Source organism: Ruegeria sp. AP7 (genome assembly GCF_056539905.1).
Genome location: NZ_JBQFVT010000014.1, coordinates 1 through 57,671, shown reverse-complemented (window position 1 = coordinate 57,671; position 57,671 = coordinate 1). Strand labels below are relative to the sequence as shown.

The window sequence follows — 57,671 nt, the reverse complement described above, 5'->3', positions numbered from 1 at the left end:
TGGTGAGATGTTTGTCGGCTCGGACGCTATCGCATTGGCCCCGCTGACCGATCGCATCACCTATCTTGAAGAAGGCGATCGGGCGGTACTGACCCGCACTTCGCTGGAGATTCGAACCGAAACCGGTGAGCTTGCCAACCGCGAAGTCCGGCAAATTCAAATCGATCAGACCCGTGCCGACAAAGGCGGCCACAAGCACTATATGGCCAAGGAAATTGCCGAGCAGCCTGTTGTGGTGGCCGAAGCCATCCGCTCGTATCTTCCGACCGGAGGCGATCGGGTGGTGTTGCCCGGTGACGATCTGGATTTCACCAAGCTGGACCGTCTGACCATGGTGGCCTGCGGCACTGCATTCTATGCCTGCCTGACGGCGAAATACTGGTTCGAACAGCTGGCCAAGATGCCAGTTGAAGTCGATATCGCCAGCGAGTTCCGCTATCGCGAGCCTCCGATCTCGGACCGGACGCTTGCGCTGTTTGTCAGCCAGTCGGGCGAAACCGCCGACACGCTTGCTGCCCTGCGCTATTGCGAAGGCAAGGCAGACAAGATCGTCTCGGTCGTCAATGTCGCCGAAAGCTCGATTGCGCGCGAAAGCGATATGGCTTTACCAATCCATGCGGGTGTTGAGATCGGTGTTGCCTCGACCAAGGCGTTCACCTGTCAGCTTAGCGTGTTGCTGATGCTTGCCCTCAAAGCAGCTGCAGATCGAGGCACGCTGAACGATGAAGAGATCGCCGATCACACGGCCGCCCTTCGCGGCTTGCCGACAGTTCTGAATGCAGCGCTGGATCAGAACGACGCTATTCGCCAATCTGCCCAACGTCTGTCCGAGGCGCGCGACGTGCTGTTCCTGGGCCGTGGCCTCATGTACCCTCTGGCCATGGAAGGTGCGCTGAAGCTCAAGGAAATTAGCTACATCCACGCCGAAGGTTACGCTTCGGGCGAGTTGAAACACGGCCCCATCGCCCTGATCGACAAGCATATGCCGGTTGTTGTCATGGCACCGCGCGACGCAGTTTTCGACAAGACAGTTTCGAACATGCAGGAGGTGATGGCGCGTAAGGGCAAGGTTATCCTTGTCTCGGATGATGATGGTATCGCAGAGGCTGAAGATGGGGTTTGGAGTACGATCCGTATGCCACATGTGCACACCAGCCTTGCCCCGATCCTCTATTCAGTGCCCGCGCAACTGCTGGCCTACCACACGGCGGTGGCTAAAGGTACGGATGTGGATCAGCCGCGCAATTTGGCAAAATCCGTCACGGTCGAGTGACGGCACATGCAGGCCTATCTCGATCAGATCAAAGCCCATGCCGATCCTGAACGGGCAGAACAGGTGGCGGCCTATCACAAGGTTGACCGTCCGTATCTGGGTGTTCCGAATCCGGTGCTCAACGATCTGACCAAGGAGTGGCGGCGTAAACTCGAAATCACTGACCGCATCGCCGTCGCCGACAGTTTGTGGCAGACCAACATCCATGAAGCACGGGTCGCTGCGGCAAAGCTGTTGACCCAAGCCCGAATCCGCCCCGATGACGCGGTATGGGATCTGTTGCAAAGCTGGCTGCCAGAATTCGACGCCTGGGCAGTGGCCGACCATGCCAGCATGGCAATGCAAAAGCGCCTGAAAGCCGATCCGACGCGGCTGGATCAAGTCGAACAGTGGACCAAATCAAATCATATGTGGACTAAGCGTGCCGCGCTGGTCGCCACCTTGCCCTGGACCAAACAGAACCACCCCAAACCGAAAGAGTTGGAGTGCCGCGACCGTATTCTTGGTTGGGCTGCAAGCTATGTCCCTGACCGGGAATGGTTTATCCAGAAAGCCATCGCATGGTGGCTGCGCGAATTGTCAAAGCACGATTCACAGCGCGTCGTCGCATTTCTTGAAACGCACGGGGCAAACATGAAACCTTTTGCCCGTAAAGAAGCGGGCAAATTCCTGCGCGCTCAGTCGGAATAGACTTCCAGTTCTACCAGCTCATCAAACGGCACAAGCAATGCGCGCATTGCCTCTAGTGACAAACGGCTTCCACCGCCTTCAGGCCCCGGCGCGGGGATAAGCGCAACATAGGCCTGCGCGCCTGTACGCGGTACAACGATACGACCATTGATTTCGGTCTTAACCAGGGGTGTTTGCAGCCAACGTCCCGGCGTATTCGGATCGCCAAGTCCTGCGACCGTCGTTTTTGCACCCGCCCAACCGACAGTAGCGTCGACAGGTTCGGGCACCTCCTCAGCTGTCTCTGGCGCGGCAGGCGCGGTCACAGGCGCGGTGGATGACCCACTAAACACTCGGTCCGTGGCGGACCGAACCGCATCGCAGCCAGCGACAAAAACAAAAACCAAAACCAAAACCAAAGCATATTTCATGCTGAAAACCCTATTCTTCTCAGCTTGACTGTTCCAGCCCAAAACGCAGTTCGCCCTTGCCGCGGCCGGGCCTCCGCTTTACCTATGAGCCATGACAGCTCCGCTAATCGACCCATTTGCCCGCGCCATCACCTATCTCCGCGTCTCCGTCACGGACCGCTGTGATTTTCGCTGCGTCTATTGCATGTCCGAGGATATGAAGTTCCTCCCCAAAAAGGACCTTCTGACGCTGGAAGAACTGGACCGCATGTGCACCACGTTCGTGAACCTGGGCGTCGAAAAGCTGCGCATCACCGGAGGAGAGCCTCTGGTGCGCCGGAACATCATGTCTTTCTTCAACAGCATGACCCGGCATCTGGATAGCGGCGCCCTGAAAGAGCTGACACTGACAACCAATGGTTCACAGCTGCATCGTTTCGCCGAAGAACTTTATGCGGCGGGTGTGCGACGTGTGAATGTATCGCTAGATACTCTGGACGAGGACAAATTCGCTAAGGTCACCCGCTGGGGCCGCCTCAAACAGGTACTGAACGGCATCGACGCGGCGCAAAAGGCCGGGCTGCGTGTCAAGATCAACGCTGTTGCGCTTAAAGGTTTCAACGAACCGGAACTGCCCAAGATCACTGACTGGTGTGCCGAGCGCAACATGGACCTTACCTGGATCGAGGTCATGCCCATGGGCGATATCGGCAACGAGGACCGCCTAGATCAATATTGGTCGCTCAAAGACGTCCGCAAGGAATACGAAAACCACTATGCCGTCACCGATCTGGCTGAACGCACCGGCGGTCCGGCGCGCTATGTGAGACTAGAGGAAACGGGTCAGAAAATAGGGTTCATCACACCCCTTTCGCATAATTTCTGCGAAAGCTGCAATCGCGTGCGCCTGACCTGCACGGGCGAGCTGTATATGTGCCTGGGTCAAGAAGACATGGCGGATCTGCGCGGTCCTCTGCGCGACCATCCCGATACGGAGCAACCGCTTGAAAAGGCGATCCGAGCTGCTATCAACCTCAAGCCCAAGGGTCATGACTTTGATTACTCGAGGCAGTCTATCGACGGCCAAATGAGCCGTCATATGAGCCATACAGGCGGCTGAAATGCCCGAAAGCCCACAGCCTACTCTGCTGTACAAATTGTACTGCGGCCTGATGACGACCGCCGAACCGCTGGTCTGGCGTAAAATCCGTGGAAAACTGCAGGCTGCAGGCGTCTCCAATACTCGCCAGCAGGAACGGCTGGGCCATGCCAGTCTGCCTCGCCCGCAAGGGCAACTGATTTGGTTCCACGCCGCCAGTGTAGGTGAAAGCCTTTCAGTCCTAAGCCTGATCAATCGATTGGGAAATCGCTTGCCGGAAGCCGAATTTCTGATCACCTCAGGTACCCCGACTTCCGCCGAACTGATCGGGAAACGCCTTCCTGCGCGCGCCCGCCATCAATATCCACCCCTGGACAGCGCGGCTCCTGTGCGCCGGTTTCTGGACCATTGGCAGCCCAGTGCAGGCATCTTCGTTGAAAGCGAAATCTGGCCACGATTGATTGTTGAAGCCACCAACAATGGCGCGCCACTGGCGCTGCTCAATGCCCGTCTGTCAGACAAATCAGCCACTGGATGGAAGAAACGCCCCAAAACCGCACGCTTCATTCTGGATCAGTTCAAGCTGTTTCTAACTCAAAACAGCAAAACAGCCGACAACCTGATTGCCATGGGCGCTGATGCTGATCGCGTCCAACCGGGCACAAACCTCAAAGCCATGTCTGATCCGCTGCCCGTCCAGCAGGAAACACTAGACGCGATCAAATCACAGATCGCTGGACGCCCAATGTGGATTGCCAGTTCGACGCATTCAGGTGAGGAAGAAATCGTTCTGGCGGCTCATCGGTTGTTGTTGCAGCGTTGGCCTGATCTTCTGCTGCTACTGATCCCGCGCCACCCTGAGCGCAGGGATGAGGTCATTAAACTCGCAGGCGATGCCGGCCTGTCGACTGCTCAACGCAGCACGGATCAGCCGATCAGGTCAGACACTCAGGTTTATGTCGCAGATACATTAGGCGAAACCGGAACCTGGTACGCACTTTGCCCGATCGTCTTCCTGGGTGGCTCGCTGAAGGAGATCGGAGGCCACAACCCTTTCGAACCTGCGCAAGCTGGGGCCGCGGTAATCACAGGTCCGGGCTTCTTCAATTTTGCCGAAACATTTGCACCCTTGATCGAAACCGGCGGCGCGGTCTTGGTCAATTCTGCCAGTGACCTTTCAGATTCGGTCGCCCTATGGCTGTCGGAAAAGGATGTTCTTGCCGCAGCGCAAACCGCAGCCCAAGCTTGCGTCAACACGCAAAAATCCGCGTTGGACGAGGTGATCGACACGCTGTGCAACCGCCTTTCACTCCGCTGACCTTGGGCACCGATCCCGCTTTTTCTGGTTAAAAATATCCCGGAGAGCGCGAGGGGCTGGCCCCTCGCCTCTCACCTTCAAGCAGCAGGCATCCGCTGCTCAACAATCTCAGCCCACCAACTACACCCGGCAGGAATAGCCTCATCGTTGAAGTTATACTCCGGGTGATGAACCATCGCCGTGTCGCCATTGCCCACCAGGATATAAGCGCCCGGGCGTTCTTCGAGCATAAACGCGAAATCCTCACCACCCATAACCAGAGGGGCCTCATCACAGCTTCCCGAGACCGATTTAGCCACCTCAGCGGCAAAATCCGTCTGTTCGTCACTGTTCACCATGACCGGATACCCGCGAATATAGGTCACATCTGCCGTTCCACCGAACGTTGCCGCGACACCATTGCAAATCTCATTGATCCGCTTTTCCGCCAAATCACGCATCTCTTTGCTCATGGTACGCACGGTACCTTTGATCTGCACCGTTTGCGGAATCACGTTGAATGCCTTCGAAGACGTCTCGAACGACGTCACTGACACCACAACCTGATCGATCGGGTCCGCATTGCGCGAAGCAATTGTCTGAAACGCCAGAACCGCCTGTGCGGTCATGACGGTCGTGTCGATGGTCTCCTGTGGCTTCGCGGCATGGCCACCGCGGCCCTCAAAGGTAATGTCAAACTGATCAGTCGCAGCAAAGAACGAACCCGGACGGATGGCGAAACTGCCCACCGGACGGCCCGGCCAGTTGTGCATGCCGTAGACCTCTTGGATATTCCAACGCTCCATCATGCCGTCTTCGCACATCTCACGACCGCCGCCGCCACCTTCTTCGGCAGGTTGGAAAATCACAACGACTGTGCCGTCGAAATTGCGCGTCTCCGACAGATATTTCGCTGCACCAAGCAGCATTGCTGTATGACCATCATGACCACAGGCATGCATCGCCCCATCGGTTTTTGAGGCATAATCCAGCCCCGTCGCCTCATGAATCGGCAGCGCATCCATGTCCGCCCGCAGACCGATGACCTTTCCGTTGGAATCAGATTTGCCCTTGATCACACCAACGACGCCGGTGCGCCCGATCCCAGTGACGACCTCGTCACAGCCGAATTCTTTCAGCTTTTCCGCGACCAGAGCGCTGGTGCGGTGAGTTTCAAACAGAATCTCAGGGTTTTCATGAATATCACGTCGCCATTCGGTGATTTCGGCCTGTAATTCAGCAAAGCGGTTCTTAACTGGCATCTTTTCTCTCTCCTAATTCAAGCCGCCGGCATCCGGCGCTCGACCATTTCGGCAAACCATGAGCATCCCATCGGGATGATCTCATCGTTGAAATTGTATTCGGGGTGGTGCAGCCCGGCGCTGTCGCCATTGCCCAACACGATGAAGGCCCCGGGGCGTTCTTCCAGCATGAACGAGAAATCCTCGCCCCCCATTACCATCGGCGCTTCACCACAGTTGCCGCCTACGGAAATAGCGGCCTCAGTGGCATAGCCCGTCTGTTCCTCGGCGTTGATCGTTACCGGAACACCGCGCGTGTAGGTCACTTTGACAGTGCCACCGAAGGTGTCGGCAATACCCTGAGCGACCTCGGTCAGCCGCGTCTCGATCAGGTCGCGCATTTCGTTCGAATGCGTCCGCACCGTACCGCGCACCTGCGCCGATTGAGGGATCACGTTGAACGCCTTGGATGAGGTCTCAACGGAAGTCACAGACAGAACCGCCTGCAAGATCGGATCTGCGTTACGTGAGACGATGGTCTGCAGTGCCACGATCAGCTGCGAGAGCATTACCGTCGTATCAATGGTTTCATGCGGTTTAGCCGCGTGGCCGCCCCGGCCTTCCAGTTGAATGTCGAACTCATCCGCAGCCGCCAGCAGTGGTCCGGACCGGATGGCGAACTGACCCGTCGGCACACCGGGTACATTGTGCATGGCATAGACTTCCTGAATGCCGAAACGGTCCATCAGACCGTCCTTGCACATTGCTTCGGCCCCGTTTCCGCCCTCTTCGGCGGGTTGGAAAATCACGATGGCCGTCCCGTCGAAATTGCGGGTCTCGGACAAGAATTTCGCCGCCCCCAGAACCATCGCGGTATGGCCATCATGCCCGCAGGCATGCATAGCACCATCAGTCTTCGACGCATAGTTGAGGCCCGTCTGCTCCTGCATTGGCAGCGCGTCCATATCGGCGCGCAGCCCGATCACGCGGCCCTGTGTGTCGGTTTTACCTTTGATCACGCCTACAACACCGGTCCGGCCAATGCCCGTCACGACCTCATCGCAACCGAACTCTTTCAGCTTTTCGGCCACCAAAGCGCTTGTGCGGTGGGTGTCATAGAGGATCTCGGGATGTTGATGGATATCCCGCCGCCAACCGGTGATTTCTTCGTGCATTTCGGCAAGTCGGTTCTTGATTGGCATCTGATCCTCCCAAATCAGGCGACGGGCATTCGTCGTTCCACCAGTTCTGCAAACCAACTGCAGCCGGCGGGTATGGCGTCGTCGTCAAAATTGTATTCTGGGTGATGGCACATGGCCGTGTCCCCATTCCCGATAAAGATGTAGGCTCCGGGCCGTTCTTCAAGCATGTAAGCGAAATCTTCTGATGGCATGATCGGATCGGTACTGTCGTTGACCTTACCTGAGACCGCCTCTGCGGCTTCAGCAGCAAAAACCGTTTCAGCCTCGGAGTTCACGGTCACCGGATACCCTGGTGTCCATGTCATTTTCGCGGTTGCCCCAAAGGCCGAGGCCGTATCTTCAGCGATCCGTCGCACGCGCTCTTCCGCGATCTTGCGATATTCGGGATCAAGCGTGCGAACCGTGCCTTGCAGACGTACCGTATGGGCGATCACATTCGAAGCAGCGCTGTCAGTTTCAAATGTTCCGACGGTCAGCACGACACGTTTGATCGGATCGACCGTACGCGACACAACCGATTGCAGTGCAACGACAATATGCGATGCAACCAGCGTCGTGTCCACCGCATCATGCGGGGCAGCAGCATGGCCGCCTTTGCCCGTCACAACGATTTCGAACTCATCTGATGAGGCCAGCAATGCGCCTGGGCGGATGGCGAATTCCCCAACCGGCATCCCGGGCATATTGTGCATCCCATAGACTTCTTGGATGCCCCAACGGTCCATCAGCCCGTCCTGGCACATCGCCAGACCACCTGCCCCGCCTTCCTCGGCAGGTTGAAAGATCAGAACCACGGTGCCATCGAAATTCCGCGTCTCAGCGAGATATTGCGCCGCCCCCAGCAGCATCGAGGTATGACCGTCATGCCCGCAGGCATGCATCTTGCCCGAAACGGTCGAGGCATAGTCAAGCCCGGTCGCCTCTTCGATCGGCAGAGCATCCATATCGGCACGCAGTCCGATAACCCGACCCTTCGTATTTTCGCGCCCTTTGATCACCGCGACAACACCAGATTTGCCGATGCCAGGCGTGATGTCATCGACTCCGATCTCGCGTAGACGATCAACGACAAAACCCGCCGTTTCTTCGACATCGTACAGCAACTCAGGGTGCATATGCAGATGGCGGCGCCACTCGGTGATTTCACCATGCATTTCGGCAAGCCGGTTCTTGACGGGCATCTTAGATCTCCCTTCAGGTGTTATTTGCAGAGACGCTGGACCAGACGCTCCATGAATTTGTGACCCGCATCGAACTGCGAAACTTCTATGAATTCATTAGGTTGATGCGCTTGGGCTATATCGCCGGGGCCGCAAATTACCGCCGAGTACCCGGCCTCTTGGAATTGTCCCGCCTCTGTGCCGTAGCTGACGACATGAGTCGCGTTGTCGCCAGTCAGAGAGCGTACAAGTATCTCAGCCTCACCTTCGGTTTCAGGCACCAACGCAGGCACAGCGAAATGATCGGACACGTCTATGCGTGCTTCGGGATGAACGGCCTGAATCTGCACCTCAGCCTGCCGAACCTGATCAAGATAGGCGTCGCGCCATTGTGCAGCTTGTTCGCCGGGCACAACCCGGAAATCCATCATGAACCGGCAATCCTTGGCGGTGATGTTATGCGCTGTGCCACCCTCGATCATGCCGACATGACATGTCGTCCACGGCGGGTCGAATACGGCGGCAATGTCTGATGGTTCCGCCGCCATATTTTCAGCGTTGCGCTGATTGGCCCAATCGATCAGCGGTGCGGCCGCCATGATCGCATTAACACCGGTATGCATGATCGAGCTGTGAACTTCGAACCCCACCACATGTGTGTCGTAGCCGAACCCGCCTTTGTGTCCGGTAACGGCCTGCATCGTTGACGGCTCGCCCACGATCACTGCCGAGCCCTTGGGTAAGACCTTCTGCATAGCCTGAATCATCGGCGGCGCACCTGTGCATCCCACCTCTTCATCAAAGCTCAGCGCCAGTTGCAGGGGGCGTTTCACATCAGCGTATTGCGCCTCAACCAGAGCCCAAATCGCCAGTGCGTCAAAGCCCTTCATATCGCAGGTGCCACGCCCGTAATACTTTCCGTCTTTCTCGGTTACGACAAAAGGATCTGTATCCCAGGGTTGGCCATCGACCGGCACAACATCCGTGTGCCCCGACAGCACGATAGCACCCTCTTCCCAAGGGCCGACATGCGCGAAAATTGCCGCCTTGTGCGGCTGGTCCGGATCCGGCCAGCGATGGGAGTCGATTCCATGGCTTTGCAGATACCCCTCGACCCAATCCACCAGCGGAAGGTTTGTGTCGCGGCTGACCGTTGGGAACGAAATCAGCCGGGTCATGATTTCAAGCGGCGTCAGGCGTTCGGCCATGGGAATTAATATCCGCTGTCAGTCGTCAACACGAAGTGACCGGGCTCGACCTCATTGTACTCCGATGGCTCCGGCTCGTAACCGATTGGATGAATCGGGGACGGAATAGGCTTGAAGTTCAGATCTTTTTCAGATTTGCGCTTGTTCGGGTCGGCAATCGGAACCGCTTTCATCAAGGCTTGCGTATATGCGTGCTGCGGGTTTTCGAATACGCGGGCACGCGGACCCAGTTCAACAATACGCCCCAGATACATCACACCGACATGGTGGCTGACCCGCTCGACCACTGCCATATCGTGGCTGATGAACAGATAGCTGAGGCTAAGTTCGGATTGCAGCTCCATCATCAGATTCAGCACCTGTGCCTGAACCGAGACGTCCAGTGCCGATACAGCCTCATCCGCGATGATCAATTTGGGGTTCAGCGCCAGTGCGCGAGCGATCGCGATCCGTTGCCGCTGACCACCGGACATCTCATGCGGGAAGCGGCGCATGAAGCTGCGCGGTAGCTGCACTTTATCGAAAAGTTGCGCCACGCGGTCCTGCAATTCGGATCCTGACGCAACGCCATAGTTGCGCATCGGCTCGGCCACCTGATCGACCAACTGCATCTGCGGATTGAGCGAGGCGAACGGATCCTGAAAGATCATCTGCATGTCCAGCCGCGCTTTGCGCAGCCCGGCCTGATCCAGCTTCATGATGTCGACCCCGTCCAGATCAACCTCACCCGCCATCGGTTCGACCAGCCGCAGGATCGAGCGCCCTGCCGACGACTTGCCGCACCCAGATTCGCCCACGAGGCTGAGGGTCTGCCCCCGGTTCAGCGTGAACGAGACATCTTCGACCGCATGCACGTTCGAGATGGTCCGGCGCAGCAATCCGCCTTTCACCGCAAAGCGCGTGGTCAGGTTCTTGACCGTCAGCAGAACCTCGTTGGTGCCCGGGATCGGCGCGATGGTCTGGCCTTCCTCACCCAGCAGTTTCATTGGCTCAGGTGCGGCTTTGCCTTGCATCTCACCCAGTTTCGGAACCGCCGCCAACAGTGCCTTGGTGTAGTCGTGCTGCGGGTTCTCGAAGATTTCTTTGACCGTGCCTTCCTCGACCTTGTTGCCGCGGAACATGACCACAACACGATCCGCCATCTGTGCAACCACAGCCATATCGTGCGTGATGAACATCACCGCTGTGCCGGTTTCGCGCTTGAGGCGGTCCATCAGCGCCAAAATCTCGGCCTGAATGGTCACGTCCAGTGCTGTTGTGGGCTCGTCCGCGATCAGAAGGCGCGGCTCACATGCCATGGCCATGGCGATTACCACGCGTTGGCGCATACCGCCGGACAGTTCATGCGGATATTGTTTCAGGCGCCGCTCGGGTTCGGGGATTCTCACCTGCCGCAGCAGCTCCAGCGCGCGGTCCTCAGCCTGCGCTTTGTTCATGTCCTTGTGGATTCGCAATCCTTCAGTCAATTGCCGTCCAACGGTGAACACCGGGTTCAAGGCCGTCATCGGCTCCTGAAAGATCATTCCGATCTCGTTTCCGCGAATCTGTTTCATCAGATCCTGATCGGCACCGGCCAAATTCATCTCTTCGCCATCTCGGCGGTCGAACAGCAATTGCCCACCTGCAATTTCGCCTCCGCCGAACTCGACCAGGCGCATCAACGACAAGGATGAGACAGACTTGCCCGACCCCGATTCTCCTACGATACAGACGGTTTCGCCCGGATTGACCTCGAACGAGACATCCTCGACCCCGACCACCGGGCCATCTTTTGTTTGGAATTCGACCCGTAGTTTTTTGATCTGGGCAATTGGCTGATCCAGCACGCGCGCTCTCCCCTTGGCGGCTTTTCGGATTGAGTGCCAAACGCTAAGGCCGAGGGATGTGAAAAGTCAAACCGATTGGTCAAAATTCGCACGGCAAGGCTTGCAATTTTCCAAAACTCTGTTTCGATACGCCGCGTAACCGTTTTGGGGAGAGGACGGAAAACACGTGGGCGAAACTACCGTTTTCGTTTGATTCCATGTTCTTACCCCCTTTCACGGCAACGCCAAATCCGCGGGCATCGCGGAGATAATCGAGACACGTATGTGTCCAACATGGAGTGTATGATGAAAATCAAAACCCTTTTGCTTGGTGCGATTGCAAGCACGGCAATGGCCCCGATGGCCATGGCCGAGCGTGGATCGGACGGCAATGTCAGCATCATTTACTGGCAAGCACCGTCGATCCTTAACCCGTTTTTGTCGGGTGGCACCAAGGATGTGGAATCAGCTTCGTTGGTGATTGAGCCCCTGGCCCGGTACAATCAAGACGGTGAGATGGTTCCGTTCCTGGCATCCGAGATCCCAACGGTTGCAAATGGTGGCGTCAGCGAAGACCTGACCTCAATCACTTGGAAAATCGCGCCGGGAATCACTTGGTCTGACGGCACACCGTTCACCTCAGCTGACGTTGTGTTTACCGCAAATTATTGCATGGACCCAGAAGGCGGTTGTGCGCAGGTGACCAAATTTGAAGGCGTCACCAACGTTGAGGCTGTCGACGATCTGACTGTCAAAGTCACATTCGATGCGCCGACTCCGTTCCCCTATGGCCCGTTCGTGGGTGGCGAAAGCCCGATCATCCAGGCGGCCCAGTTCGCGGATTGCATGGGGGCCAAAGCACCCGAATGCACCGAGCAGAACTTTAACCCGATCGGCACCGGCCCATTTGTTGTCACCGAATTCAAGCCCAATGACGTGATCACCTTCAAGGCTAACGACAACTATCGCGACCCGGCAAAACCAGCCTTTGCAACCGTGACCTTCAAAGGCGGCGGCGACGCGACAGCAGCTGGCCGTGCGGTGATGGAAACCGGCGAGTTTGACTATGCCTGGAACCTGCAGCTGGCACCTGAAGTCATTGCGCAAATGCAGGAAGGCGGCAAAGGTACTCCGGTAGCAGGCTTTGGTCCGCTGGTTGAACGCATCATGCTGAACCAGACCAACCCGTCGCCAGATCTGCCGGAAGGCGAGCGTTCAACTGCAACGCACCCGCATCCGTTCCTGCAGGACCCGGCCGTATATAAGGCGATGTCGCTGGCCATCGACCGGCCACTGCTGGTTGAAATCGGATACGGTCAGGCCGGTAAGGTCACCTGTAACTGGGTTCCCGCGCCTGCGGCGGTGAATTCCGACACCTTCAGCTGCGACACGCAGGACATAGAAGGCGCGAAAAAGCTGCTGGATGATGCGGGCATCGTCGATTCCGATGGCGATGGCGTTCGTGAAAAAGACGGCGTGCCACTGAAAGTGGTCTATCAGACCTCGACCAACGCCGTCCGTCAGGACTTCCAGGCGCTGATCAAAGAGTGGTGGAGCCAGATCGGCATCGAAACCGAGCTGCGCAATATCAACGCATCTGTCTTCTTCGGCGGTGATCCGGGCTCGCCCGATACCTTCCAGAAGTTCTACGCGGACGTTGAGATGTATGCGAACACCTTCAATGGCACCGATCCGCAGTCCTATCTGGGCAACGGCCTGTGCGATAAGGCACCCAAGCCGGAAAGCCAGTGGCAGGGTGAAAACATCAGCCGTTTCTGCAACGCGGACTATGACAAGCTGCACGCACAGCTGGCCGAAACCGCTGGTGCGGATGAGCGCGCGCAGATCGCGCGTCAGTTGAATGACATCATGGTCGAAAACGGCGGTATGATCCCGCTGGTTCACCGCGGTCGTCTGTCGGCGCACGCAAACACTCTGGGTGGTGTTGTCCTGAATGTTTGGGACAGCGAGCTGTGGAACATTGCGGACTGGTACCGCAAGACAGGTTCCTAAGCGTTAGCCTTGCAAAACCGCGCCCCGAACTTCGGGGCGCGGTCATTTGCAGACCACTCCAACAAGAAGACGCATATAAAGGCGCCTCTTAATGCTTAACTTTACCATTCGACGACTGGTGCTGGCGGTTCCGACGCTTCTGTTCATCAGCCTCGTCATCTTCCTGCTCCTCGAACTCGCACCTGGCGACCCGATGGCGCAGGTCCCGCTCACCGTTCCCCCTGAAGTCAAAGAGAAGATGCGTGAGGCGCTTGGCCTTGGTCAGCCGATGCATATCCGGTTCTGGAAATGGATCGTGCAATTCTTCTGGATTGAACCGCAGGTGCTAATCGATGCGATGTTTGGCACGACCTTTTCCGAAGGTGATCTGCGTGTGATTTCGTGGCAGACTCGTTCACCCGTCATGGACATCGTCGTTCAGCGTATCCCGCAGACCCTGTGGGTTGTTGGCACCGCCTATGTGGTCGCCATTCTGATCGCCCTGCCCATCGGCATCTATTCCGCGTACCGCCAGTATTCCTGGTTCGACCAGATGGGCACATTCGTGTCGATGGTCGGCTTCTCGGTCCCGCCCTTCTTCTCGGGCGTGCTGGTAATCGTGATCTTCTCGGTTCAGCTCGGCTGGTTTCCGTCGATTTACGATACCACCCTGGTGGTGAACAGTTGGGACAGTTTCATGTTGCAGCTGAAACAGATGATCATGCCGGTCATGGTTCTGGCGTTGCAGATCACTGCGCAGTTGAGCCGCTTCATGCGCGCTTCGATGCTGGACAATCTCAATCAGGATTACGTCCGTACCGCGCGTGCCAAGGGCCTCAGCGAGTACACCGTGGTCATGGTCCATGTCCTGCGCAACTCCATGATCCCCGTGGTCACCGTGATTGCACTGGGTATACCGGCCATCTTCGGCGGCGCCATCATCACCGAGCAGGTGTTCAAGGTGAACGGTATCGGCCAATTGCTGATCGGGGCCATCCAGGCCAATGATCTGCCGATGGTGCAGACGCTAACCTTCATCTTTGCGGTGCTGATCGTGCTGTTCAACCTGATCGCCGATGTGCTCTACGGCATTCTGGACCCGAGGATTCGCTATGACTGATCATGATCGTACCGATACGCTGGTCCCGGACGAAGGACTTGCGCCCGCCTCGACCGCTCTGCCAACCACTGACGTTATGGAAGAGCTGACTACGCCACCCCGCAGCCAATGGCGCGATGTCTGGGACCAGTTCAAAACCCACAAAGGCGCGATGATCGGAGCGATACTGTTCATCTTCATCGTCGCTGGGGTTTATCTGGGCCCATTTCTTTGGAGCATTGATCCGACGCAAATCGACATTCGCGCGCGGAACCAAGGCCCCAGTTGGGCACATCCCTTCGGGACCGACCAATTGGGCCGCGATATTCTGGCGCGGATGATGTCGGGCGGGCAGACCTCGGTTTCAGTGGGCATCACCGCGATGCTGCTGGCGCTGTTCCTTGGATCGTTGATTGGGGTTGTTGCCGGATTCTTCAAACGCCTTGATGGGCCTCTGATGCGCCTGACCGATTTGTTCCTGGCCCTGCCTCTGTTGCCCTTGTTGCTGGTGATGATGCTGCTGTTCCGCGAGCCTTTGTCCGCTGCATTCGGGCTGGAACGCGGAATTTTCATCCTGATCGTCTGTGCCATCGGTATCACCTCATGGATGCCCACCGCCCGGATCGTGCGCGGCGATGTGTTGGCAATCAAGGAACGTGAGTTCGTTCTGGCTGCACGGTCCATCGGCACCAGCAACACGCAGATCATCACGCGGCATATCCTGCCGAACGTGTTGTCTCCAATCATGGTGTCTGCAACCTTGGGTATCGCGACGGCGATCATCACAGAAAGCGCTCTGTCCTTCCTCGGCCTCGGCTTCCCGCCGGACTTCCCGACATGGGGTCGCCTGCTTTTCGACGGCGTCGACTATTTGCAGCAATACCCCGAGCGCGTGTTCTGGCCCGGACTTGCAATCTCGCTGACCGTGTTGAGCGTGAACTATCTGGGCGACGGACTACGCGACGCGCTCGATCCGCGTATTCGCGGACGCTAAGCAACTTCAGTCGGCGCGCTTCAGCGCGCCGGCTAGCACAATGATCAGGACGGCCAGCGGCAACAGAACCGCAAACGCCAATCTCAAGGTCATCAATTCCGCCAAGAACCCGATCAGGGGCGGCCCGATCAACAACCCTCCGTACCCCAAAGTCGCAACACTGGCGATCGCCTGCCCCGGTGGGACACGCGGATCATTTGCGGCACGACTAAACGCCAAAGGCATGATCACAGCATAGCCGAGCCCCATCACGGCAAACCCTGCCAGAGCGAGCCCTGCCTCACTGGCTGTTACCACGGTATACACACCCAGTGCAGCGCAGATGCCGCCAAAACGTGCCGTCGCCACGGGTCCAAATCGGGAAATTACAAAACCGCCTGCCAATCTAAACAGCACCATTGTTACCGAGAAAACAGCATAGCCTAGCGCTGCAATGCTCTCAGCGGCGCCTGTCACGTCACGCAGGAAGATCGCACTCCAATCTGCCACCGCGCCCTCACCCAAAGCTCCACAGAGTGCCGTAAATCCAACCAGCACCAAAGCACCGGAAGGCAATGCAAAAACCGATCCTTTCTTGGCATCCGACCGGCGAGACTTCCATTGCACCCAGGACAAAGCCAATGCCAGTCCCACAACGATGCTGCCTGCCAGCAGGAAATGCTGAATCACGCTCAGCCCCATTTGAACCGCAGTATAGCCGCTGAGAGCCCCTAGCCCTGCGCCGAGGCTCCACATTGCATGGAACGATGACATGACTGGTTTGTCATAAGCCTGCTCAACTTCGGCGGCCCAAGCGTTCATGGCTACGTCCATCGAACCGTGAAATGCACCAAATACGAACAGGAACGCGGCCAGCGCCCAGAACCCATTCGCAAACGCCAGCAGGATCAGCGAGGCAGTATAAAGAACCGCGATGATCCGCGTGATCGCCACAGCCCCAAACCGATCCGTCAGTTTCCCGGTGATAGGAAAAGAACAAACCGCACCTGCTGCCATAAACAGTAGGCCATACCCTAGTGCCTCGTGGCTTAGTTCCAGCCGGTCGCGTACCGCTGGGATGCGCGAAGCCCAAATGCCAAACAACGCACCATTCAGGATGAACATGGCGGCGACTGCGCGCCATGCGGCCAATATACCGATCACGGATTACCCTCGAGAATTTTGCCAAATTATGACGGTTCTACAGGTCCTTCGGCATTTGGCAAATACCGTCTATTCCAACCGCTTGCGAATCTGACGTATGGCAAGCCAAACTCCCAGTACGACCGGGACTGTCACCGCTGCTGTCAGCATCCCCTTGCTGATCCCGATCTTCGTCAGTGGATACAGAAAATAGCTAACAAGCGAAACCGCATAATAGCTGATCGCCACCACTGAAAGCCCTTCGACGGTGTGCTGCAACCGCAACGCCAGATCGGCGCGTCGGTCCATGCTTTCCAGCAAGGCCTGGTTCTGCGCGCTACGCTCAACATCCACCCGGGTCCGCAACAGCTCACCCGCCCGAATGGCGCGGTCGGATAAGGCTTGCAGGCGACGTTCGGTGGCTTTCACAGTTCGGATCGCAGGGTCATACCTGCGCATCATGAAGTCAGCAAAGTTCTGACGACCCTGAAACCGTTCCTCGCGCAGAACCGTTATCCTCTGGTTGACGATCGCCTCATAGGCTCCGGTCGCCCCAAAACGGAACGAACTGCGCGCGGAAATAGTTTCCAACTCGGTCGAGGTTGACAGCAATTGCAACAACAGATCGTCGGGGGCTGCGGATTCATCGGTCATCTGGACCATCAGATCAGACAGTTTCTTATCAAGTTCACCGATGCGCGGCATCAGGTCTTTGACGCGGGCGAAGCCAAGCATGGACATCGCTTTATAGGTTTCGATTTCGCAAAGACGCTGGAGAATTCGACCTGTTCTGCGTTGACCAGCAAATTTCGAAACAAACAGCGCAAACCGCATGTGACCGGCCGGGTCGATACGAAAATCGCTGGCGCAAATCGCCGAGTCATCCAGAACGCTAGCCACAGCCAGGCTTTCAGGCTCGAACCAGTCCGACAGTGCTTGCGTGACCAGGGCATCCTCTGACCGCTCGACCACACGCATCATGATCGAGGTGATCCGCCGCCCCGGGCTAGCCATCAGCCAATCGGGCGGGAACACTTCGAAATCCGCGGGATTAAAAGCCCGATCACTGACATTCTGCGCAATGGCCGTGTATGTCACAAACTCGGTATGCTGTTCCCATTTCAGCCAATGGCGCCCGATTTGACCAGCATAATGCGTCGCGCCTGGCTGCGGGTGCTGCGCACCGTGGCGATTCAGCAAGTCGATCAGATGCGCCATATCCAGATTGCGATCCCGGGCCGCTGCGGCATCCGTTTTCTTGATCGCCAGAAATACCACGGTGCAGGGTGCTGAAGCCACCGGAAAGGGTCGCGCATGCAGTTCATTGGCCAGCGCATAGCGCAGCGGATGGTCATCTATCGGAGTCATGGATCATTCCCCAAGGCTTCCGGCACTATACGCAGCTCACGGAATACATCAATTATCTTTTTATTTCATATAGTTACGAGGATACAATGGTATACAACCCGCTATGTCATTGATTTGGCTGCCAGAGCTCGATGGGGTTCCCCTCGGGATCGTGAATACGTGCAAATTTGCCAACCTCGCTATCCCAATCAGGATGCGTTTCAACTGTAATTCCGGCAGTCTCTAGCTGTGCAATCATGGCATCCAAATCATCGACACGAAAATTGATCATCCATTGCTGATCAGCCCTGCCGAAATAGTCGGTATCCTGCGCAAACGGCGCAAACACGGTATAGCCTTCACGCTGTTTCCAGGGGATGGGGTTGTAGTGATTAACTCCCAGATGCTCCTCATACCACGCACTCAGAGCCTCCGGATCTTTAGCGCGAAAAAACACGCCCCCTATGCCATTCACTTTCTGCATCTGAATCCTCCCAACAATCGCCCAACGTCACCGTGATACCATATCCGCTTGCTTCATCTGGCCCCAAATACTCCAGGGGGTCCAAGGGGGCAAAGCCCCCTCAATCAAAAAAGAAAAGGGCGCCCCAAGGCGCCCTTTGCAATTTGGTCATGTCCCGTGATCAATCGATCATTGGCAACAGCTTGTCCAAGGACGCCTTTGCATCGCCATAGAACATGCGGGTGTTTTCCTTGAAGAACAGCGGGTTTTCGATTCCAGAATATCCGGTACCCTGACCGCGTTTCGACACGAACACCTGTTTCGCCTTCCAGCATTCCAGAACCGGCATCCCGGCGATCGGGCTGTTGGGGTCCTCCTGCGCCGCAGGGTTCACGATGTCGTTCGAGCCGATGACGATGGCGACATCCGTGTCAGGGAAGTCATCATTGATTTCGTCCATCTCCAGAACGATATCATACGGCACCTTTGCCTCGGCCAGCAGAACGTTCATATGGCCGGGCAGACGACCCGCAACTGGGTGGATCGCAAAGCGCACGTTCTTGCCTTTGGCACGCAGCTTACGGACCAGTTCACTGACCGATTGCTGCGCCTGTGCCACGGCCATGCCGTAACCGGGAATGATAACGATGCTATCGGCGTCGTTCAGAGCCGCAGCCACGCCGTCAGCTTCAATCGCTACCTGCTCGCCTTCAACAGCCATCTGTTCACCCTGCGGGCCGCCAAAGCCGCCCAAGATCACGCTCACAAAGTGACGGTTCATCGCCTTGCACATGATGTAAGACAGGATCGCACCAGACGAGCCCACTAGCGCACCAACCACAATCAGCAGGTCGTTGCCCAGCGAGAAACCAATGGCCGCCGCTGCCCAGCCCGAATACGAGTTCAGCATCGACACAACCACCGGCATGTCGGCACCACCGATGCCCATGATCAGGTGATAGCCGATAAACAGCGCCGCCAGCGTCATCAGGAACAACGGGAAGAAGCCACCGGTCGAGGTGTACCACACCAGGCAGATCAGCGAGAGACCCGCAGCCGCCGCGTTCAGCGCGTGACCGCCGGGTAGCTTGGTCGCAGCCGAAGTCACCTTCCCGGCCAGCTTGCCATAGGCCACGACTGAGCCAGTAAAGGTGATCGCACCGATAAAGATGCCCAAGAACAGTTCTACGTGCAGGATCGCCAGCTCGGCCGATGTTTTCTTAGCAATCAGCTTGGCAAAGGCGCCCAGATTGGACAGGTCCGCTTCTTTCGCGCTGTCAGCAATAGCCATGACTTGCGCCACGTTGCCAATCTCAAAATGCGCATTGAAACCCACGAACACAGCCGCCAGACCGACCAGCGAGTGCATCGCGGCCACAAGCTGCGGCATCTCGGTCATCTGGACGCGCTGCGCCACGTATTGACCGATCAGACCGCCGCCGACGATCAGCAGCAGCGACAGCAACCACAGGCCGGAACCCGGGCCAACCAGCGTGGCAAAGACCGCCAGCGCCATACCGACGATGCCGTACCAAACCGCGCGCTTAGCGCTTTCTTGGTTCGACAGACCGCCGAGGGAAAGGATGAACAGAACAGCCGCAACAACGTAGGCGGCAGTAGTGAAGCCAAATTCCATTTGCCCGGCCTCCTTAAGATTTCTGGAACATGGCGAGCATGCGCCGGGTTACGAGGAAGCCGCCGAAGATGTTGATCCCGGCCATGAAGACGCTAAGCGCTGCCAGCAGAATGACAAGGAAAGATCCCGATCCGATCTGCATTAAAGCCCCAACGATAATGATCGACGAGATCGCGTTGGTGATCGCCATCAGCGGAGTGTGCAAACTGTGCGAGACATTCCAGATCACTTGGAAGCCCACGAAGATCGCCAACACAAAGACGATAAAATGCTGCATGAAGCTGGCCGGAGCAACCAACCCGACCAGCAGCATCAGCGCACCACCGACTCCAAGCAGAGTGAACTGCTGCTTGGTTTGCGCCTTGAAGGCCGCGATTTCCTGCGCTTTTTTCTCTTCAGGGGTCAGCTCTTTGACTTCAGGCTTTTTCTGCGCCGCAATCGCCTGCACCTTGGGCGGTGGCGGCGGGAAGGTGATCTCACCCTCATGGGTCACGGTCGCGCCGCGGATCACGTCATCTTCCATGTCGTGATTGACTTTGCCGTCCTTCTCGGGCGTCAGGTCGGTCATCATGTGTCGGATGTTGGTCGCATACAGCGAAGAAGACTGCGCTGCCATCCGGCTGGGGAAGTCAGTATAGCCGATGATGGTCACGCCGTTGTCGGTCACGATCTTCTCATCCGGCACGGTGAGCTTACAGTTGCCGCCCTTTTCTGCAGCCAAATCAACGATGACCGAACCCGGCTTCATCGCCTCGACCATGTCCTTGGTCCAAAGCTCGGGTGCTTCGCGGTTTGGGATCAGCGCAGTGGTTATGACGATATCCATTTCCGGAGCAAGCTCGCGGAACTTGGCCAGTTGTGCCTCGCGGAATTCTTCAGACTGGACCGAGGCGTAACCACCGGTCGCCGCTCCGTCTTGCTGTTCTTCCTCGAAGTCCAGATAGACGAACTCGGCCCCCATGGATTCGACCTGCTCGGCCACTTCCGGGCGCACATCAAACGCATAGGTGATCGCACCTAACGAAGTCGACGTCCCGATCGCCGCCAGCCCCGCCACGCCAGCGCCTACGATCAGCACCTTGGCAGGCGGAACTTTACCGGCCGCCGTCACCTGACCGGTAAAGAATCGGCCAAAGTTGTTGCCCGCCTCGATCACCGCGCGGTAACCGGCGATATTGGCCATCGAAGACAGCGCGTCCATCTTCTGCGCGCGCGAAATACGCGGCACCATCTCCATCGCGATGACAGTCGCGCCCTTGGACTTTGCGGCCTCCATTCCCTCTTCGTTGCCGGCAGGGTTGAAGAAAGAAATCAGGGTCTTGTCCTTGTTCAGCCGCTTCAGCTCGGTGGCATCAGGCTGACGAACCTTGGCAATGATATCTGCCGCCTTCCAAAGCGAGGCTGCGGTCTTCATGACCTCAACGCCAGCAGCTTCATAAGCGGCATCCGAAAACCCCGCAGCAGCGCCCGCGCCTTTTTCGATCAGGCATTCAAAACCCAGTTTCTGCAACTGCACGGCCGAGTCCGGAGTCATCGCGACCCGGTTCTCGCCCTTATACGTTTCCTTTGGCGTCCCAATTTTCACCAGTCGGTTCCCCCTAATTTTAGATTCAGGCCAGGTGGGTGTTCAGCATAGAATGACAAGCAGACATGTATCCTGCGCAAGATTATTTCGCAAGCGCAGCAATTGTAGTGCTGTGTCATGATGACCACACCCTTAAATCCATCGCCGTGTTTTGCGTTCGTAGCGCGCGAAATCGGCGCGGAATGTGCGGCGCAACCGGTCTTCCTCGGGAATGATAAAACGGCGCTCTAAAAGCCAGACAAAGATCGGAAGCAACACCAACGACAACACCGCGTCGAAGCGAAAGATCAATCCCGCCAATATCAGCACATCGCCCAAATAAATCGGGTTGCGGCTGCGTCTATAGATACCTGATTGAACCATCGTTGACGGCGTTTCATGCGGAAGAACAGTGGTGCGGTGACGGCGGAATTCGACCACAGCCATGATCGCAAGAATAATGCCGCCTCCGACAAGAATGCCGCTGAGCAAATCCGTCACCGCCCCGTTCAAAGACAGCCCCATCGGCAGCACGCGCGCTTGCACCCAAGCCAACGCGGCAAAACCCACAAGCCAAACAGGTGGAAGATCGATCCAGCGCATGGCCTTCCCCAAAGCGGTGACACACACCCACGCATGTCGTTTCTGGGCGCTGTGTTATCGCTTTCTGACTTTGAAGGCAAAAGCAAAGGTTGTCGCATCCTGAAAAGTAGGCGCACGTTCAAGCCAGCAAGGCACGAGGTGCCAAGAATGGACAGGTTGGTTCAGATCAGATAGGCCAAAGTCAAACATCCGAACCAAAGCTGTAGAAAAGAAAATCCATGACCGATTTCGCCACAACCAAATCCATGTTCAATCTACCCGAAGGCGTGTTGTATCTGGACGGCAACTCCCTGGGTCCTTTGCCGAAATCAGCGGCGAACCGCGTCGAGAGCATGTTGAAGGATGAGTGGGGGCAAATGCTCATCACCGGGTGGAACAAGGCCGGATGGATGGGTATGCCGACCGGACTGGGCGACAGGATCGGACGGCTGATCGGTGCTGAGCCTGGCAGCGTTGTGGTGGGCGATACTCTGTCGATCAAGGTGTATCAGGCGGTTGCCTCAGCGCTAGAACTGAACCCTACTCGCAGAGTAGTCCTGTCTGACAACGGCAACTTCCCGTCTGACTTATACATGGCCGACGGTCTGCTGCGGTCACTGGGGCCCGGCTATGAATTGCGCGTGGTCGACCCTCAGGATGTTGCCAAGCATATCACCGAAGAGGTCGCGGTTCTGATGCTGACCGAAGTTGACTATCGCTCGGGTCGTATGCATGACATGAAAGCACTGACCGAACTCGCCCATGCCAATGGCGTCGTGACGGTCTGGGATCTGGCACACTCTGCGGGGGCCGTCCCGGTTGATCTGTCCGGCTGCAATGCGGATTTCGCTGTTGGCTGCACGTACAAATATCTCAACGGTGGCCCGGGTGCGCCCGCCTTTATCTATGTGGCCCCACGCTTGTCTGGACAAGTGCGCCCGGCGCTTTCGGGCTGGTTGGGGCATGAAGCCCCCTTTGCTTTCGATCTCGACTATCGCCCCGGTGCCGGGATCGAGCGGATGCGGGTCGGCACCCCACCGGTCATCCAGATGGCCGCCTTGTCGGCGGCGATGGATATCTGGGATATGGCCGAAATGGCCGATGTGCGTGCCAAATCCATCGAATTGACCGAGTTGTTCATCGCTCGCGTCGAAGCCACCTGCCCCGACTTATCCCTGGCGAGCCCCCGTGATCCTGCCCAGCGCGGCAGTCAGGTCTCGTTTCATTTTGATGAAGGTTACGCTGCCATGCAGGCCTTGATCGCGCGTGGCGTGATCGGTGATTTTCGAGCGCCCGATATCATGCGTTTCGGCTTCACGCCGTTGTATATCGATGAAAGTGATGTGGAACAGGCCGCCCAAATTCTTGCCGACATCATCACCAACAAATTGTGGGACAAGCCGGAATACAAAATCCGTCAGCGCGTTACCTGATCTCAAGTGCCGCGCCCAACAGCGTGGCCAATTGCGAAATGCCCTGCTCGAATTCTTCAGCGCTGGAGGCCGTCATTTTGATGCCCTTCAGCGATGTTGTTATCGTTTTTGCGGCCTCATCCGGACCAACCGGCAAATGCGCACGACCAGCAGAGTTTTCACGACGCAACCAATCCGCGTAAAGACGAGTTAGTTTAGCCTCACCCTCCTGAACGATGTCGGCCGACATGGACTTTGTTGCATCGAGCATTTCAAGCCCATGTGGCGATGCCAAAATCTCGGCCATCCCTTGGGATTGTGCTTGGACGGCGCCTGCAAGAATTTCCGGCAAAGAGCCTTCACCGGCCAATGCCTCAGCCACCAGTATGACTTTTTCGTCGTAGTAATACTGAGTCAGCTCGCGGACGATGGCCTCTTTATTTTTGTAATGCAGATATACTGCGGGCCGCGACATCCCTGCCCCTTTGGCGATGTCATCCATGGACGTCTTGCGAAACCCATAAGCTGCGAAGGCTCGAAAAGCCGAACTCAGAATGGCCGCAGTCTTGGATTCTTCATTTGCACTCGTCATGAGAGAACCTCTGACATTTCTTCTATATTTTGTCAATTGACAAGCTGACACTTTCCATTAAATATGTCAGAGACCAGCCAAAGCTAAGAGAGGTGTGCCATGGCGACGGCCCTAAAGATCAACGGAAAGACCCATCAGGTTGATCTGCCTGATGATGTGCCCTTGCTGTGGGTGCTGCGAGATGAGGTTGGACTGACCGGCACTAAGTTCGGTTGCGGCGTGGCCGCCTGCGGTGCCTGCACAGTTCATATTGATGGTGAGGCCGTGCGGTCCTGCCAGGTGGCGCTTTCGGATGTTTGGGGAGATGTCACCACGATCGAAGGGCTTGGAACGCCTGACGCCATGGCAACGATCCAAAAGGCCTGGGTTGATCACCAAGTGGCGCAATGCGGCTATTGCCAGTCGGGTCAGATCATGCAGGCCGCAGCTTTGCTGGCCGAGAACCCAGCGCCAACTGACGCTGATATCGACGACGCTATGCAGGGCAACCTGTGCCGCTGCGGCACCTATCCCCGCATCCGCGCCGCCATCCACGACGCCGCATCCAAGCTGAAGGAGGCCTGATCCATGGCAAGCATCGGAAAAATCCTGCGCCGCACCTTCCTGATCGGATCAGCCGCCATTGTCGGTGGCGTGGCCTTTGGCGCCTATTATGTCACTCGTCCTGCCGCGAATCCGCTGAAGCCGCGTGAAGGTGAAACCGCGCTCAGCCCCTTTGTTCTGATCGACCAGCAGGGCGTGACCCTGTTCGCGCCGCGTGCTGAGATGGGTCAGGGCGTGATGACCACCTGGGCGGCGCTGATCGCCGAAGAATTGGATGTCGAACTGGACGATATCCGCGTGCTGCACGGTCCCGCTGCTGCGGCCTATTACAACCACGCCCTTATGGGCGAAAGCCTGCCAAACAAAGGTTATGACGTCTCGGATTTCCAGCACAATCTGGGTGAGGCACTGGGTGTTTTGGGCCGAACACTCAGCCTGCAGGTCACCGGTGGCTCGACATCGATGAAAGACGGATTCGAACGGATGCGGATGGCTGGAGCCACCGCGCGCGAGACGTTGAAACAGGCCGCAGCGGACCAGCTGGGCGTTGATCGCGACCAGCTCAAGACCGAAAATGGCGCTGTGATCGCGCCAGACGACACCCGCATACCCTATACCAAATTAGCAGAAGCCGCAGGCCTGATTGAACTACCTGTGGTCTCCCTGCGCGACCCGTCCGAGTGGCGTTTGATCGGCAAGGCCCTCCCGCGCGTTGATATTCCGGGAAAGTCCACTGGCACCGCAACCTTTGGTATCGACGTACGGCCTGAGGGGTTGAAATTCGCCTCGGTCCGCATGAACCCCAAACTGGGCGGCACCATGAACGGCTTTGACGCCAGCGCGGCCGAAACCATGCCCGGGGTCGAAAAAATCGTTGATCTGGGCACAGGTGTTGCAGTGATAGCCAACAATACATGGCTTGCCATTCAGGCGGTCGAGGCGATCGACGTAGATTGGGGCGATGCCCCCTATCCTCCCGAAACCGATGCATTGTTTGAACAGATCGCCAAAGCGTTTGATGACGCTCCGAACTCGACCATGCGCGATGATGGAGATGTAGATGTTCTGCCCGAAGGGGCCACCGAAATCACGGCGGACTACACTGTTCCTTATCTGGCCCACGCCACGATGGAGCCGATGAACGCCACCGCGCTTTATACCGGCAGCAAGTTGGACCTGTGGTGCGGCAATCAGGCCCCGACGCTGATCCAGATGCGGGTGGCCAACACCGCCGGGCTTGAGACCGAGGCAGTTGAGATTCACACCACTTATCTGGGTGGAGGCTTCGGCCGCCGGGGCGAGCTGGATTTCGGCGAGATCGCAACAAAAATCGCCATGGCGATGCCCGGCACCCCGGTTCAGACCACCTGGAGCCGTGAAGAGGATATGCGCCACGATTACTACCGTCCAGGTGCCATGGCCCGAATGCGTGGTGCGGTGAAGGACGGCAAAGCCGTTCTGATCGACGGCAAGGTCGCCTCCCAATCCCCAACCCAGCAAGCCGTGAAGCGATATACCGGCTTTTCCGGCGGGGGACCCGACAAAGTCCTTGTCGAAGGTTTCTTCAACCAACCTTACGCCGTTCCGAATTATCGCATGAGCGGCCACATCGCTGATCTGGCCGTACCGGTTGGTTTCTGGCGCTCGGTCGGCAACAGCCACAATGGTTTCTTTCACGAGACCTTTTTGGACGAGATGGCCCATGCCGCCGGGCGTGATCCGCTGGACTTTCGGATTGAACTGACCAAGACCGAATTCGCCCCAGCTGCGGGATGTCTTGGAGCCGTCAAGGAGATGTCAGGTTGGACCGGCAAGACCCCAAATGGTGTCGGACGTGGCGTGGCGATGACTTACAGCTTTGGGACCCCGGTCGCGCAGGTGATCGAGGTGGTGGACGAGGATGGAACCATCCGCATCCGCAAGGCCTGGATCGCCTGCGATGTCGGCCTCGCGCTCGATCCGGCAACAGTTGAGGCGCAGATGATTGGCGGCATGATCTATGGCCTTTCGGCCGCGACCACAGGCGAGATCACCTTCTCGGATGGTGAAGTCGAACAACTGAACTTCCCGGACTATGACGGGCTTCGGATGCACAGCACTCCGGTAACAGAAGTCCGGGTACTCGAAACCCAGAAACATCTGGGTGGTGTCGGTGAGCCGGGTACTCCTCCCTCGATGCCCGCTTTGGGGAACGCGTTGTTTGATCTGACGGGAGAGCGCGCGCGCAGCCTGCCGCTGAACAAACAGTTCAACTTAATGGTCTAAGAACGATTTGGTCCGGCGCCGCGTCGGGCCAATTCACCTTCAGGCCGTGCGCTGGAAACGGGCCGCCTCATTCCCTTCGGCCCAAGCGTGAACAGCGCGTCCGAACGCCTGGAACAGCGGCCGCGAGACCGGGTCATTCGCCGCATCCCACTCTGGATGCCACTGGACCGACAGGGTAAATCCGGGCGCGTCCTTGACATAAATCGCCTCGGGCGTTCCATCAGGGGCGTGGCCGTCAATCACCACATTCTCGCCCAATGTTTTGATCCCCTGCCCGTGAAGTGTGTTGGTCATCACTTCAGCCGCACCCAACAAGCGGTGGAAAACTCCACCTTCGGTCATCTTCACGACGTGCCGCAGGGCAAACTTTTCCTCCAACGTGCCATCGGGTGGCATGCGGTGGTTCTGGCGCCCAGGAAGATCGCGAATTTCAGGATAAAGCGTGCCACCCAAGGCGACGTTCACTTCCTGAAATCCTCGGCAGATCCCAAAAAACGGCTGCCCCCGCTCGGCACAAGCCCGGACCAGAGGCAGCGTGATCGCATCCCGTGCGCGGTCGAACTCACCATGCGCTTCGGTTGCGGGCTCGCCATATTCCTCAGGATGAACATTGGGGCGCCCGCCTGTCAGCAAAAACCCGTCGCAAACCTCTAGCAATTCGTCGACCGATACATAGCGCGGATCAGCAGGTATCAGCAAAGGCAGACAATCCGATACGTTGGACACCGCATCAGAATTCATCGTCCCGCCCGCATGCGTCGGGTACTGATCATTCATCAAGTAAGAGTTGCCGATAATTCCAACAACGGGGCGCGCCATTCCAAGTCCTTTGTTTCGCAGGTATTCTGCAAAACCTATCGGCAGCCCGAGCCGCGCGCAACGACACAGACCCTGCATGGCAGCGCAAGCGCGTGTTCAGCCGCGCACATCCCCTGTAAAATCGATCCGAGGGTTTTAGATCTCGCCCACGAGCCCGGCACCCTCAATGCCAACTAGCGCGGCTTGGGCGTCATTGTCGGACGTGTCGCCAGTGACGCCCACGGCACCAATCACTGCACCCTTACGGTCACGCACCAGAACTCCGCCTGGGACTGGTACAACCTGACCGCCGTAAACCCCGTTCACCGCCGCCATGAAATAGGCCTGCCCTTCGGCGCGCTGCATCTGCGCAGTACCCGCCATGCCCAGCATCACCGATCCGTATGCTTTGCCATGCGCAATTGCAAACCGCCCCGGCGCGGCACCGTCTTCGCGTTCAAAAGCGATCACGTGACCGCCCGCATCCAGAACCACAACCGAGAGGGGCTTCAGCTCCATCTCACGCCCTTTTTCCAGCGCTTTTCGAATGATGGTCCGCGCTTTGCGCAATGAAATAACCATGCCCGATCCCTTTCATCTGGCCCAAAATATCCTCGGGGGAGCACGAGGGGGCAGACAGCCCCCTCGTTCCCGCCCCTACCCTTAGCGCAAGCTTGCCTTCAGTTCTAACCGGCGCGCGTGCAGCACCGGTTCAGTATATCCTGAGGGCTGCACTCGCCCACGGAATACCAGATCACACGCCGCCTGAAAGGCGATCCCGTCAAAACCCGGCGCCATCGGCTTATAGGACGGATCATCCGCATTCTGCCGATCCACTACAGCAGCCATTTTCTGCAGCGCTGCCATCAGCTGCTCCTGACTGATCAGATCATGATGCAACCAGTTCGCCAACGCCTGAGACGAAATCCGGCAGGTCGCGCGGTCTTCCATCAGACCAATGTCGTTGATATCCGGCACTTTCGAGCAGCCGACGCCTTGATCGACCCAGCGCACAACATAACCCAATATACCCTGAGCATTGTTCTCGATCTCACGGGTAATCTCCTCAGCGCTGAGATTGCGACCACCCAACAGTGGCACCGTCAACAGATCATCCAGCGTCCCCCGAGTAGCGCCAGCGGCTAACTCGTCCTGACGCGCCAGCACATCGACCTTGTGGTAATGCGTTGCGTGCAAGGTTGCGGCAGTGGGCGAAGGCACCCAGGCGCAGGTTGCGCCCGCTTGAGGGTGACCGATCTTGGCCGCCAGCATATCCTCCATTCGATCCGGCATTGCCCACATGCCTTTTCCGATCTGTGCCTTACCCTTTAGGCCACAGGCTAATCCGATATCGACGTTGCGATCCTCGTAGGACGCAATCCAAGGCGTCTCCTTGATCTCGCCCTTGGGCAGCATCGGACCCGCCTCCATCGAGGTGTGAATTTCATCCCCTGTGCGATCAAGAAAGCCAGTATTGATAAATGCCACGCGTGACTTCGCGGCGCGGATGCATTCCTTGAGGTTGGCCGAGGTGCGACGTTCCTCATCCATGATGCCCAGTTTTACGGTGTTCCGTGGCAGGCCCAGAATGTCCTCGACCATGTCAAAAATCTCGACCGCGAACGCGACCTCTTCGGGGCCGTGCATCTTGGGTTTGACCACATAGACCGAGCCGGTGACAGAGTTGCCGCCCTCACGCTTCAGATCATGCATGGCGATCAGTGTAGTGCAGAGCGCATCCATCAAACCTTCACCAATCTCACGACCTTCGGCATCCAGCACGGCGGGGTTGGTCATCAGGTGGCCAACGTTACGCACCAGCATCAGCGAGCGCCCTTTCAACGTGGCCGACGCGCCATCGGGTGCTGAATAGACTAGATCCCCCGCAAGTTTGCGGGTGAGCGTAGCACCGCCTTTTGTGACCTCCTCGGTCAAGTCGCCAGCCATCAGGCCCAGCCAGTTTCCGTAGGCCAGCACCTTGTCGGTCGCGTCGACACAGGCGACTGAGTCCTCACAATCCATGATCGTTGAAAGCGCGGATTCAAGACGCACATCAGAAATACCCGCCAGATCAGTTGCGCCAATTGCGCTTAGCGCATCAACCTTGATCTGGATGTGCAGACCGTTGTTGCGGAGCAGGACAAATTCCGGGTTCTCGGCTGCGCCACCGTAGCCTGCGAACTGAGACGCATCGGCCAGGGTCGGCATCAGCGCTCCGTTCTGAACACTCAGCCCTGACACATCCGACCAGGAACCGTCGGCCAACGGTACGGCCTGATCCAAAAAGGCCTTGGCCCAGCTGACGACCCGAGCGCCCCGCTCGGTGTCATAGTCCTTGCCAGTCGGCAGATCACCCATCGCATCGGTGCCATAAAGCGCATCATACAGACTGCCCCAACGGGCATTCGCCGCGTTCAGCGCAAAGCGTGCATTGGTGATCGGCACAACCAACTGCGGGCCTGGTGTCAGAGCGATTTCGGGGTCAACATTGGTGGTTTCGATTTCGAAATCCTCGCCTTCATCAACCAGATACCCAATCTCACGCAGAAAAGACTGGTACTCGCCAGCATTGATGGGCAGGCCGCGCCGCGCCGCATGCCAACCGTCGATACGCCCCTGAATGTCGGCACGCTTTTCCAACAGCGCGCGGTTCCTCGGTCCCAGCTCATTCACCAAACGCTCCAGACCCGACCAGAACTGATCAGCCGTGACCTTTGTGCCCGGCAGTGCCTTCTGTTCGATGAAGTCCACCAGAACCGGGTCGATCTGCAGTCCGCTGCGGATCTCTCTGCTGCTCATGTTCCGAATCCCCTACGATTGTGTGCCATTGTATGCGCCCATCAATTAGGTGGTTTGTTTCCGATAGGCAACTTGTGCCCATAGGTTCAGTTTTTTTGACCAAACACGAAACTGTTTCAAATCTATCTGGACAATTGCCCACTGGTTGCAGCGCCAGCGCGAAGCCCCTAACGTCACGCCAGATTCCCAGATGATGAGGCCCCCGATGCGCGACGCCGCCCCCACCACGATCTATCTGAAAGACTACACCCCGTTTGGTTACCTGGCGGATAGCGTGCATCTGACTTTTGATCTGGCCCCCAATGCCACGCGCGTGACCTCTCGGATAAGATTCCGTCCGAATCCCGAAGCCACGGACCGCACATTCTTTCTGCACGGGGAAGAACTGAACTTGATCCGAGCTGCGATTGATGGCGACGTGATCACGCCCGAGATCACCGCAGAAGGCCTCACCGCTATGGTGCCTGACGCGCCTTTCATCTGGGAGGCCGTGGTCGAGATTGATCCCGCTCACAACACCGCGCTTGAAGGTCTCTACATGTCGAATGGCATGTACTGCACCCAATGCGAGGCCGAAGGCTTTCGCAAGATCACCTATTACCCTGACCGCCCGGATGTGATGTCCACCTTTACGGTGCGCATCAACGGAGACCTGCCGGTGCTGCTGTCCAACGGCAACCCCTCGGACAAAGGAGAAGGCTGGGCGGAATGGGTCGATCCGTGGCCCAAACCCGCCTATCTGTTCGCGCTCGTCGCCGGGGAGCTGATTGCCCACCCTGGCCAGTTCACCACCAAATCCGGTCGCGACGTTGAATTGAACCTCTGGGTTCGTCCCGGAGATGAAGGCAAATGCGCCTTTGGCATGGAAGCGTTGAAGAAATCCATGAAATGGGACGAGGATGTCTATGGCCGCGAATACGATTTGGACGTGTTCAACATCGTGGCGGTCGACGATTTCAACATGGGCGCGATGGAGAATAAAGGGCTGAACATCTTCAACTCCTCCGCCGTTCTGGCAAGCCCAGAAACCTCGACCGATGTGAATTTCGAACGGATCGAGGCGATTATCGCGCATGAGTATTTCCACAACTGGACCGGCAACCGCATCACCTGCCGTGACTGGTTCCAGCTGTGTCTGAAAGAGGGGCTGACGGTGTTCCGCGACGCGCAGTTCACCTCGGACATGCGCTCGGCCCCGGTAAAACGTATTCACGACGCCATCGACCTGCGCGCGCGACAGTTCCCCGAGGACAACGGGCCTTTGTCGCACCCGGTGCGGCCCGAGAGTTTTCAGGAAATCAACAACTTCTACACCTCAACCGTATATGAGAAAGGCGCTGAGGTAATCGGTATGCTGAAATGTCTGGTGGGTGACGAGGCCTACTCAGAGGCGCTGGACCTCTATTTCGACCGCCATGACGGACAGGCCTGCACGATCGAGGACTGGCTACAAGTGTTCGAAGACACCACTGGTCGCGATCTAAGCCAGTTCAAGCGCTGGTACAGTCAATCGGGAACGCCAAGGGTCTCGGTCGCTGAAGATTGGGCCGATGGCACCTACACCCTGACCCTCAGCCAACGCACCGAACCGACGCCGGGACAGGAGGACAAGCAGCCTCAGGTCATTCCTGTCGCCGTGGGTCTGCTCGGCCCGAACGGCGATGAGGTACGCGTAACCGAAGTGTTGGAACTGACCGAAGCCGAACAGACCTTTAAGTTCACCGGTCTCGCCGCGAAACCTGTGCCTTCGATCTTGCGGGGCTTCTCGGCTCCGGTGATCCTGGAACACGATTCAACGAATGCAGAACGCGCATTCCTACTTGCCCATGACACCGACCCGTTCAACCGCTGGCAAGCGGGAAGGTCGCTGGCCGAAGACACCCTTCTGCGCATGATCACCGAGGAAGCAACACCAGAGGCCGACTACCTCGACGGTTTGTTGTCAGTCCTTCGCGATGAAACGCTGGACCCTGCTTACCGGGCGCTCATGTTGGGTCTGCCAACGCAATCAGAACTGGCTGCGGCGCTGCATGAAAAGGGGATCACCCCCAATCCGATGGCGATCTGGAGGGCAGTTGAAACCTTGCGTCAAGCCACGGCGCAACATGTACAAGACCTGCTGCCCCGGCTTCACAGTGAAACGCTGGTGGATGCGCCCTACCAACCGGACGCCGAACAATCTGGAAAGCGCGCCTTGGGCAGCGCAGCGCTGGCTCTGACTTCGCGGCTAGATGGAGGTATCAAGGCGGCCGAGGAGTATTCGCGCGCCAACAACATGACCCAGCAACTCACCTCTTTGTCCTGTCTGTTACGCGCGGGTAAAGGTGAGGCTGAATTGGCCGCATTCTATGATCAATGGCGACATGATCGGTTGGTGATGGACAAATGGTTCGCCCTGCAGGTTTCGATGGCTGGTCCAGAAACTACGGTCGAAACCGCGAGCAAACTGACTGAGCACCCGGATTTCAATTGGAAAAACCCCAACCGCTTTCGAGCGTTGATGGGATCTCTGGTCGGAAACCATGCGGGGTTCCATCAGACCGATGGCGCAGGTTATGCATTGCTGGCAGACTGGTTGATCCGACTCGACCCGGTGAACCCGCAAACCACCGCCCGGATGTGCAGCGCGTTCCAGACCTGGAAACGCTATGACGCGGACCGTCAGGCCCTGATCCAAAAACAACTGAACCGCATCGCCGAAACTCCAAGCCTGTCTCGCGACTCAACCGAAATGGTCTCGCGCATCCTGGGCGCATGACCGCTTTCACATTCACACGACAGAACCGAAATCCGCGCATGGTTTTGATTCTAATCGGCATCTATGCGGTTCTGACCGGGCTGATCGTCCTGTTCGATGCGGTCTGGTGGCTGATAGGCCTGCTGGCCCTGACCACTCTGCCCTCGCTTTGGGATGTTCTCCACGATACCAGCGCGGGCATGGAACTGTCCGATGGCATCTTGCGCTGGCATACAGGTCAGCGTCGGGGCACGCTGGACCTTTCTACAGTAGATCGTTTTCGGTTCGACACGCGATGGGACTTTTCGGTGCGGGTCTCTGCGATACTGAAATCCGAAAAACGACTGCGTCTGCCAGATGAATCACTTCCTCCGCACAAACAGCTTGAAGAGGTTCTGCAACAGGCGGGAATCGCCGTTGAACGTCATCATTTTAGAGTATTTTGAAACGATTCATCGAATCTGAACACGATTGGTGCCTGAAATACCGCTTTGAGGTAGTGTCTCTTTGAATTGAGCACAATTTTTGGCAAACTGAACGCGTTACTAGTTTGTTCAAGTTCGAGTTCTGCCATGTTTTGGTCTATCAAGCCTTTTGCCGACCGTTTTTTCGGTTCCTCCCCTTCAACGCCCCTGCCTGCGTCAGTCGCTGATGCCACCGCCTGGCTTGTCGCATCGGGCCAATTGAATGTCCCTATCGTCGAAACGGACGAACAGGATGCAAACGGACATCAGGTGATTGAACGCGGTCGCTATCTGGCGCGGCAGGATATGTGGGCCGAACTTTCGCAAGAGATGCGCGCTGCGGATCAGGCACGCAAATCCACGCCCTGCGGACAGCCCATAGCAGACCTGTTGGCCTTTGGCGCCCGTTCAGATGTCGTGCTGGCTGTCGAGCACGCGCTGTCAGATGGCAAGGCGATGTCAGACTACGATCTGCTGGGTGGAATTTTCGAGCTGGAAGGCGAGATCCAAAACCATCCCAACGATCCGATGATCACGCTGGTCGTTGCACTGGCCCATATTGATCTTGCCTGGGCATGGCGCGGCGATGCGCATCCAGAGGCGCTGCCTTCATTGCATCAATCTCGCTGTGCGGCGCATTTCGACCGTGCGGCAGCATTGCTGCCACTTTGCCGTTCTGCAATGCCAGACAGCCCTGCGATTGCCGCAGCTGATTGCGCTTTGCTGGCAGGCCACGTCGATCCGCGCACCCGTGTGGCAGATAAGTATGAACAATTGATCACTCTAGACATTCAGAACCATCGCCATATGCGCACGATGGGCAGTCACCTGCTGCCGCGCTGGTTCGGGAGCTATGAAGAGCTTGAAGTTCAAGCATTGCGCAACGCGGCGCGGACCCAGAAAACATGGGGCGCAGGCGGATACACTTGGGTCCAGTTCGACGCCATCGCATTGGATGACGAGGCCTGCGCACGGGTGGATGTGGAGTATTTCCTTGAGGGTCTGCGGGATATCGTAGCGCGTCGCCCGGATCAGCAAACTATCAACTTACTCGCGGCCTATTGCGCGATCACCCAGCAGAACCGAATGGGTCAAAACCCTCAGGCGGATATCGCCCGCAAACAGATTTGTGAGGCTGCCAATTGGCTGATCCGCGACCACCTGACCGAACTGCACCCTCTGATTTGGGCCCATGCAGCAAACGGTTTCAACAATAGCCTTCGCGTCAACTCATCCGAGCGATTTGCTGCACGCGGTCGCCGCGATGCGTTAAAGGCCATCGCCAACCTGTTACGCGAAGAACTGCGCAGCGGGCAAAGTGTGACGTTCACTCCGTCAGGGCTGCAGTTCTCGGGGAACTAAACCGCCATTGCCCCTTGCCCCTTTGGCGCGCCGGGCCTAATACGCAGGCTTAGACTTCTGCGGAAATGAGGCGCGCCATGCTCGACCTGACATACGAAATGCCCAAACCCAAAACCATTGCCGGGGCCAAGCACGATTGGGAACTGGTGATCGGGATGGAGGTGCACGCTCAGGTCTCATCCAATGCCAAGCTGTTCTCGGGCGCGTCGACCCAATTCGGGGCCGAGCCGAATTCGAACGTGGCGTTTGTGGACGCCGCGATGCCCGGCATGCTGCCGGTGATCAACGAATATTGCGTCGAACAGGCGGTGCGCACCGGGCTTGGTCTAAAGGCGGATATCAACCTGAAATCGGCGTTTGACCGCAAGAACTATTTCTATCCTGACCTGCCGCAGGGCTACCAGATTTCCCAGCTTTATCAGCCTATTGTGGGTGAAGGGGAAGTTCTGGTCGAGATGGGTGACGGCACTGCACGCATGGTACGGATCGAACGCATCCACATGGAGCAGGACGCGGGCAAATCGATCCACGACATGGATCCGCATATGTCCTTTGTCGACCTGAACCGAACTGGTGTCTGCCTGATGGAGATCGTTTCGCGTCCCGATATTCGCGGACCGGAAGAGGCTGCCGCCTACATCGCCAAGTTACGTCAGATCATGCGTTATCTCGGCACCTGCGACGGCAACATGCAGAACGGCAACTTGCGGGCGGACGTGAACGTCTCGATCTGTTTGCCGGGTGCGTATGAGAAGTATCAGGAAACACAGGACTTTTCGCATCTAGGCACACGCTGCGAGATCAAGAACATGAACTCGATGCGCTTTATCCAGCAAGCGATTGAGGTCGAGGCGCGTCGTCAGATCGCCATCGTTGAAGGCGGCGGCACGATTGATCAGGAAACGCGCCTGTATGATCCGGATAAGGGTGAGACACGCTCGATGCGGTCTAAAGAAGAGGCGCATGACTATCGCTATTTCCCCGATCCTGACTTGCTACCGCTGGAGATCGAACAAGCGTGGGTCGACGACATCGCAGCCAAGCTACCGGAGCTGCCTGACGATAAAAAATCTCGTTTTATCAGCGAGTTCAGCCTGACCGACTACGACGCTTCGGTCTTGACCGCTGAGGTGGAGTCAGCGGCCTATTTCGAAGAGGTCGCCAAGGGGCGCAGCGGCAAGCTGGCTGCAAACTGGGTGATCAACGAGCTGTTTGGCCGGTTGAAGAAAGAAGACCATGACATCACCGAGTCGCCGGTGTCTCCCGCTCAGTTGGCGGGAATCATTGATCTGATTTCGTCGGATGCAATCTCGGGCAAGATCGCCAAGGATCTGTTCGAGATTGTCTATACCGAAGGCGGCGATCCAGCGCAGATTGTCGAAGAGCGCGGTATGAAGCAGGTGACCGATACCGGCGCCATCGAGGCTGCTTTGGACGAGATCATCGCCGCCAATCCGGCGCAAGTTGAGAAGGCCAAGGTGAACCCTAAATTGGCGGGCTGGTTCGTCGGTCAGGTGATGAAGGCCACCGGCGGCAAGGCCAATCCGAAGGCCGTTAACGAATTGGTCAGCAAGAAGCTGGGTTCGTAAATCTTCCGAGTTGAACAAACCCCGCACAGGGGTTTGTTGAGCTTGTGCATAACGAAAAGTTAATTTCAGGCTGCTCAAAACGGGCAGGCCTTCAGCTTGACTCCCCGACCGAATGGGCATTCTTCTTCCCGCAACGCGGAGAGGAAGCAGACATGAAAAATCGGTTTGATCAGGAACTGGAAACCCGGCTGGTACGCTACGCAGCCATCGACAGTCAGAGCGATGAGACCTCGCCCTCGACCCCCAGCACCGAAATCCAGTTCGACATGCTAAACCTGCTGCGGCAAGAGCTGACCGAGATCGGTGCGCAGGATGTCGAGATGACCGGTGACAGCGTTGTCGTGGCAACCATCCCCGGCACGGCCGACGGACCGACGATCGGTTTTCTCGCGCATGTGGACACCGCGCCCCAGTTCAACGCAACCGGGGTCAAGCCGCGGGTGATCAAAGGGTATAATGGTGGCGAGATTACCTTCCCCGATGATCCCGATCTGGTGCTGTCACCCGAAGAACATCCTTATCTGACCGAGAAGATCGGGCATGATCTGATCACCGCCTCGGGCACCACCCTGTTGGGGGCTGATGATAAGGCAGGCGTTTCGATCCTGATGACGATGGCGAGGCACTTGCTGGAGAACAATGACATCCCCCACGGTCCGATTCGCATCGCCTTTACCCCGGATGAAGAAATCGGGCGCGGCGTTACCGAACAGCTACCCAAGGATCTGGGCGCGGATTTCGCCTATACGCTGGACGGACAGGAACTGGGTGAGATCGAACACGAAAGCTTCTCGGCGGATCGAGCCGTGATCAAGATCACCGGCGTGTCGATCCACCCCGGTTTGGCCAAGGACAAAATGGTAAACGCGGCGCATCTGGCGGCAAAGATCGTGCAGACACTGCCTCAGGCGACGATGACACCCGAGGTGACGGATGGGCGTCAGGGGTTCATCCATGTCACCGATATGAATGGCGGTTCGTCCGAGATGGAGATCAAGCTGATCCTGCGCGATTTCGAAATGGATGCGTTGGAAGCCCAGCGCGAAATTGTCCGTCAGGTCTGTGCTGCCGTTCAGGGCACCGAACCGCGCGCGACCATCACCTGCGACATCTCCCATCAATACCGCAACATGCGCTATTGGCTGGAAAAGGACATGACCCCTGTCGATCTGGCGCGCGAGGCCTGCCGTGAACAAGGGATCGAGCCCGTTTCAGTGCCGATCCGAGGTGGCACCGATGGCTCGCGCCTAACTGAATTCGGCACACCCACGCCCAACATATTTACGGGCATGCAGTGTATTCATGGTCCGCTGGAGTGGATCTCGGTACAGGACATGGCGATCGCAACCGAAACCTGTCTGTCGCTTGTGGGCAAAGCCGCGCGGAGCTAATGCCACAGTGCGGGCCGAAATTCGCCAATGCGTGATCTTGGCTTTCACCCGCCTGTCAAAATGTTAATTTGCCCGGGGTTACGCAATTAGGACGAGTTGATGCAGCGCTACGAATATAAAGTTGTCCCCGCTCCGCAAAAGGGAACCAAGGCAAAGGGCGTGAAAACGCCCGAGGGCCGGTTCGCCACCTCAATTGAGCAGTTGTTGAACCAGCTGGGCCAAGAGGGTTGGGAATATCAGCGCGCAGAATTGCTGCCCAGCGAGGAACGCACAGGTTTGACGGGTTCAACCACCAACTGGCGAAATGTGCTGGTATTTCGCAGGGCGCTTGCAACGGATGAGCCGGATTCGAAAAACCCGGTTGAAGAAGGCGCCACCCCGACCGCGCGCCCGGTTCCCGGACCTGACGATGGACTGACAGAACCTCCGGCCGCCCCTGCCCCGATCTCAGAAGAGCCGGAAGACCCGCCATTGTCGCTGAAGCCCTCGGATGAAACGGCAGAAAAAGACCAGACCGAGCCTTCGCGCTAGCGTGGCTTCGCGATTCTAATTGGCTGGCTTGCATTGAATGTGATCAGCTCTACCAATGATATTTGTGCGCGATCAGGATATCCGAATGGTTCTGACTGAAGACCCGTTAACTGTTAATCATTGGTTCCCGGCGACATAAGTCAATCTCTGGCCGCTTTCTTGAGCTTTGCACGAAGGGCTTTTCTTGCGAGTTCTAGAGTTCCATCCTCGCCGTCCGGAAGCCTTTTTCGCTCCCTCCAAAAACCAACATGAGATGATTGGAGCTAAAATCATCATAGCAAATAATACTAGGTATTCGCTATCTGCTGGCCCGTTCTCAAAAACCTCCCAACCTATCAATGAAAGTAGAAAGAGGTTTGCTGCCCAGGCGAGTGTTTTCATATTTATGTTCTCTTCGTTTTATAGTTCCGGAATATCGAACTTGTGGAATGAGGTTGCAGATTTTGATCCAACGACTTGTCCAATCCGGGCGCTGTTGTAAACAACCCACAAGAGAAGTCTACCAATGGAGTGCGAGTTTTCTGGATGTTAAATATAACCCTCGCACAAAAAACAGGACACGCCGTCACAATGATTGTGACACTTGGGCGGTGATCGACCCGGCATGAGACGCAACCGTCCCGAATTTTGTGACGCTGAGACGGGAAACGGTCCGAACGGCGTCACAACAAACAGGACACATATACATCTAGCCATAGTGCAGAAACAAATAAGCACGAGCTAATTTCGATGAATGTTAAGCAGAGGTTCGGTTGGGACCTGTGTTGACAGTTGACCTATGAGTCAGCGTTTTCTGCTTTCCCCATTCTCGGAGACGATCAGGCCCGTCTGAATGTCAAAACCGAGTTCATACCAAGCTTCCCCACGCGCAGTCTTTCCCCGTGCGGGACTATGCGCATACCAATCAATCATTGCTGCTATGACGCATGTCGCCTTTCCCGTCGACCGACGCAACGACGCAACCAAAGCCGCTGCTGGCTTCCAAAGGCTCTCTCAAAACCGGTGCGCACAAGGCGAACAGCCCAGATCAGAAGGGCCGCAGCAGCCAAATTCAAAACAATAATTATGGGTGAGCTATCCATCATCACCGAGTCATTGGTTTCCTGGCCAATCCGGCCACTTCAGAATGAATACGGTCCCTCGGCAGCGTCAAGCGAAACAGCGCTCCATATACCGCTCTTTCCGGTCTCGAGAACTGCGCAGCCCGTAGGTCCAGAAAAAAAACCAACTGGAGCCACCGCGCGTCGGTCCAGTGCAAATCCGCTGCAAAGGCCCGGCGCTGTCATGGCAACGTGACCGCCAACGCGACCAATGTGAACGCCGTGGACATGCCCAGCCAAAACCGTGATCTCTCCAGAGTGCACTGCAAGAATTTCTGCCAGATCGGAATGGTTCTCCAATCCGATAACATCCATGAAATCAATTCCGGTGCTAAATGGCGGATGATGCAACATAACGACAATCGGCCCGTCAGACCCAGAAAGCTCCCGCTCCAAAAAATTAAGACTTTCCGCGCGCAGCCTACCACCGCCCTGTCCTTCAACCAGCGTGTCAAGCCCGATAACACGGGTATCGCCCACTGTGTCCGCCCAATCAATAAGCCCGTCTGTCGGCATGATGTCCAAACCTGAAAAGGCCTTTTGCATTGGCCTGCGCGCATCATGATTTCCAGGAACAACATAAATCGGCAGGTCAAACCGCTCCAGTTGCGCGCGCGCGAAATCATAACTGTCCGGGTTGCCATCTTCGCTGACGTCACCAGTGACCAGAACCGCGTCGAGCGGGCCAAGAGCTTCGCCTTTTTCGATCAATCGGTCGATGACCCCAATCAGGATCGCGCGGGTATCAAGCACGCCTGAACACAAATCGCCGCGCGATACCGCGTGCAAGTCACTTAGATGAAGAAATGTCGCCACGACTATTTAATCCCCGCGCGCAGGAAGGCCTGAACGAATTGACGCTGGAACACGAGGAACGCGATCAACAATGGCGCAACGGACATCATCGTTGCTGCCGAAATGACGCTTATGTCCACACCATTTTCCGGTGCGCCAAAGATCGACAGGCCAACCGTCAGCGGTCGTGTGTCGGGCGAGTTGGTCACGATGAGCGGCCAGAGGAAGTTGTTCCAGTGGGTCGATACCGACACCAACGCATAAGCAAGATATGTCGGGCGCGCCAAGGGCACATAGACTCGCCAAAGAATTCCGAACCAGCCGCAGCCTTCGACGCGCGCTGCCTCATGCAGTTCAATAGGAACGCCCTTAAACGCCTGCCGCATTAGGAAAATGCCAAAGGCAGAGGCCATATAGGGCATTCCGACGCCAAGAATCGTGTCAAACAATCCGAGGCGTGACACCATTGCATAGTTTTCCACGATCAACACCTCGGGCAGAATGAAAAGTTGCATCAACACGAGGATGAACACGAAATCCCGACCCGGAAACTGGACCTGGGCAAAGGCAAATCCTGCCAGCGTCGTGACAAAGAACTGACCAATAAGGATCACCGTCACCAAAAGGAAGGTGTTAAGGAAATAGCGTAGCCACGGCGCCCCCTCCCAAGCGGTGCGGAAATTGTCCAGCGTCCATGGCGACGTGATGTTAAAGTTGACCGCGTCAGAGGTGCTGTGGAAAGCCGCCCAAAAGGCAAAGACCAGCGGGGAAATCCAGATCACGGCCAACAACAGTGCGCCAAAGGATTCGATATGCCTGGAAAATCCGCTCATTGGTAATGGGTCCGTTTGTCGAGAATGGTGAATTTGACGCCCGCAACCACGCCAAGCACGACAAGCACCAGGATGGTCATTGCCGCTGCGTGGGGCGCATCAAAGAAGGCAAAGGCCATTTCCCAGATGTAATAAAGGATAAGCTTGGAGGCGTCGTTGGGCCCGCCCTTGGTCAGGATGAACAAATGATCGATCAATTTCACAGAGTTGATCAACGCATTGACCATGATAAATAGCGTCGTCGGCATCAACAACGGCAGCACGATCCGGCGCGTATAGGTCCAGCGGCTGGCGCCTTCAATGTCGGCAGCTTCCTTGAGGTCCTCAGGGATCGTCTGCAAGGCCGCCAGATAGAAGATCATGAAAAACCCAGCCTCTTTCCAGATCGTCACGATGATTACAGCCCACAGCGCAGTTTCAGGCTGTCCCAGCCAGTTGATTGAGGGAAGGCCAAACAGACCGCCGATCTGGTCAAGCACACCCAATCCGGGAGTATAAAAAAACAGCCAAAGATTTGCCGCTGCGATCATTGGCAGGACCGTGGGCGTGAAATAGGCGGTGCGTACAAACCCGCGAGCCGGGATCTTTGAGTTCGCCCAAAGCGCCATCGAAAGCGCAATTGCAATAGAAATAGGGATGGTCGCGCCCGCATAGATCAAGTTGTTCACAACAACTTTCCAAAAGGTTGGGTCGGCAAACAGGTCAGCATAGTTCTCACCGCCGACAAATTCGCTGGGGCGTCTTCTGGTTTCTCGGCTGAACAAGCTCGACCACAAGGTCGCAAGCGAAGGATAAAATGCAAACGTCGTCAGCAGAATTGCCGCTGGTGACAACAGGATCCAACCGTAGATGGCCTGTCGACGACGCTCGATGTTCACATGCTCTGCCATATAGCGACCCTCAAGGTTGGGTGCGTCGGGCATCTCTGCCCGACGCCAGGGAGTTGAGGTTACTGGTAATCACGCAGCAGGCGCACAGCCGCGGTCTGGGCTTCCCCCAGCGCGTCTTCAGCCGATTTTGTGCCGGTCAAAGCCGCCTGAATTGCGTTGTTCAGACCCTCACGCACGCGTGCGGTTTCAAAGGTCGAGAATTCGGCAACAGCGTTTTCCAGTTGGTTTCGGGCAACGAGAGCGGGTGGGAACTCTTCTGTATAGGATTTAAGCGCCTCGGTTTCATACGCTGCCGGAGACACGCCCATATAGCCGGTCGCGATGGACCACGCTGCCGCTTGCTCGGGCGAGGTCATGAATTCGATCAGCTTCATGGCCGCCGCGCGCTCTTCGTCCGATGTCTCCTTGAAAACATAGAAGTTGCCGCCGCCGGTAGGCGAACCCAGCCGCACATTGGCCGGAAGCTCGGCGACGCCAAAGTCAAAACTGGCGTTGTTCTTAACAGCCGTAAGGTTGCCGGTCGAATGCCACATCATCGAGGTCTGACCTTCGAGGAACGCCTGCCGCAGGGTACCCCATTCAACGGTGCCAGTGGGCATGATGCCATGCTCCTGCGACAGCGACTGCCAGAATTCCAACGTATCGACAACGGTTTCGTCATCGAAATAGGTGGTCAGGCCGTCATCGGACATCACCTCCTTGCCGTTCTGGATCGCCAACGCCTGGAACATCCAATAGGGATAGCCTGTCGATGGGATCATCAGGCCATAGGTTTCGTCGTTGGTCAGTGCCTTGCCCATGCTGATCAGCTCGTCCCAGGTCTTGGGCGGCGCCTCAGGGTCAAGACCTGCCGCACGAAACTGGTCCTTGTTGTAATAGGCAACGATAGTTGAACGCTGGAAAGGAATGCCCCAGGTTTTGCCCTCGATCCGGCCATTGGCCATCAATGCCGGATAAAAGCTGTCTAGCCAGTCCGGGTTAACCCCGTCGATATCTTCGTAGGCAACGATCAGATCCTGCTCTATCAGATCATAGGCATCGATCGAGAACATCACCGCCAGCTGAGCCGGTTCACCCGATGCAAGTGCGGACAAGGCACGCACGCGCGTGTCGTCATAGTTGCCTGAATAGATCGCGTTGACCTTGATGTCAGGGTTGGCAGCTTCAAAATCGGCAACGATGCCATCCACTACCTCGGTCAGCGCGCCGCCAACCGCGATAGGATAATACATTGTTAGTTCCGTCTCTGCCGCCGCCGCTGATGCCAGCGCGGTGGCCGAGACGACAGCTAAACTTATCTTCTTAATAACGTTCATTTTTTCCTCCCAGTGATGACAGTTATTCTTGTCTTTCCAAAGTTCAGTTGCTTGACCTACCCGGCCAGTCGCTTGCCCATGTCGTCAAAGAAATGCAGGTCTTCATCGGCAAAGCTGATCTCCAAATCTTCTCCTGGCGGGATATGTTTCAGTCCCGGCATGGACACGGTCAAACCATTGGCAGCAGGATGTGACAGACCAATGAATGTCTCGGAACCCAGGAATTCGCATTCCGATACTTTACAAGTCAGCCTGCCCTTGCCCGATTCCACCACCTTCACCGCTTCGGCGCGAAGGCCAATTGTCGTGGCGCGCTCAAATCCCGGTACACCTTCGGACTTGATCAGCGCCATGGGTGGCGCACCGACAAACTCGGCGACAAAGGTGTTAGCAGGCTTGTAGTAAAGTTCTTCCGGTGAACCTGTCTGCTGGATATGGCCGTCTTTCATCAGCACGACCATATCGGCCATGCTCATCGCTTCGGTCTGGTCATGCGTGACGTAAACCACGGTGATGCCCAAATCGACCTGAAGTTTTTTGATGTCCTTGCGCACAGAGGCGCGCAGCTTGGCATCAAGGTTCGAAAGCGGCTCATCCATCAGGCACAGCGGCTGGTTTGCCACGATCGCACGTGCAAGCGCCACACGCTGGCGCTGACCACCCGACAATTCCCCCGGCTTACGCTGCTCATAGCCCAGCAAGCCAGTGATCTCGAGCGCCCGGGTCAGTTTCTCGCGCCGTTCCGCCGCGACGACTTTTCGTACCTTGAGGCCAAAAACAACGTTTTCCGCGACACTCAGATGCGGGAACAATGCATAAGACTGGAACACCATCGACAGATTGCGTTCTGCAGGGGCAGAAGTAGTGATGTCACGCCCGTCAATGACGATCCGCCCCTCATCCGGCAATTCTAGTCCCGACAGCAATCTCAGCGTCGTTGACTTGCCGCAGCCCGACGGGCCAAGCAGCGCTACGAACGAACCACGCGGGATCGAAAGATTAATATTCTCGACGCCAAGCTGCCCATTCCAGCGCTTAGCAATATTGTCGACGTGAACAAACGGTTCTGCCATATTCAGCGCTCTCCTTGTGAGTAAGTAATGGCTTCGCCCAAACTGTCTGCGAGATCGGAAAATTCAGGGCCCGGAGGACGGTCGCACACGACAACGTCGACATCCGAGATGTTGCCGCCCAATGCTGGCGCAATGCGACCAAATTTACTGCTGTCTATTACGAGGATCGATTTGGCTGCGTGCTGCTGCATTCTCATTCTCACCCGAACCTCAGCTGGATGAAATTCTAACAACCCACCATCATGCGCCACACCGGCAACGCCAAATATTGCGAACTCGGCACGAAACCTGTCAAAGAAATCGGTAGCTTCTTCGCCGATAAAATCACGATCGGGCAGGCGCAGCTCGCCTCCTGGCAAAAGGATACGGTTTGAGATTTCATTACTCAGCGCCATCGCGGCACTCAGGTTGTTCGTGATGACCGTTAACTCCTGGTGGCCGGACAGTGCCTTAGCCACTTCGAGCGGAGTCGACCCAATTGAAAGGAACACGTTCGCCCCATTGGGGATCATGCTCGCAACAAGTTCGGAAACCGACCGTTTGCCACGTAAGTTCGTTCCGGCTCTCTGATCAAACGGGGTATTCAAACGGCTTTCAGCCAGCTCGATCCGCCCGTGCGCGCGTCGCAGGTTTTCGCCGTCGCACAAAATGTCCAGATCACGGCGGATGGTTTGCGTCGAGACCCCTAGCATTTCCGCTAAGGCCCCCACACTGACACCGCCACGCTCTTGCACGACCTGCTGGATTAAATCCCTCCGTCTGATCTTCTTTGACGCCATTTATCCCCCTTCAAGTTGCCAGAACCATATCACCAAAAAACAACAAAACAACATTTTTCAATCAAAGCCACATAGAACGTTGAAGGGTGACTTAATCGCAAGTGTCGAAAAATTATATTTTTCAAAGCTTTGCGCACAAAGCTTCAGAACTCGCTAGTGGCGACTTGCTAAAAATGTTGTTTTTTCTTCCATTTTGCTTTGTTGATGTTACATTCCGTATTGCGTCAAACCTGTCGGGGGCGCCCATCAAAAAAGGACATTTGGACACATGCTTGACGCCAACTCGATATTTTCGCGTTATCAGTCCATACGTCCCAGACTCCCAAAAGCAACATTCAACGCGGCCACTCTGGATATTGAGTCACTTCTGGATATTGGCAACGAAGTAGACGCCTTTGTTTTTGATGCTTTTGGCGTTCTAAATGTTGGCGAAACTCCGATTCCCGGAGCGGCAGCTCGTTTGAAAGAGCTCAGGGAGGGCGGACACCAGATTCGCATTCTTTCCAATGCTGCCAGCTATAATCACCAGGGCGCGACTGCCAAGTTTCAAAAACTCGGAATGCAAGTTGACGCAGATGAGATTGTAACCAGCCGCGATGCAGCCTTGGCAAACCTGAACGACGTTCTGTGGGGCTGCATCGCCTCTCCGTCTGACGATCTGACGGACATCTTATCCGAGACGATCAGGCTTGAGGCAGACCAGACAGACTTTGACCGCGCTGACGGTTTCTTGTTTCTCTCGACCGAAATCTGGCAACGATCTCAACAATCCATGCTTTGCGACAGCTTGTTGGCGAACCCGCGCCCAGTGGTGATCGCAAATGCTGATCTGGCAGCGCCACGAGACTTCGGATTCTCACTGGAGCCCGGTCACTACGGGCATTTGCTGGCAGATGAGGGCCTTCAAGACATCAAGTTCTTTGGCAAGCCATTTCCGGAAGTATTTGAAATGGTCGAAGCCACGCTTCCAGGAATTCCGCCCGAACGCATCGCGATGTGCGGTGACACTCTTCACACCGATATCCTCGGTGCAGCAGCACGGGGTTGGCGCACAGTCCTTGTCGCGCAAGATGGAGTGTTTTCGGGGCTGGATACTCGCACTTTTTGCGAGCAATCGAGCTTGACACCGAGCTGGCGCCTACTTCGCATATAGAAAACATCGTGATGCTCCCACTTTTGGCGAAGTATCAGACCGAAAACTAGCCTTGGTTCGAACGGTGACTAAGTGCCTATTCTCACGATTTCGCAAAGCTGGTTTACTGCGCGCTGCCGACATTGATGCACGTGGCAGCAATTTGCACTTTGGGCTCATAGCGCTCATTCACTGCACTCGGCATGAGCATCCGCTTTGCGAACTTTGCCGTTCCAGGTGTTTGCTAACGCAGCATCCACTCGCAGGTGCGGCGCACCCATCGCTGCGTCGCACTCGACGTCGCTGGACCGGTCAGTGAAAGCCAGTCTGAGGGCGGAATTCAGACCGTCCATTCGCGGCAACCGGGGTCGGCCATTGAGGTGCGGATAAAGGGGCAATTCGCTGCGGGAGCTTTAATGTCTCCTATCAAAAAACAGTGGTTCTCGGGAAATTGTCTGGCTTTAGTCAGACTTGTCATACGCTTCCCGTGCGGCATCAATCTCGCTCAAGTGTTCCAATGCCCAATAGCCTAAGGCGCTGACCGGCTCGCGAAACGACTGCCCCATCTGAGTCAGATTATATTCGACCTTGGGCGGGATCGTTGGATATTGGGTCCGGTTCACAAGCCCATCACGTTCCAACTCCTTCAGCGTCAAGCTCAGCATACGCTGCGAAATGCCTAGGTTTCGCTTGATCTCGTTGAAGCGCATGGTTCCGTATTGAGCCAGCGAGATGACCACCAGAACGCTCCAACGGTCGCCCACTCGTGACAGGACCTCGTTGATACGCTTGCAATCGGGGCATTGTTTGTCGTCCAACATGGCAGTTCCCAATTTGTGACCAAGGGTCAAAAATGTGCCTTCTTGCGGCAAATATTAGTTCTCATTAGTTAGTCAGTCACAAATATATACTGATCATCTCGGGCTCTGACAATGGGATCAACAACCGTGACCGCAAAAACACTGAACGACCACCTGAACTGGCGCTACGCCACCAAGAAAATGGAAGCTGGCAAACCCGTTCCTCAAGACAAGGTCGATGCCATCGTCGAAGCTGTTCGCATGGCGCCGACGTCAAGCGGCACACAACCATTTGAGCTGATTGTGGTCACAAACTCCGATATCCGGGCAAAGATCGCCGAAGCGGCGTCAGGTCAGGCACAGATCAAAGATGGGTCGCACCTCTTGGTGTTTGCCGCTTGGGACAATTACACCGAAGACCGTATTGATACAGTCAAGCAATTGAATGTCGCGGCCCGAGGCGACCTGCCTCTGATACATGGCTACTACGACAATCTGAAAGCCAACTACTTGCCGCGCGAGGCCGAGTTGAACTATGCCCATGCAGCGCGTCAGGCTTATATCGCATTGGGCATTGCCCTCATTGCAGCCGCAGAACAAGAGGTCGACAGCACGCCGATGGAAGGGTTTGACCCCGATGCTGTTGACGAAATTCTTGGTCTTAGGGAACGTGGTCTTCGTTCCGTCGTTTTGATGCCATTGGGTTATCGCGAAGAGGCCAGCGATTGGCTGCTGCCGATGCCAAAGGTCCGCAAGTCGCGCGATGCAATCGTGACAGAAATCAAATGAGCCCGGACGGAATCACATGAGCTTTCTAAGAAATCTGTTCAAAGCAGCCCCTACGCCCACAGAGGACGGCGCCTTTCAGCCGTCACCCCTTGCCTTGAAACTCGCGACGGCATCCAAGACGGATTATGATGGCGGGGCCTATGACAACCCTTACAGAGGCGGTGACAAGCGCGTGCTTATGATCTGCACCGAAGAGCGCAACATGACCATGGCCAATGGCAAGAAATTTTCGACCGGGAACCACCCGGTCGAAATGGGCCTGCCGATGTTGCACCTGCTGGCCGCTGGTTTCCAGATCGACATTGTCACACCCACGAGCGCCCCTGCCATTATCGAAGACTGGGCCATGCCGCGCGAGGACGAAGCCGTTATGAAGCTGTATCGCGACTATGCCGATGCCTTTGCCAACCCCGGCAGCCTCGCCGATTTCGCGGCGAATACGATGACTGATGATGCACCTTACGTCGGGGTCTATCTGCCGGGTGGCCACGGGGCCATGCTGGGCCTGCCAGAGAACGAAGACCTGGGAAAACTTCTCCGGTGGGCGCACAAACAGGACCTTTTCACGCTGGCAATCTGCCACGGACCGGCCGCCCTGCTTGCTGCGGGCGATGGCCCATCGTTCATCTACAACGGTTACAAGATCGCGGCCTTTCCTGATGCGGTCGACAAACAAACGCCGATGATCGGCTACATGCCGGGCCATATGCCGTGGAAGTTCGGCGAAAAGCTGAACGCTCTGGGTGTGGAAATCATCAATTCCAAGGCCGACGCCACATGCCACATCGACCGCCGTCTCGTTTCGGGCGCAAGCCCCAAAGCGGCGAACGCATTTGGACGGTTGGCGGCAGAAGCGCTGTTGGAGGACGTGTGGTAGATGGAAACCGGTGCGGTGCGCATGCGGACAGCCTCGGCACTCCAGCTGAACTCGGTTATTATGCCTGATGATCCTTCGTTGCCATCAAAACCTCAGAGACAGGCATGACATGCCGCCATCCAACTTGGCGCAATCGGTGTTGTCGATTTGGACGACCTCATACCCAGCCTTGTCCAAAACATCTGCAGTGCGCGGGAAACCGGCCGCCATGAGCACCAGATTGTTGAAACGTATTGCATTGGCGGCCGCTTCTTCACCGTCGGCTACATGCAGAACCCGGTAACCTTTAAAGCACCCGGACGCATCCAATCGCTTGGTTGAAAGGATGGTCTCGGCATCCATCAGCGAACAATCTGTCTTGAAATGCAACACGCCTTCAGGCGTAAATACCTCGCGCAAAGCATGGCCCCACTCATTGGCGATTTCCGCCAGCTCGGCCACTCCTGCAGCGTCGGTTCGATCCGAGCGGCCGACCAGAATCTCCTTTCCGGTCACCAGGATGTCGCCTCCTTCGATATGGCCGGGACCTTTGATCTCGCGGACGTCGTTGTAACAGGCACGGATCGTCGACGATATCTCTGCCACCTCGCCTAGGCGGGAGGGCGCGCCAGGTCGCATCAGTATAGCACTTTGCGGTAGGCACAGCGCAGTGTCCTCGACGAACTGGGCGTCCGGGTACGCTTCAAGTGGATCAAGCTCGATGACTTCTGCTCCGGTGCTACGCAGAGCGCTTACATAGGCCGCATGCGCAGCCAGCATACCGTCCAGGCTAGGACTGCCGATGTCCTCGGCACGCAGGCCTTCTGCAACAGTCGAGGCGGGCTTGCGAGTTATGGCACGGGTAAATTCAAAGGTGGGATTTCGCATGATTCACTCCTGATCCGGACGGCGCCCCGCAATATCAATTTCCAGAATCGAGGGGCCATCTTGGGCATTGGCTTCCGTCAATGCAGCTGCAACAGCTATTGGGTTTTGCCGAACGCGCTTGTAGGGGACGCCAAACGAGGCTGCAGTGGCCGCAAAGTCAGGTGGGGTTGGGTCGCAACCGATCACCTCGACGCCCACGTCTTCCATGGAAGTAGCGATTTCGCCATAGCCATGATTGTTCCAAAGAACAAAGGTAATGCGCAGGTTTTGGTCCACTGCGGCCATGATCTCGGGCAGTGAGAATTGGGCACCTCCGTCTCCAGCGATGCAAATCACTGACGCCTCAGGGTCGGCAATCGCGGCACCGATGGCGGCCGGAATACCATAGCCAAGCGCTCCGTATCCAGTGGCCGCATTGAACCAACCGCCGGGACGGTCGTGGTCATAGTAGAGGTTGCCTGCATAAATCGGCTGAGTAGAGTCTCCTACAATAAGCGCATTCGGGACTGCTGCGCGTATGGCCACCAGAATCCCGACTTGAGCGCGGTAGTCCAAACCTATCTCTTCGAACGCCGCAGCGCGGGTTCTTTTCGCGCGGTCCATTCCATCTCGCTGGTTGGATTTTCCGGGCAATGCCGACAGCAACGACGAAATAGCCTGATCGGTGTCACCCTCTATGGCTATTGCGGCTTCGTGACGGGTCAGTTGATCCGGGCAAATATCCACTCGTATGAGCCCCGACATAGATGCCATACCTCCCGTGGCATACATATCATAGTCCGTTGGGCCCAACTCGGTTCCCAAGGCGAGGACGCAATCGGCATCTTCGATCAATGTCCGGACCGCTTTTAAGCTCGGACTAGCGGGGACGGTCAGTGGGTGCCCATGCATCAAACCGCGCGCATTTACGGTTTGTACGACAGGTGCATCGAGCCGCTCTGCCAGAGTTTGTAGATCTTCTCTGGTCATTTTCGCTCCGCCACCGGCCAAGATGACGACTTTTCGCGCGGCCGACAGCCGGTCAACAGCTTGTTGGACTAAGTCACTGTCCAGTGCCTGATGAGGATGATCTTTCGAAGGCAGCGCGCTTTCAGCAGCTAACCCTGCTATATCCAATGGGACTTGGATATGGGTGGGGCCCGGGCGTCCAGCGGAATAGGGTGCAAACGAGCGATCCAATGCAGCGGTCAGATCACCGGGCTGGTCCACATGTTCGGACACCAGCGCAACAGTCTTGGCGAGCGTGTGTTGGTTGGGCAGTTCATGCAAGTGTCCAAGACCCTTGTTTAGCGTGCTCTTCTCGTTGACGCCGGAAACCACCAGCATCGGAACGGAATCCGCCCGGGCCTGCGCCATCGGCGTCAGTGTATTTGTAAGGCCGGGTCCTGTAATCACAAAGGCAACGCCCGGCTTGCCTGAGACACGCGCATAGCCGTCAGCCATAAAACCTGCACCTTGCTCGTGCCTTGGGGTCACATGCTGAATGCCCGAGGCAGCAAGACCGCGGTAGAGCTCAACGGTGTGCACGCCGGGAATGCCAAACACACAAGACACGCCCCTTTGCTTCAACTCGGCGACCAGTGCCTCGCCCACTGTTTGGTTGGTCATGCGACATCCCGTTTGTTGAGGTTTGCATGGGCGACGATACGGTCTAGCGCAGTCGCGAAATGGCTGTCGTCGATGGTGAGGGCGACCCGAACCCAGTCCTTGAGGCTTTCACCAAAAGCAGAGCCAGGCATCACCGAAACGCCGTATTCCAGTAGGTCCCAGGCATAGGCGTCACCATTCATTCCGATGCCCGACACGTTGACCAGTGCGAACATGCCGGCATCCGGTTGGTGGACGGTCAGTGGCGTTTCACTATGAAGACGGTGCTCCAGAACAGAGGCACGGGCTGAAAAACGGGACGCCATACCTGCAGCAACCGAAGATCCGTCTCGCACAGCTTTTTCAGTCATGTCTGCGATGAAGGGCTGGTTGCCAAACAGCATCGTTTCCGAGACCGGCAGCAACGCTCTGCAAAACGCGGCGGGACCTACGCACCAACCGCTGCGAAACCCAGGGGCCGCGTGAGATTTGGAAATCGACGAGACCGCGATGACCCTATCGACCAGTTCAGGCTCCGAGAGCGGGGAAACAAATTTTGCCCCTTCAAACACCAGATGCTCATACACTTCGTCTGAGATGATCCAGAGGTCGTGCTTGATCGCAAGTTCGCCGATTTGCCGCACTTCTTCCGCAGTCAGGATTGCACCCGTAGGATTGTGCGGAGTTGTCAGAAGTATGGCGCGGCTGCGCGATGTGATACGGGCGGCGATGTCCTTGGCCTGCAATCGAAAGCCGTTTTCCGGGCGGAGCGGCACCGTTACTGGCTCGGCGCCGGATGCTCGGATAACGCCCTCGTATGTGGCATACATCGGGTCACCGACCAACACTTCGGAACCTGCTTCGGCAACGCCTTGCATCACCGTAAAAAGCGCGGTCTGCGTGCCGGGAAAACAGAGAATGTTCTCAGGCAAAAACTGCCGCCCGCGGCTTTGGGTGTACGATTCGGCTAAGGCTTCGCAAAGCCTGGCCTCTCCGCGGCCGTTGGAATATCCTGTACGGCCCGATTGCATCGCCAATGCTGCAGCGTCGCAGAGTTCTGACGGCGTTCTTACGTCTGGTTCGCCGATCGTCATTTCCACCAGATCTGCGCCTGCCTCGACCATTCCGCGCGCCTTCAGGTGTACTTCCCACTTGCCGCCGCCCAATCCGGCCAGCCGTTCGGTAATTGCTGTCAGCCTCATTGGGGCTCGCTCTCCTGTGTTAGATCCACATCGATAATGGCGGAAACGGATTGCAGCCCTATTTCCACCAGTTCACCTTGCTCAAAAGCATCGGGTAATGCGCCGCCCTCCAGCCACAGGCCGTCGATGACCGCGTTGCAAGCAATAGCCAATTGCCGCAACTGGACAGGGGCTGCCGAGCGGTTCGCTTCTTTCAGCGAGGCAGCGATCAGCCCTTCAAGCTGGTCCCGAAAGTAAGCGTATGTCCGTTCGTGCGTCGCCTTCATCTGCTGGTCCTGCTGCACCTTGTTCAGAAAACTGGCCCAAAGAGCGATAGCGCGGGGGTCGACAACCGGGGGCATCAACGACGCCTTCACGAAAGTTGCTAATCTGGCTTGGGCACTGGCCGCAGCATCGTTTGCAGGTGCGAATGTTTGATCGGTCATCGTGTTCATGTGGTGCTCATACGCGGCGACGATCAGCTCCTCCTTGGAGTTGAAATAATGTCGGATCAGCCCCTGCGTAACATCTGCGCGGTCTGCGATTCCCCGGACAGTGGCACCACGCACGCCTTGTTCGGCCACCAAATCAAGCGTCGCGAGAATCAGTGCATGCTGCCGGGATTCGGCCGACTCACGCTTAAATTTCTTGCGGTCTTCGCTCACGATCGGTCCTTTTTTGCGGATGCCATAATTATACACTTGCATAATTACTGTGCTCGCGGCTTACTGCAATCAGAAAGTTGGGGTCAAAGAAAAATGGACACAGCCGCCGCTGACGCAGTTGTTCAACTACCGGATACGCGCCGAGAGGCGATCCAAGTTGAAGATTTGCACAAGTCTTTTGGAAATCTCGAGGTGCTGAAAGGCGTGGACCTTACCGCGCACCAAGGTGATGTCGTGGCGATCATTGGTGGCTCGGGGTCTGGAAAATCGACCATGCTACGGTGCATCAACTTCCTTGAGACACCGACCTCCGGCAAAATCATAATCGGTGGCGAGGAAGTGGCGATGCGGGCAGATGGCAGCCCGGCGAGCCAGAAGCAGATCGAGCGAATTCGGACAAAACTGGCGATGGTGTTCCAACAGTTCAACCTATGGACCCACCGAACGCTTTTGGAGAATGTGATCGAGGTTCCGGTACATGTGTTGAAGGTACCAAAACCCGAGGCGATCGAACGAGCGCGCGAATTGCTGGTCAGAGTAGGTTTGGGCGGTAAAGAGGACACGTTTCCCGCTTATCTGTCCGGTGGCCAACAGCAGAGGGCAGCTATCGCCCGAGCGCTAGCGGTAGATCCTTCTGCCATGCTCTTTGACGAACCAACATCCGCTCTGGATCCAGAACTTGTGGGCGAAGTGCTGACGGTGATCCGCGATCTGGCTGCCGAAGGGCGTACTATGCTATTGGTCACCCATGAGATGAAGTTCGCGCGCGAAGTGGCGAACCATGTCGTCTACCTCTACCAAGGGCGTATTGAAGAGCAGGGACCACCTGCAGACCTCTTTGGAAATCCGCAATCAGAACGACTGAAGCAATTCCTCAGATCAGTCGGATAGCACCAATACACCAAATAAAACCAACCGGGAGACTCCTAATGAAATTGAAAGCACTTTTGACTGCAGCGACTGCCGCAGCCGTTCTAACTGCAGGCGCGGCCGCAGCTGAACAAGTTAAGATCGGTATCGCCGCCGAACCCTATCCCCCATTTGCGTCACCCGACAGCTCGGGCAATTGGGTCGGATGGGAGATCGAGGTGATCAATGCCGTCTGCGCCGCAGCCGAGCTTGACTGTGTAATCACCCCTGTCGCCTGGGACGGTATCATTCCGTCGCTGACCGGCCAGCAGATCGACGCGATCATGGCGTCGATGTCGATCACCGAAGAGCGGCTGAAAACCATCGACTTCAGTGATGCCTATTACAACACACCCGCAGTGATCGTGGCGGACAAGTCGATGAATATCGAGCCCACCGCAGAATCCCTTGCTGGCAAAATCATCGGGATCCAAGCCTCGACCATCCACCAAGCCTATGCCCAGGAATACTTCAAGGATTCAGAGCTGAAAGTCTATCAAACGCAGGATGAGGCCAACCAAGACCTTTTTGCCGGCCGCATCGATGCTACTCAGGCGGACAGCATTGCCATGGCGGATTTTGTGAATTCGGACAATGGCAGCTGTTGCGAAATCAAAGGTGCTGTCGAGGATGATCCGGCAATCTTGGGCCGTGGCGTCGGTGCAGGTGTGCGTAAGGGCGACACCGAACTTCTTGAAGCGCTCAACAAGGGGATCGCAGCGATCCTTGCCGATGGGACCCACGAGAAAATCACCGCGGGTTATTTCACCACCAGCATCTACTAAGGCGTTGCTGTGACCGGACTGTTAGAGACACTGGGCCTTGGCACCAGCATGGAGTTGCTGTCGCTGTCAAGCTGGGGTGGCAACCTGTTACGCGGGCTTGCCAATTCCCTGCAAATCGCCTTCGGCGCATTTGGAATGGGGCTGGTTATCGGGCTGTTCGGTGCCTATGGAAAACTCTACGGCGGGAAGGTCACGCGTGACCTTCTTGCCATCTACACAACAGTGATCAGGGCGGTGCCTGAACTGGTGCTGATCTTGATCCTGTATTATGTCGGCAGTGATATCATCAACAAAATCTCTGAGGCGGTCGGAGGCGGTCGGGTTGAGATCAACGGTGTAGCCGCCGGTATTTGGGTGCTGGGCGTTGTACAAGGGGCCTATGCCACCGAGGTTCTGCGAGGAGCCATAAAGGCGGTGCCGGTCGGGCAGATCGAGGCGGCAAAATCCTATGGAATGCCCGCTTTCATGATCATGCGTCGGGTGACCATTCCAGCAATGATGGGATTTGCGGTGCCGGGGCTGGCCAATCTGTGGCTTATCGCCACCAAAGACACAGCATTGCTCGCTGTCGTCGGGTTCAGTGAGTTGACACTGGAAACACGGCAGGCGGCAAGCAGTACTCGTGCCTACTTCACCTTCTTTTTGGCCGCAGGCTTCTTATACCTGGTGGTCACCCTTTTTTCAGGGGTCGTTTTTGCGCGCATCGAGAAATGGGCGCGGCGTGGTCAACCTTCGTTGAAGGGGGACTCGGCATGATCACCGTGAAAGCCCTTATGCAACCGCACCGTATCGTCATGATGCTGCTGTTTGCAGCGTTGGTGATCTGGTGTGCGTTCTCGCTGCGTTGGGATTGGATACCAAAATATGCCCCTTTGGCGTTGCAGGGTCTCTGGACAACAACCTGGCTCTTGGTGGTCACAACCGTATTAGGCTTTCTAATGGCTGTGCCTCTGGGATTGGCGCAGGCGGTGGGCCCATGGTACTTGGCCATGCCCGCCCGCGTGTTCTGCACGATAATTCGAGGCACACCGCTGCTGTTGCAGATCTGGTTGCTATACTACGGGCTTGGTTCGTTATTTCCGCAGTTTCCCTGGATACGGTCGTCTGAGCTTTGGCCCTACCTGCGTCAGGCTTGGCCCTACGCCGCCCTAGCGCTGACACTGTCCTTTGCAGGATACGAGGGCGAGGTCATGCGTGGCGCGTTCTCAGGTGTGGCAAAGGGCCAGTTGGAGGCTGCAAAATCTTTCGGGATGCCACGTTTCACAATGTTCCGCCGGATCTGGCTGCCCCAAGCCGTACGTAATGTTCTGCCAACTTTAGGTGGAGAAACCATCTTGCAACTCAAAGCAACGCCACTCGTAGCAACGATCACAGTGGTCGAGATATATGCGGTTTCGTCCCGGGTTCGAGCAGACACATTTATTGTCTATGAGCCCCTGCTATTGCTGGCATTGGTTTACATGGTCATTGCCGGTTTGATTGCATTGGCCTTCCGACGATTTGAAGAAGTTTGAAAGGTGCTGTCAGACGAATTCGAACTCGTCTCTGTTAGGCCAGTGAGGCTGTCCTTTATCCCGCGCCAAGTTCGCGCCACTCGGCAAGAGCGGCGGATCGTGTCAGCTTGAAGGTGTCTCGGCTGGCGAGCGATCTTTCCTGGTTGAAGTGGTTATAGACAGAGGAATGGACGGAGGCGAATTTCTGCAAACTTCGCATACGCCTGAAACGCTGCATGGCGCGTTCTCTTCGTCGGAGTGGCAGGTGTGAGTTCTCAACGCGGATGTTCAGCCACCTGCCCGTCGCTTGTTTGTCCAGCGCACCCAATTCTCTGAGCGCTGCTTTGCAGGACGCGAAGCGATCTGTGACGACCTCTTCAGCTTTGCCGTGCCGTTTCATCAATTTCCTAAGGAATTTCAGTGCTGCAGCCTTATTTCGGCGCTTCGTGACAACGGCTTCCAGCACCTCGCCTTCGTGATCAACAGCCCGCCACAGATAATGTCGCTTGCCATTTACCTTCACGAAAACCTCGTCGACGTGCCACTTCCATTTCGAGTATGCACGAAGTTGCTGAACACGCTTTCTTCGGATCTCTGCAGCAAACATCGGACCGAAGCGGTTCCACCAGTAGCGGACGGTTTCATGGCTGACATCGATCCCGCGCTCGTGCAGCAGATCTTCGACATTCCGAAGCGAGAGCGGAAACCGAATATACAGCATTACCGCCAGGCGGATGATCTCAGGACTGGTTTTGAAGTACTTGAAGGAGGCAGGTTTGGTCATTCCTAAATGCTATGCACCCGCCCTGCCCCGCTCAAGCAAAGTTCTTCTGACAAGACCGTATCCAGAACAGTAAAGGATCTGGTGGCCGGGTCCGGGCTGGATTTCCAAAGCCTGGGGACAAGGGAACTGAAGGGGCTATCTGAAGACTGGCAAGTCTACAAAGCTATCTAGTGACGCTTCCAACCATTTCTTTTCCAGCATGGAGCAGTCATAAACCAATACCTAATGTTGACTGCTGGACAGATTTTCGCCTGGTCAATATGAACGGCTGCTTTGGGCTCAAAGCTGATGGGGTGGATGGCTCCTGCTCCAACCGGCGTCGCGATGCGCCATATTGCAGGTGTCTATGTCTGCTTTCTGAGAGGAGCCA

Annotated in this window: 52 protein-coding genes (1 of these 52 running past the window's edge); 23 read left to right on the top strand and 29 right to left on the bottom strand. The window is 56.6% G+C overall.

The genetic code is table 11. The features are described from left to right. A protein-coding gene (gene glmS, locus ACR0KN_RS19200) for a glutamine--fructose-6-phosphate transaminase (isomerizing) (protein ID WP_480617762.1) crosses the window boundary here: on the top strand, positions 1 to 1,273 show its 3' portion. It extends 551 nt beyond the left edge of the window; 1,273 of the gene's 1,824 nt are visible here — the last part of the coding sequence; the start codon falls outside the window, past its left edge; the stop codon is at positions 1,271 to 1,273. Between the two features lie 6 nt (positions 1,274 to 1,279). Next, positions 1,280 to 1,963 (top strand): DNA alkylation repair protein, encoded by a 684-nt coding sequence (locus ACR0KN_RS19195; RefSeq protein ID WP_170476574.1) that lies wholly within the window; start codon positions 1,280 to 1,282, stop codon positions 1,961 to 1,963. On the opposite strand, the gene ACR0KN_RS19190 is transcribed toward ACR0KN_RS19195, so the two are convergent. After that, positions 1,951 to 2,373 (bottom strand): hypothetical protein, encoded by a 423-nt coding sequence (locus ACR0KN_RS19190; RefSeq protein ID WP_480655807.1) that lies wholly within the window; start codon positions 2,371 to 2,373, stop codon positions 1,951 to 1,953. The two genes, ACR0KN_RS19195 and ACR0KN_RS19190, sit on opposite strands and share 13 nt — an antisense overlap. A 91-nt stretch (positions 2,374 to 2,464) precedes the next feature. On the opposite strand from ACR0KN_RS19190, the gene moaA reads away from it, so the two are divergent. Together moaA and ACR0KN_RS19180 are read left to right on the top strand one after the other, a co-directional pair. Continuing rightward, positions 2,465 to 3,472, top strand: a complete 1,008-nt coding sequence (gene moaA / locus ACR0KN_RS19185; protein WP_480617763.1) for a GTP 3',8-cyclase MoaA — start codon at positions 2,465 to 2,467, stop codon at positions 3,470 to 3,472. 1 nt (position 3,473) lies between these two features. Next, on the top strand, positions 3,474 to 4,769 hold the full coding sequence (locus ACR0KN_RS19180; RefSeq protein ID WP_480655805.1) for a 3-deoxy-D-manno-octulosonic acid transferase: 1,296 nt from the start codon (positions 3,474 to 3,476) through the stop codon (positions 4,767 to 4,769). A 77-nt stretch (positions 4,770 to 4,846) separates the two neighbouring features. Here ACR0KN_RS19180 and ACR0KN_RS19175 read toward each other — a convergent pair whose 3' ends face one another. Genes ACR0KN_RS19175 through ACR0KN_RS19155 form a run of 5 tightly spaced genes read right to left on the bottom strand, consistent with a single transcriptional unit; the run spans position 4,847 to position 11,385 of the window. Next, a complete protein-coding gene (locus ACR0KN_RS19175) occupies positions 4,847 to 6,010 on the bottom strand; it encodes a M20 aminoacylase family protein (protein ID WP_480655803.1) in 1,164 nt (387 codons plus the stop codon). Between the two features lie 17 nt (positions 6,011 to 6,027). Continuing rightward, a complete protein-coding gene (locus ACR0KN_RS19170) occupies positions 6,028 to 7,191 on the bottom strand; it encodes a M20 aminoacylase family protein (RefSeq protein WP_480655801.1) in 1,164 nt (387 codons plus the stop codon). Positions 7,192 to 7,205: 14 nt separating this feature from the next. Next, the gene (locus ACR0KN_RS19165) at positions 7,206 to 8,372 is read right to left on the bottom strand and encodes a M20 aminoacylase family protein (RefSeq protein ID WP_480655799.1); all 1,167 of its coding nucleotides are present in this window, start codon (positions 8,370 to 8,372) and stop codon (positions 7,206 to 7,208) included. 20 nt (positions 8,373 to 8,392) lie between these two features. After that, positions 8,393 to 9,559, bottom strand: coding sequence for an acetylornithine deacetylase (gene argE, locus ACR0KN_RS19160; protein ID WP_480655797.1), 1,167 nt, complete (start codon positions 9,557 to 9,559; stop codon positions 8,393 to 8,395). Positions 9,560 to 9,564: 5 nt separating this feature from the next. Then, on the bottom strand, positions 9,565 to 11,385 hold the full coding sequence (locus ACR0KN_RS19155; protein ID WP_170476593.1) for an ABC transporter ATP-binding protein: 1,821 nt from the start codon (positions 11,383 to 11,385) through the stop codon (positions 9,565 to 9,567). A gap of 285 nt (positions 11,386 to 11,670) precedes the next feature. Between ACR0KN_RS19155 and ACR0KN_RS19150 the strand changes: the two genes are divergently transcribed. The 3 genes from ACR0KN_RS19150 (at position 11,671) to ACR0KN_RS19140 (ending at position 15,449) form a co-directional block, all read left to right on the top strand. After that, complete coding sequence (locus ACR0KN_RS19150; protein WP_010442802.1) at positions 11,671 to 13,377, top strand: peptide ABC transporter substrate-binding protein; 1,707 nt, start codon at positions 11,671 to 11,673, stop codon at positions 13,375 to 13,377. A 91-nt stretch (positions 13,378 to 13,468) separates the two neighbouring features. Continuing rightward, a complete protein-coding gene (locus tag ACR0KN_RS19145; protein WP_010442803.1) occupies positions 13,469 to 14,476 on the top strand; it encodes an ABC transporter permease in 1,008 nt (335 codons plus the stop codon). After that, positions 14,469 to 15,449, top strand: coding sequence for an ABC transporter permease (locus tag ACR0KN_RS19140; protein ID WP_170775653.1), 981 nt, complete (start codon positions 14,469 to 14,471; stop codon positions 15,447 to 15,449). The genes ACR0KN_RS19145 and ACR0KN_RS19140 overlap by 8 nt, the downstream gene beginning before the upstream one ends. Positions 15,450 to 15,455: 6 nt before the next feature. On the opposite strand, the gene ACR0KN_RS19135 is transcribed toward ACR0KN_RS19140, so the two are convergent. The 6 genes from ACR0KN_RS19135 to ACR0KN_RS19110 form a co-directional block, all read right to left on the bottom strand. Next, positions 15,456 to 16,592, bottom strand: coding sequence for an MFS transporter (locus tag ACR0KN_RS19135; protein ID WP_480655794.1), 1,137 nt, complete (start codon positions 16,590 to 16,592; stop codon positions 15,456 to 15,458). A gap of 69 nt (positions 16,593 to 16,661) precedes the next feature. Continuing rightward, complete coding sequence (locus ACR0KN_RS19130) at positions 16,662 to 17,939, bottom strand: DUF3422 domain-containing protein (RefSeq protein WP_170476601.1); 1,278 nt, start codon at positions 17,937 to 17,939, stop codon at positions 16,662 to 16,664. Between the two features lie 106 nt (positions 17,940 to 18,045). Further along, entirely contained in the window at positions 18,046 to 18,402 is a 357-nt protein-coding gene (locus ACR0KN_RS19125) for a VOC family protein (protein ID WP_170476603.1), read from the bottom strand. A gap of 160 nt (positions 18,403 to 18,562) precedes the next feature. After that, on the bottom strand, positions 18,563 to 20,017 hold the full coding sequence (locus tag ACR0KN_RS19120; protein ID WP_170476605.1) for an NAD(P)(+) transhydrogenase (Re/Si-specific) subunit beta: 1,455 nt from the start codon (positions 20,015 to 20,017) through the stop codon (positions 18,563 to 18,565). Positions 20,018 to 20,030: 13 nt separating this feature from the next. Then, entirely contained in the window at positions 20,031 to 21,602 is a 1,572-nt protein-coding gene (locus tag ACR0KN_RS19115; RefSeq protein WP_170476607.1) for a Re/Si-specific NAD(P)(+) transhydrogenase subunit alpha, read from the bottom strand. 132 nt (positions 21,603 to 21,734) lie between these two features. Beyond that, positions 21,735 to 22,184, bottom strand: a complete 450-nt coding sequence (locus tag ACR0KN_RS19110; protein WP_480655791.1) for a methyltransferase family protein — start codon at positions 22,182 to 22,184, stop codon at positions 21,735 to 21,737. Between the two features lie 218 nt (positions 22,185 to 22,402). Here ACR0KN_RS19110 and kynU point away from each other — a divergent pair, with 218 nt between their 5' ends. Further along, on the top strand, positions 22,403 to 23,596 hold the full coding sequence (gene kynU / locus ACR0KN_RS19105) for a kynureninase (protein ID WP_480655789.1): 1,194 nt from the start codon (positions 22,403 to 22,405) through the stop codon (positions 23,594 to 23,596). Here the strand turns inward: kynU and ACR0KN_RS19100 are convergent. Next, positions 23,589 to 24,167, bottom strand: a complete 579-nt coding sequence (locus tag ACR0KN_RS19100; RefSeq protein ID WP_170775644.1) for a TetR/AcrR family transcriptional regulator — start codon at positions 24,165 to 24,167, stop codon at positions 23,589 to 23,591. The genes kynU and ACR0KN_RS19100 overlap by 8 nt on opposite strands. A 99-nt stretch (positions 24,168 to 24,266) precedes the next feature. Between ACR0KN_RS19100 and ACR0KN_RS19095 the strand changes: the two genes are divergently transcribed. Beyond that, the gene (locus tag ACR0KN_RS19095; protein WP_170585975.1) at positions 24,267 to 24,731 is read left to right on the top strand and encodes a (2Fe-2S)-binding protein; all 465 of its coding nucleotides are present in this window, start codon (positions 24,267 to 24,269) and stop codon (positions 24,729 to 24,731) included. A 3-nt stretch (positions 24,732 to 24,734) separates the two neighbouring features. Next, positions 24,735 to 26,975, top strand: a complete 2,241-nt coding sequence (locus tag ACR0KN_RS19090) for a xanthine dehydrogenase family protein molybdopterin-binding subunit (RefSeq protein WP_480655786.1) — start codon at positions 24,735 to 24,737, stop codon at positions 26,973 to 26,975. Between the two features lie 39 nt (positions 26,976 to 27,014). Here ACR0KN_RS19090 and ACR0KN_RS19085 read toward each other — a convergent pair whose 3' ends face one another. The 3 genes from ACR0KN_RS19085 to ACR0KN_RS19075 all read right to left on the bottom strand — a co-directional run bounded on the left by ACR0KN_RS19085 (position 27,015) and on the right by ACR0KN_RS19075 (position 30,572). Then, on the bottom strand, positions 27,015 to 27,794 hold the full coding sequence (locus ACR0KN_RS19085; protein WP_029622151.1) for a gamma-glutamyl-gamma-aminobutyrate hydrolase family protein: 780 nt from the start codon (positions 27,792 to 27,794) through the stop codon (positions 27,015 to 27,017). A gap of 135 nt (positions 27,795 to 27,929) precedes the next feature. Next, complete coding sequence (locus ACR0KN_RS19080) at positions 27,930 to 28,355, bottom strand: GlcG/HbpS family heme-binding protein (RefSeq protein ID WP_010442816.1); 426 nt, start codon at positions 28,353 to 28,355, stop codon at positions 27,930 to 27,932. An 81-nt stretch (positions 28,356 to 28,436) separates the two neighbouring features. Beyond that, positions 28,437 to 30,572, bottom strand: a complete 2,136-nt coding sequence (locus ACR0KN_RS19075; RefSeq protein WP_480655783.1) for a malate synthase G — start codon at positions 30,570 to 30,572, stop codon at positions 28,437 to 28,439. Between the two features lie 205 nt (positions 30,573 to 30,777). Here ACR0KN_RS19075 and pepN point away from each other — a divergent pair, with 205 nt between their 5' ends. The 6 genes from pepN (at position 30,778) to ACR0KN_RS19045 (ending at position 38,646) form a co-directional block, all read left to right on the top strand. Beyond that, complete coding sequence (pepN, locus tag ACR0KN_RS19070; RefSeq protein ID WP_480655781.1) at positions 30,778 to 33,330, top strand: aminopeptidase N; 2,553 nt, start codon at positions 30,778 to 30,780, stop codon at positions 33,328 to 33,330. Between the two features lie 38 nt (positions 33,331 to 33,368). Next, positions 33,369 to 33,755, top strand: coding sequence for a hypothetical protein (locus ACR0KN_RS19065; RefSeq protein ID WP_480655779.1), 387 nt, complete (start codon positions 33,369 to 33,371; stop codon positions 33,753 to 33,755). 126 nt (positions 33,756 to 33,881) lie between these two features. Further along, the gene (locus tag ACR0KN_RS19060) at positions 33,882 to 35,135 is read left to right on the top strand and encodes a hypothetical protein (RefSeq protein ID WP_480655777.1); all 1,254 of its coding nucleotides are present in this window, start codon (positions 33,882 to 33,884) and stop codon (positions 35,133 to 35,135) included. 77 nt (positions 35,136 to 35,212) lie between these two features. Beyond that, the gene (gene gatB, locus ACR0KN_RS19055; RefSeq protein ID WP_480655775.1) at positions 35,213 to 36,724 is read left to right on the top strand and encodes an Asp-tRNA(Asn)/Glu-tRNA(Gln) amidotransferase subunit GatB; all 1,512 of its coding nucleotides are present in this window, start codon (positions 35,213 to 35,215) and stop codon (positions 36,722 to 36,724) included. 152 nt (positions 36,725 to 36,876) lie between these two features. Then, a complete protein-coding gene (pepT, locus tag ACR0KN_RS19050) occupies positions 36,877 to 38,115 on the top strand; it encodes a peptidase T (protein WP_480655773.1) in 1,239 nt (412 codons plus the stop codon). A 99-nt stretch (positions 38,116 to 38,214) separates the two neighbouring features. Continuing rightward, on the top strand, positions 38,215 to 38,646 hold the full coding sequence (locus tag ACR0KN_RS19045) for a DUF4177 domain-containing protein (protein WP_480655771.1): 432 nt from the start codon (positions 38,215 to 38,217) through the stop codon (positions 38,644 to 38,646). Between the two features lie 1,121 nt (positions 38,647 to 39,767). Here the strand turns inward: ACR0KN_RS19045 and ACR0KN_RS19040 are convergent. From ACR0KN_RS19040 to ACR0KN_RS19015, 6 genes are read right to left on the bottom strand one after another with little or no spacing between them, the layout of a single operon-like run. Continuing rightward, a complete protein-coding gene (locus ACR0KN_RS19040) occupies positions 39,768 to 40,562 on the bottom strand; it encodes a metallophosphoesterase (RefSeq protein ID WP_480655769.1) in 795 nt (264 codons plus the stop codon). 2 nt (positions 40,563 to 40,564) lie between these two features. After that, complete coding sequence (locus ACR0KN_RS19035; RefSeq protein ID WP_170352096.1) at positions 40,565 to 41,374, bottom strand: carbohydrate ABC transporter permease; 810 nt, start codon at positions 41,372 to 41,374, stop codon at positions 40,565 to 40,567. Then, entirely contained in the window at positions 41,371 to 42,264 is an 894-nt protein-coding gene (locus ACR0KN_RS19030) for a carbohydrate ABC transporter permease (RefSeq protein WP_117872581.1), read from the bottom strand. Before ACR0KN_RS19030 ends, ACR0KN_RS19035 begins: the two co-directional genes overlap by 4 nt. Positions 42,265 to 42,323: 59 nt before the next feature. Further along, entirely contained in the window at positions 42,324 to 43,580 is a 1,257-nt protein-coding gene (locus tag ACR0KN_RS19025; protein ID WP_170547373.1) for an ABC transporter substrate-binding protein, read from the bottom strand. A gap of 56 nt (positions 43,581 to 43,636) precedes the next feature. After that, the gene (locus ACR0KN_RS19020; protein ID WP_480655767.1) at positions 43,637 to 44,653 is read right to left on the bottom strand and encodes an ABC transporter ATP-binding protein; all 1,017 of its coding nucleotides are present in this window, start codon (positions 44,651 to 44,653) and stop codon (positions 43,637 to 43,639) included. 2 nt (positions 44,654 to 44,655) lie between these two features. Beyond that, positions 44,656 to 45,432 carry a DeoR/GlpR family DNA-binding transcription regulator gene (locus ACR0KN_RS19015; RefSeq protein ID WP_480655765.1) on the bottom strand — a complete coding sequence of 259 codons (777 nt, stop codon included), beginning with the start codon at positions 45,430 to 45,432 and terminating at the stop codon, positions 44,656 to 44,658. Between the two features lie 268 nt (positions 45,433 to 45,700). On the opposite strand from ACR0KN_RS19015, the gene ACR0KN_RS19010 reads away from it, so the two are divergent. Next, positions 45,701 to 46,585 carry an HAD-IIA family hydrolase gene (locus ACR0KN_RS19010; RefSeq protein ID WP_480563360.1) on the top strand — a complete coding sequence of 295 codons (885 nt, stop codon included), beginning with the start codon at positions 45,701 to 45,703 and terminating at the stop codon, positions 46,583 to 46,585. Between the two features lie 164 nt (positions 46,586 to 46,749). Here the strand turns inward: ACR0KN_RS19010 and ACR0KN_RS19005 are convergent, their stop codons facing one another. Next, on the bottom strand, positions 46,750 to 46,917 hold the full coding sequence (locus tag ACR0KN_RS19005; RefSeq protein ID WP_170547365.1) for a hypothetical protein: 168 nt from the start codon (positions 46,915 to 46,917) through the stop codon (positions 46,750 to 46,752). A 108-nt stretch (positions 46,918 to 47,025) separates the two neighbouring features. Beyond that, a complete protein-coding gene (locus ACR0KN_RS19000) occupies positions 47,026 to 47,385 on the bottom strand; it encodes a winged helix-turn-helix transcriptional regulator (RefSeq protein ID WP_170547363.1) in 360 nt (119 codons plus the stop codon). Between the two features lie 111 nt (positions 47,386 to 47,496). Between ACR0KN_RS19000 and ACR0KN_RS18995 the strand changes: the two genes are divergently transcribed. Next, positions 47,497 to 48,153 (top strand): nitroreductase family protein, encoded by a 657-nt coding sequence (locus ACR0KN_RS18995; RefSeq protein WP_170547361.1) that lies wholly within the window; start codon positions 47,497 to 47,499, stop codon positions 48,151 to 48,153. Between the two features lie 16 nt (positions 48,154 to 48,169). Further along, positions 48,170 to 49,030: a glyoxalase III HchA gene (gene hchA / locus ACR0KN_RS18990; protein WP_480655762.1), complete on the top strand. Its 861-nt coding sequence runs from the start codon at positions 48,170 to 48,172 to the stop codon at positions 49,028 to 49,030. 84 nt (positions 49,031 to 49,114) lie between these two features. Here hchA and ACR0KN_RS18985 read toward each other — a convergent pair whose 3' ends face one another. Genes ACR0KN_RS18985 through ACR0KN_RS18970 form a run of 4 tightly spaced genes read right to left on the bottom strand, consistent with a single transcriptional unit; the run spans position 49,115 to position 53,330 of the window. Beyond that, a complete protein-coding gene (locus tag ACR0KN_RS18985; RefSeq protein ID WP_058276078.1) occupies positions 49,115 to 49,897 on the bottom strand; it encodes an arginine deiminase family protein in 783 nt (260 codons plus the stop codon). Between the two features lie 3 nt (positions 49,898 to 49,900). Then, positions 49,901 to 51,505 carry a 5-guanidino-2-oxopentanoate decarboxylase gene (locus tag ACR0KN_RS18980; RefSeq protein ID WP_170547355.1) on the bottom strand — a complete coding sequence of 535 codons (1,605 nt, stop codon included), beginning with the start codon at positions 51,503 to 51,505 and terminating at the stop codon, positions 49,901 to 49,903. Next, positions 51,502 to 52,686 carry a pyridoxal phosphate-dependent aminotransferase gene (locus tag ACR0KN_RS18975; protein ID WP_480655760.1) on the bottom strand — a complete coding sequence of 395 codons (1,185 nt, stop codon included), beginning with the start codon at positions 52,684 to 52,686 and terminating at the stop codon, positions 51,502 to 51,504. Before ACR0KN_RS18975 ends, ACR0KN_RS18980 begins: the two co-directional genes overlap by 4 nt. Next, positions 52,683 to 53,330 (bottom strand): TetR/AcrR family transcriptional regulator, encoded by a 648-nt coding sequence (locus ACR0KN_RS18970; RefSeq protein ID WP_480607079.1) that lies wholly within the window; start codon positions 53,328 to 53,330, stop codon positions 52,683 to 52,685. The genes ACR0KN_RS18975 and ACR0KN_RS18970 overlap by 4 nt, the downstream gene beginning before the upstream one ends. Before the next feature lie 93 nt (positions 53,331 to 53,423). Here ACR0KN_RS18970 and ACR0KN_RS18965 point away from each other — a divergent pair, with 93 nt between their 5' ends. Genes ACR0KN_RS18965 through ACR0KN_RS18950 form a run of 4 tightly spaced genes read left to right on the top strand, consistent with a single transcriptional unit; the run spans position 53,424 to position 56,538 of the window. Then, positions 53,424 to 54,221: an ABC transporter ATP-binding protein gene (locus ACR0KN_RS18965; protein ID WP_480655758.1), complete on the top strand. Its 798-nt coding sequence runs from the start codon at positions 53,424 to 53,426 to the stop codon at positions 54,219 to 54,221. 38 nt (positions 54,222 to 54,259) lie between these two features. Then, on the top strand, positions 54,260 to 55,024 hold the full coding sequence (locus tag ACR0KN_RS18960) for a transporter substrate-binding domain-containing protein (RefSeq protein WP_480655756.1): 765 nt from the start codon (positions 54,260 to 54,262) through the stop codon (positions 55,022 to 55,024). 9 nt (positions 55,025 to 55,033) lie between these two features. Continuing rightward, on the top strand, positions 55,034 to 55,780 hold the full coding sequence (locus tag ACR0KN_RS18955; protein ID WP_480655754.1) for an ABC transporter permease: 747 nt from the start codon (positions 55,034 to 55,036) through the stop codon (positions 55,778 to 55,780). After that, positions 55,777 to 56,538: an ABC transporter permease subunit gene (locus tag ACR0KN_RS18950; protein ID WP_170547330.1), complete on the top strand. Its 762-nt coding sequence runs from the start codon at positions 55,777 to 55,779 to the stop codon at positions 56,536 to 56,538. The genes ACR0KN_RS18955 and ACR0KN_RS18950 overlap by 4 nt, the downstream gene beginning before the upstream one ends. A gap of 55 nt (positions 56,539 to 56,593) precedes the next feature. Here ACR0KN_RS18950 and ACR0KN_RS18945 read toward each other — a convergent pair whose 3' ends face one another. Continuing rightward, entirely contained in the window at positions 56,594 to 57,301 is a 708-nt protein-coding gene (locus ACR0KN_RS18945) for an IS6 family transposase (RefSeq protein ID WP_480655752.1), read from the bottom strand. Positions 57,302 to 57,671: the final 370 nt, after the last annotated feature.

Coding starts and splice junctions, on each gene's coding strand:
- ACR0KN_RS19005 (WP_170547365.1), bottom strand. CDS start 46,917: ATGGACGGTCTGAATTCCGCCCTCAGACTGGCTTTCACTGACCGGTCC.
- ACR0KN_RS19010 (WP_480563360.1), top strand. CDS start 45,701: ATGCTTGACGCCAACTCGATATTTTCGCGTTATCAGTCCATACGTCCC.
- ACR0KN_RS19140 (WP_170775653.1), top strand. CDS start 14,469: ATGACTGATCATGATCGTACCGATACGCTGGTCCCGGACGAAGGACTT.
- ACR0KN_RS19165 (WP_480655799.1), bottom strand. CDS start 8,372: ATGCCCGTCAAGAACCGGCTTGCCGAAATGCATGGTGAAATCACCGAG.
- pepN (WP_480655781.1), top strand. CDS start 30,778: ATGCGCGACGCCGCCCCCACCACGATCTATCTGAAAGACTACACCCCG.
- ACR0KN_RS18975 (WP_480655760.1), bottom strand. CDS start 52,686: ATGAGGCTGACAGCAATTACCGAACGGCTGGCCGGATTGGGCGGCGGC.
- ACR0KN_RS19000 (WP_170547363.1), bottom strand. CDS start 47,385: ATGTTGGACGACAAACAATGCCCCGATTGCAAGCGTATCAACGAGGTC.
- ACR0KN_RS19195 (WP_170476574.1), top strand. CDS start 1,280: ATGCAGGCCTATCTCGATCAGATCAAAGCCCATGCCGATCCTGAACGG.
- ACR0KN_RS19130 (WP_170476601.1), bottom strand. CDS start 17,939: ATGACTCCGATAGATGACCATCCGCTGCGCTATGCGCTGGCCAATGAA.
- hchA (WP_480655762.1), top strand. CDS start 48,170: ATGAGCTTTCTAAGAAATCTGTTCAAAGCAGCCCCTACGCCCACAGAG.
- ACR0KN_RS19170 (WP_480655801.1), bottom strand. CDS start 7,191: ATGCCAATCAAGAACCGACTTGCCGAAATGCACGAAGAAATCACCGGT.
- ACR0KN_RS19015 (WP_480655765.1), bottom strand. CDS start 45,432: ATGGCGTCAAAGAAGATCAGACGGAGGGATTTAATCCAGCAGGTCGTG.
- ACR0KN_RS18950 (WP_170547330.1), top strand. CDS start 55,777: ATGATCACCGTGAAAGCCCTTATGCAACCGCACCGTATCGTCATGATG.
- ACR0KN_RS18995 (WP_170547361.1), top strand. CDS start 47,497: ATGGGATCAACAACCGTGACCGCAAAAACACTGAACGACCACCTGAAC.
- ACR0KN_RS19080 (WP_010442816.1), bottom strand. CDS start 28,355: ATGGTTATTTCATTGCGCAAAGCGCGGACCATCATTCGAAAAGCGCTG.
- ACR0KN_RS19120 (WP_170476605.1), bottom strand. CDS start 20,017: ATGGAATTTGGCTTCACTACTGCCGCCTACGTTGTTGCGGCTGTTCTG.
- ACR0KN_RS19175 (WP_480655803.1), bottom strand. CDS start 6,010: ATGCCAGTTAAGAACCGCTTTGCTGAATTACAGGCCGAAATCACCGAA.
- gatB (WP_480655775.1), top strand. CDS start 35,213: ATGCTCGACCTGACATACGAAATGCCCAAACCCAAAACCATTGCCGGG.
- ACR0KN_RS19125 (WP_170476603.1), bottom strand. CDS start 18,402: ATGCAGAAAGTGAATGGCATAGGGGGCGTGTTTTTTCGCGCTAAAGAT.
- ACR0KN_RS18985 (WP_058276078.1), bottom strand. CDS start 49,897: ATGCGAAATCCCACCTTTGAATTTACCCGTGCCATAACTCGCAAGCCC.
- ACR0KN_RS19145 (WP_010442803.1), top strand. CDS start 13,469: ATGCTTAACTTTACCATTCGACGACTGGTGCTGGCGGTTCCGACGCTT.
- ACR0KN_RS19100 (WP_170775644.1), bottom strand. CDS start 24,167: ATGACGAGTGCAAATGAAGAATCCAAGACTGCGGCCATTCTGAGTTCG.
- argE (WP_480655797.1), bottom strand. CDS start 9,559: ATGGCCGAACGCCTGACGCCGCTTGAAATCATGACCCGGCTGATTTCG.
- ACR0KN_RS19150 (WP_010442802.1), top strand. CDS start 11,671: ATGAAAATCAAAACCCTTTTGCTTGGTGCGATTGCAAGCACGGCAATG.
- ACR0KN_RS19085 (WP_029622151.1), bottom strand. CDS start 27,794: ATGGCGCGCCCCGTTGTTGGAATTATCGGCAACTCTTACTTGATGAAT.
- ACR0KN_RS19190 (WP_480655807.1), bottom strand. CDS start 2,373: ATGAAATATGCTTTGGTTTTGGTTTTGGTTTTTGTTTTTGTCGCTGGC.
- kynU (WP_480655789.1), top strand. CDS start 22,403: ATGACCGATTTCGCCACAACCAAATCCATGTTCAATCTACCCGAAGGC.
- pepT (WP_480655773.1), top strand. CDS start 36,877: ATGAAAAATCGGTTTGATCAGGAACTGGAAACCCGGCTGGTACGCTAC.
- ACR0KN_RS18960 (WP_480655756.1), top strand. CDS start 54,260: ATGAAATTGAAAGCACTTTTGACTGCAGCGACTGCCGCAGCCGTTCTA.
- ACR0KN_RS19110 (WP_480655791.1), bottom strand. CDS start 22,184: ATGCGCTGGATCGATCTTCCACCTGTTTGGCTTGTGGGTTTTGCCGCG.
- ACR0KN_RS19045 (WP_480655771.1), top strand. CDS start 38,215: ATGCAGCGCTACGAATATAAAGTTGTCCCCGCTCCGCAAAAGGGAACC.
- ACR0KN_RS18980 (WP_170547355.1), bottom strand. CDS start 51,505: ATGACCAACCAAACAGTGGGCGAGGCACTGGTCGCCGAGTTGAAGCAA.
- ACR0KN_RS19095 (WP_170585975.1), top strand. CDS start 24,267: ATGGCGACGGCCCTAAAGATCAACGGAAAGACCCATCAGGTTGATCTG.
- ACR0KN_RS19090 (WP_480655786.1), top strand. CDS start 24,735: ATGGCAAGCATCGGAAAAATCCTGCGCCGCACCTTCCTGATCGGATCA.
- ACR0KN_RS18965 (WP_480655758.1), top strand. CDS start 53,424: ATGGACACAGCCGCCGCTGACGCAGTTGTTCAACTACCGGATACGCGC.
- ACR0KN_RS19020 (WP_480655767.1), bottom strand. CDS start 44,653: ATGGCAGAACCGTTTGTTCACGTCGACAATATTGCTAAGCGCTGGAAT.
- ACR0KN_RS19065 (WP_480655779.1), top strand. CDS start 33,369: ATGGTTTTGATTCTAATCGGCATCTATGCGGTTCTGACCGGGCTGATC.
- ACR0KN_RS19180 (WP_480655805.1), top strand. CDS start 3,474: ATGCCCGAAAGCCCACAGCCTACTCTGCTGTACAAATTGTACTGCGGC.
- ACR0KN_RS19035 (WP_170352096.1), bottom strand. CDS start 41,374: ATGAGCGGATTTTCCAGGCATATCGAATCCTTTGGCGCACTGTTGTTG.
- ACR0KN_RS19030 (WP_117872581.1), bottom strand. CDS start 42,264: ATGGCAGAGCATGTGAACATCGAGCGTCGTCGACAGGCCATCTACGGT.
- moaA (WP_480617763.1), top strand. CDS start 2,465: ATGACAGCTCCGCTAATCGACCCATTTGCCCGCGCCATCACCTATCTC.
- ACR0KN_RS19060 (WP_480655777.1), top strand. CDS start 33,882: ATGTTTTGGTCTATCAAGCCTTTTGCCGACCGTTTTTTCGGTTCCTCC.
- ACR0KN_RS18945 (WP_480655752.1), bottom strand. CDS start 57,301: ATGACCAAACCTGCCTCCTTCAAGTACTTCAAAACCAGTCCTGAGATC.
- ACR0KN_RS19075 (WP_480655783.1), bottom strand. CDS start 30,572: ATGAGCAGCAGAGAGATCCGCAGCGGACTGCAGATCGACCCGGTTCTG.
- ACR0KN_RS19025 (WP_170547373.1), bottom strand. CDS start 43,580: ATGAACGTTATTAAGAAGATAAGTTTAGCTGTCGTCTCGGCCACCGCG.